49 protein-coding genes (2 of these 49 cut by a window edge) are annotated in these 57,671 nt (G+C 47.6%); 18 read left to right on the forward strand and 31 right to left on the reverse strand.

Translation table 11 applies throughout. The features are described 5' to 3' along the window. The 13 genes from NST47_RS35890 to NST47_RS35950 all read right to left on the reverse strand — a co-directional run. A protein-coding gene (locus NST47_RS35890; RefSeq protein ID WP_341159824.1) for an ABC transporter ATP-binding protein crosses the window boundary here: on the reverse strand, window positions 1-56 show its start. 2,098 nt of this gene lie to the left of the window's left edge; only the first 56 of its 2,154 coding nucleotides appear in the window; its start codon is at window positions 54-56; its stop codon lies beyond the left edge, outside the window. A 77-nt stretch (window positions 57-133) separates the two neighbouring features. Continuing rightward, window positions 134-1,876 carry an ABC transporter ATP-binding protein gene (locus NST47_RS35895; RefSeq protein ID WP_341159372.1) on the reverse strand — a complete coding sequence of 581 codons (1,743 nt, stop codon included), beginning with the start codon at window positions 1,874-1,876 and terminating at the stop codon, window positions 134-136. A 185-nt stretch (window positions 1,877-2,061) separates the two neighbouring features. Then, window positions 2,062-3,777 (reverse strand): MGH1-like glycoside hydrolase domain-containing protein, encoded by a 1,716-nt coding sequence (locus NST47_RS35900; RefSeq protein WP_341159373.1) that lies wholly within the window; start codon window positions 3,775-3,777, stop codon window positions 2,062-2,064. A gap of 94 nt (window positions 3,778-3,871) precedes the next feature. Further along, entirely contained in the window at window positions 3,872-5,197 is a 1,326-nt protein-coding gene (locus tag NST47_RS35905) for an ABC transporter substrate-binding protein (protein WP_341159374.1), read from the reverse strand. Window positions 5,198-5,306: 109 nt separating this feature from the next. Beyond that, window positions 5,307-6,146, reverse strand: a complete 840-nt coding sequence (locus tag NST47_RS35910; protein ID WP_240417959.1) for a carbohydrate ABC transporter permease — start codon at window positions 6,144-6,146, stop codon at window positions 5,307-5,309. Between the two features lie 4 nt (window positions 6,147-6,150). After that, window positions 6,151-7,068 carry a carbohydrate ABC transporter permease gene (locus NST47_RS35915; protein ID WP_341159375.1) on the reverse strand — a complete coding sequence of 306 codons (918 nt, stop codon included), beginning with the start codon at window positions 7,066-7,068 and terminating at the stop codon, window positions 6,151-6,153. Window positions 7,069-7,160: 92 nt separating this feature from the next. Continuing rightward, window positions 7,161-8,861 carry a response regulator transcription factor gene (locus tag NST47_RS35920; protein WP_341159376.1) on the reverse strand — a complete coding sequence of 567 codons (1,701 nt, stop codon included), beginning with the start codon at window positions 8,859-8,861 and terminating at the stop codon, window positions 7,161-7,163. Window positions 8,862-8,898: 37 nt separating this feature from the next. Then, a complete protein-coding gene (locus NST47_RS35925) occupies window positions 8,899-10,692 on the reverse strand; it encodes a cache domain-containing sensor histidine kinase (protein ID WP_341159377.1) in 1,794 nt (597 codons plus the stop codon). 123 nt (window positions 10,693-10,815) lie between these two features. Then, window positions 10,816-11,598, reverse strand: a complete 783-nt coding sequence (locus tag NST47_RS35930) for a DUF554 domain-containing protein (RefSeq protein WP_341159378.1) — start codon at window positions 11,596-11,598, stop codon at window positions 10,816-10,818. 79 nt (window positions 11,599-11,677) lie between these two features. After that, a complete protein-coding gene (locus NST47_RS35935) occupies window positions 11,678-12,667 on the reverse strand; it encodes an ABC transporter permease (protein WP_341159379.1) in 990 nt (329 codons plus the stop codon). Then, window positions 12,664-14,175, reverse strand: a complete 1,512-nt coding sequence (locus NST47_RS35940; protein WP_341159380.1) for a sugar ABC transporter ATP-binding protein — start codon at window positions 14,173-14,175, stop codon at window positions 12,664-12,666. The genes NST47_RS35935 and NST47_RS35940 overlap by 4 nt, the downstream gene beginning before the upstream one ends. Window positions 14,176-14,253: 78 nt before the next feature. Further along, entirely contained in the window at window positions 14,254-15,336 is a 1,083-nt protein-coding gene (locus tag NST47_RS35945; RefSeq protein ID WP_341159381.1) for a sugar ABC transporter substrate-binding protein, read from the reverse strand. A gap of 100 nt (window positions 15,337-15,436) precedes the next feature. Then, window positions 15,437-16,909 (reverse strand): SulP family inorganic anion transporter, encoded by a 1,473-nt coding sequence (locus NST47_RS35950; protein WP_341159382.1) that lies wholly within the window; start codon window positions 16,907-16,909, stop codon window positions 15,437-15,439. Between the two features lie 178 nt (window positions 16,910-17,087). Between NST47_RS35950 and NST47_RS35955 the strand changes: the two genes are divergently transcribed. Next, the gene (locus NST47_RS35955; RefSeq protein ID WP_240417967.1) at window positions 17,088-17,333 is read left to right on the forward strand and encodes a hypothetical protein; all 246 of its coding nucleotides are present in this window, start codon (window positions 17,088-17,090) and stop codon (window positions 17,331-17,333) included. 140 nt (window positions 17,334-17,473) lie between these two features. Here the strand turns inward: NST47_RS35955 and sdaAA are convergent, their stop codons facing one another. The 5 genes from sdaAA to NST47_RS35980 are packed head-to-tail and all read right to left on the reverse strand — an operon-like array spanning window position 17,474 to window position 21,829. Then, window positions 17,474-18,373, reverse strand: a complete 900-nt coding sequence (gene sdaAA, locus NST47_RS35960; RefSeq protein ID WP_341159383.1) for an L-serine ammonia-lyase, iron-sulfur-dependent, subunit alpha — start codon at window positions 18,371-18,373, stop codon at window positions 17,474-17,476. Beyond that, window positions 18,370-19,050: an L-serine ammonia-lyase, iron-sulfur-dependent subunit beta gene (sdaAB, locus tag NST47_RS35965; RefSeq protein WP_341159384.1), complete on the reverse strand. Its 681-nt coding sequence runs from the start codon at window positions 19,048-19,050 to the stop codon at window positions 18,370-18,372. The genes sdaAA and sdaAB overlap by 4 nt, the downstream gene beginning before the upstream one ends. A 19-nt stretch (window positions 19,051-19,069) precedes the next feature. Then, the gene (locus tag NST47_RS35970; RefSeq protein ID WP_341159385.1) at window positions 19,070-20,137 is read right to left on the reverse strand and encodes a dihydrodipicolinate synthase family protein; all 1,068 of its coding nucleotides are present in this window, start codon (window positions 20,135-20,137) and stop codon (window positions 19,070-19,072) included. 2 nt (window positions 20,138-20,139) lie between these two features. Continuing rightward, window positions 20,140-20,961, reverse strand: coding sequence for an NAD-dependent epimerase/dehydratase family protein (locus tag NST47_RS35975; protein ID WP_341159386.1), 822 nt, complete (start codon window positions 20,959-20,961; stop codon window positions 20,140-20,142). Window positions 20,962-20,971: 10 nt separating this feature from the next. Further along, a complete protein-coding gene (locus NST47_RS35980) occupies window positions 20,972-21,829 on the reverse strand; it encodes an ABC transporter permease (protein ID WP_341159825.1) in 858 nt (285 codons plus the stop codon). A gap of 454 nt (window positions 21,830-22,283) precedes the next feature. On the opposite strand from NST47_RS35980, the gene NST47_RS35985 reads away from it, so the two are divergent. From NST47_RS35985 to NST47_RS36010, 6 genes are all read left to right on the forward strand, one after another. Continuing rightward, window positions 22,284-24,653 (forward strand): AraC family transcriptional regulator, encoded by a 2,370-nt coding sequence (locus tag NST47_RS35985; protein WP_341159387.1) that lies wholly within the window; start codon window positions 22,284-22,286, stop codon window positions 24,651-24,653. Between the two features lie 276 nt (window positions 24,654-24,929). Then, a complete protein-coding gene (locus tag NST47_RS35990) occupies window positions 24,930-25,811 on the forward strand; it encodes an ABC transporter permease (RefSeq protein ID WP_445667494.1) in 882 nt (293 codons plus the stop codon). A 30-nt stretch (window positions 25,812-25,841) separates the two neighbouring features. Continuing rightward, the gene (locus NST47_RS35995) at window positions 25,842-26,720 is read left to right on the forward strand and encodes a carbohydrate ABC transporter permease (RefSeq protein WP_341159389.1); all 879 of its coding nucleotides are present in this window, start codon (window positions 25,842-25,844) and stop codon (window positions 26,718-26,720) included. 37 nt (window positions 26,721-26,757) lie between these two features. Next, window positions 26,758-28,287, forward strand: coding sequence for an extracellular solute-binding protein (locus NST47_RS36000; protein WP_341159390.1), 1,530 nt, complete (start codon window positions 26,758-26,760; stop codon window positions 28,285-28,287). 119 nt (window positions 28,288-28,406) lie between these two features. Then, window positions 28,407-30,185, forward strand: coding sequence for a hypothetical protein (locus NST47_RS36005; RefSeq protein WP_341159391.1), 1,779 nt, complete (start codon window positions 28,407-28,409; stop codon window positions 30,183-30,185). A gap of 149 nt (window positions 30,186-30,334) precedes the next feature. Continuing rightward, the gene (locus NST47_RS36010; protein ID WP_341159392.1) at window positions 30,335-32,209 is read left to right on the forward strand and encodes a heparinase II/III domain-containing protein; all 1,875 of its coding nucleotides are present in this window, start codon (window positions 30,335-30,337) and stop codon (window positions 32,207-32,209) included. A 116-nt stretch (window positions 32,210-32,325) separates the two neighbouring features. On the opposite strand, the gene NST47_RS36015 is transcribed toward NST47_RS36010, so the two are convergent. Then, on the reverse strand, window positions 32,326-32,622 hold the full coding sequence (locus NST47_RS36015) for a hypothetical protein (RefSeq protein WP_341159393.1): 297 nt from the start codon (window positions 32,620-32,622) through the stop codon (window positions 32,326-32,328). Between the two features lie 844 nt (window positions 32,623-33,466). Between NST47_RS36015 and NST47_RS36020 the strand changes: the two genes are divergently transcribed. From NST47_RS36020 to NST47_RS36050, 7 genes are all read left to right on the forward strand, one after another. Further along, window positions 33,467-34,003, forward strand: coding sequence for a carbohydrate ABC transporter permease (locus NST47_RS36020; RefSeq protein ID WP_341159394.1), 537 nt, complete (start codon window positions 33,467-33,469; stop codon window positions 34,001-34,003). A gap of 37 nt (window positions 34,004-34,040) precedes the next feature. Then, entirely contained in the window at window positions 34,041-35,558 is a 1,518-nt protein-coding gene (locus tag NST47_RS36025; protein ID WP_341159395.1) for an extracellular solute-binding protein, read from the forward strand. A gap of 55 nt (window positions 35,559-35,613) precedes the next feature. After that, window positions 35,614-37,881 (forward strand): helix-turn-helix domain-containing protein, encoded by a 2,268-nt coding sequence (locus NST47_RS36030; protein ID WP_341159396.1) that lies wholly within the window; start codon window positions 35,614-35,616, stop codon window positions 37,879-37,881. A gap of 34 nt (window positions 37,882-37,915) precedes the next feature. After that, a complete protein-coding gene (locus tag NST47_RS36035; protein ID WP_341159397.1) occupies window positions 37,916-38,842 on the forward strand; it encodes an ABC transporter permease in 927 nt (308 codons plus the stop codon). Between the two features lie 26 nt (window positions 38,843-38,868). Next, window positions 38,869-40,263: a sulfatase-like hydrolase/transferase gene (locus tag NST47_RS36040; RefSeq protein ID WP_341159398.1), complete on the forward strand. Its 1,395-nt coding sequence runs from the start codon at window positions 38,869-38,871 to the stop codon at window positions 40,261-40,263. 50 nt (window positions 40,264-40,313) lie between these two features. Further along, window positions 40,314-41,699 (forward strand): sulfatase-like hydrolase/transferase, encoded by a 1,386-nt coding sequence (locus NST47_RS36045; RefSeq protein ID WP_341159399.1) that lies wholly within the window; start codon window positions 40,314-40,316, stop codon window positions 41,697-41,699. A 422-nt stretch (window positions 41,700-42,121) separates the two neighbouring features. Then, window positions 42,122-42,253: a DUF4023 domain-containing protein gene (locus NST47_RS36050; RefSeq protein ID WP_341159400.1), complete on the forward strand. Its 132-nt coding sequence runs from the start codon at window positions 42,122-42,124 to the stop codon at window positions 42,251-42,253. Between the two features lie 121 nt (window positions 42,254-42,374). Here the strand turns inward: NST47_RS36050 and rnhA are convergent, their stop codons facing one another. The 3 genes from rnhA to NST47_RS36065 are packed head-to-tail and all read right to left on the reverse strand — an operon-like array spanning window position 42,375 to window position 45,819. After that, entirely contained in the window at window positions 42,375-43,076 is a 702-nt protein-coding gene (gene rnhA, locus NST47_RS36055) for a ribonuclease H (protein ID WP_341159401.1), read from the reverse strand. Window positions 43,077-43,135: 59 nt separating this feature from the next. Next, window positions 43,136-44,902 (reverse strand): DNA helicase RecQ, encoded by a 1,767-nt coding sequence (gene recQ / locus NST47_RS36060; protein WP_341159826.1) that lies wholly within the window; start codon window positions 44,900-44,902, stop codon window positions 43,136-43,138. A gap of 38 nt (window positions 44,903-44,940) precedes the next feature. Next, window positions 44,941-45,819 carry a glycosyltransferase family 2 protein gene (locus NST47_RS36065; protein ID WP_341159402.1) on the reverse strand — a complete coding sequence of 293 codons (879 nt, stop codon included), beginning with the start codon at window positions 45,817-45,819 and terminating at the stop codon, window positions 44,941-44,943. Window positions 45,820-46,009: 190 nt separating this feature from the next. On the opposite strand from NST47_RS36065, the gene NST47_RS36070 reads away from it, so the two are divergent. Next, entirely contained in the window at window positions 46,010-46,207 is a 198-nt protein-coding gene (locus tag NST47_RS36070) for a hypothetical protein (RefSeq protein ID WP_341159403.1), read from the forward strand. 63 nt (window positions 46,208-46,270) lie between these two features. Then, on the forward strand, window positions 46,271-47,065 hold the full coding sequence (locus NST47_RS36075) for a copper amine oxidase N-terminal domain-containing protein (protein ID WP_341159404.1): 795 nt from the start codon (window positions 46,271-46,273) through the stop codon (window positions 47,063-47,065). Window positions 47,066-47,138: 73 nt separating this feature from the next. Here the strand turns inward: NST47_RS36075 and NST47_RS36080 are convergent, their stop codons facing one another. The 3 genes from NST47_RS36080 to NST47_RS36090 form a co-directional block, all read right to left on the reverse strand. Further along, the gene (locus NST47_RS36080; protein WP_341159405.1) at window positions 47,139-47,456 is read right to left on the reverse strand and encodes a transposase; all 318 of its coding nucleotides are present in this window, start codon (window positions 47,454-47,456) and stop codon (window positions 47,139-47,141) included. A 161-nt stretch (window positions 47,457-47,617) separates the two neighbouring features. Further along, window positions 47,618-49,204 carry a copper amine oxidase N-terminal domain-containing protein gene (locus NST47_RS36085; protein ID WP_341159406.1) on the reverse strand — a complete coding sequence of 529 codons (1,587 nt, stop codon included), beginning with the start codon at window positions 49,202-49,204 and terminating at the stop codon, window positions 47,618-47,620. A 277-nt stretch (window positions 49,205-49,481) separates the two neighbouring features. Further along, entirely contained in the window at window positions 49,482-50,891 is a 1,410-nt protein-coding gene (locus tag NST47_RS36090; RefSeq protein WP_341159407.1) for a sensor histidine kinase, read from the reverse strand. 178 nt (window positions 50,892-51,069) lie between these two features. Between NST47_RS36090 and NST47_RS36095 the strand changes: the two genes are divergently transcribed. Beyond that, complete coding sequence (locus tag NST47_RS36095; protein ID WP_341159408.1) at window positions 51,070-52,032, forward strand: SPL family radical SAM protein; 963 nt, start codon at window positions 51,070-51,072, stop codon at window positions 52,030-52,032. Between the two features lie 40 nt (window positions 52,033-52,072). Here NST47_RS36095 and NST47_RS36100 read toward each other — a convergent pair whose 3' ends face one another. Together NST47_RS36100 and NST47_RS36105 are read right to left on the reverse strand one after the other, a co-directional pair. Next, a complete protein-coding gene (locus tag NST47_RS36100) occupies window positions 52,073-52,966 on the reverse strand; it encodes a Kiwa anti-phage protein KwaB-like domain-containing protein (protein WP_341159409.1) in 894 nt (297 codons plus the stop codon). After that, window positions 52,967-53,497, reverse strand: coding sequence for a hypothetical protein (locus tag NST47_RS36105; RefSeq protein ID WP_341159410.1), 531 nt, complete (start codon window positions 53,495-53,497; stop codon window positions 52,967-52,969). Window positions 53,498-53,709: 212 nt separating this feature from the next. Here NST47_RS36105 and NST47_RS36110 point away from each other — a divergent pair, with 212 nt between their 5' ends. Further along, the gene (locus NST47_RS36110) at window positions 53,710-54,939 is read left to right on the forward strand and encodes an aminopeptidase (protein ID WP_341159411.1); all 1,230 of its coding nucleotides are present in this window, start codon (window positions 53,710-53,712) and stop codon (window positions 54,937-54,939) included. A gap of 135 nt (window positions 54,940-55,074) precedes the next feature. On the opposite strand, the gene NST47_RS36115 is transcribed toward NST47_RS36110, so the two are convergent. From NST47_RS36115 to NST47_RS36130, 4 genes are all read right to left on the reverse strand, one after another. After that, complete coding sequence (locus tag NST47_RS36115; RefSeq protein WP_341159412.1) at window positions 55,075-55,725, reverse strand: amino acid ABC transporter permease; 651 nt, start codon at window positions 55,723-55,725, stop codon at window positions 55,075-55,077. 31 nt (window positions 55,726-55,756) lie between these two features. Next, window positions 55,757-56,419 carry an amino acid ABC transporter permease gene (locus NST47_RS36120; RefSeq protein ID WP_076230380.1) on the reverse strand — a complete coding sequence of 221 codons (663 nt, stop codon included), beginning with the start codon at window positions 56,417-56,419 and terminating at the stop codon, window positions 55,757-55,759. A gap of 83 nt (window positions 56,420-56,502) precedes the next feature. After that, window positions 56,503-57,384 (reverse strand): glutamate ABC transporter substrate-binding protein, encoded by an 882-nt coding sequence (locus tag NST47_RS36125; RefSeq protein WP_076230655.1) that lies wholly within the window; start codon window positions 57,382-57,384, stop codon window positions 56,503-56,505. A gap of 24 nt (window positions 57,385-57,408) precedes the next feature. Then, window positions 57,409-57,671: the 3' end of an amino acid ABC transporter ATP-binding protein gene (locus tag NST47_RS36130; RefSeq protein WP_262686918.1), read on the reverse strand. Its footprint extends 469 nt past the window's final position; only the last 263 of its 732 coding nucleotides appear in the window; the start codon falls outside the window, past its right edge; it ends in the stop codon at window positions 57,409-57,411.

Raw genomic sequence — 57,671 nt, forward strand, 5'->3', positions numbered from 1 at the left:
TTGTAAATTAATGCGTAGGAGGCCAGCCTTCGAACTACCGTTTGTTGGGATGCCATAGTTCCATTCCTTTCACGCTTCGCGCTGCTTTTTTTGTTGATCATCTATTTACTGATCTTCTTATTTGCGTGTCATCTCAACCTGCCAGGGTTGCCTCCATCTGTTGACGGTCAAACTGCTCCTTGTACCACCCGCCGTGCAGCATCAGCTGCTCATGGGTTCCTTCTTCGACGGATCGTCCATCATCAAGTACGATAATCCAATCGGCATGCATCACTGCAGAAAGCCGATGTGTCGCGATCAGTGTTGTTTTGCCTGAGCGTTCCTTGCGGAGGTTGTTCAGAATCATGCTTTCGGTTCGTGCATCGACGGCCGATAGCGAATCATCCAAAATTAATATCTCCGGATTGACCAGCAAGGCGCGTGCAATGCTCACCCTCTGCTTTTGCCCGCCTGAGAGCATCACTCCGTTCTCGCCAACAATCGTATCCAAGCCTTCCGGCAGCTGCTCCAGATCCTGGGTAAATGAAGCCATTTCAATCGCTTTGCGAATGTCCTCTTCCGACGCTTCCGGATTGCCAAGGGCTATATTATCGCGAATTGGTTTGGATAACAGCAGGTGCTCCTGCGGCACGTAGCCCATCCAGCCGCGAACCTGAGTCAGTGCAATCTGTTCTATCGGAATTCCCGAAATCAACAGCTTCTGCGGCTCTATCGGATACTGTCTTAGCATCTGCTTGAGCAACGTACTTTTCCCACTCCCGGTCCGACCGACGATCCCAAGCGTCTGTCCGCGCTCCAGCTGCAATGAAATTCCATTTAAGCTGTCGTGTTCGGCTCCCGGGTAACGAAAGCTTAATTGCTGCAGCTCAATCCGTCCCGGCTGAGCTACAGCTACTACGGGGTCATGATCCTGAACGTCTGCGGTTTGAGCAAAGCTTGCCGATAATCGGTCCACGGATGCTGTCCCACGCTGTAATATATTAATAAATTCACCGAAGGCAATCATCGGCCAAATCAGCATACCGAGATAAATATTGAAGGAAACCAGCTGCCCAAGCGATATTTGATTATGAAATACCATATAGGAGCCGTAACCGATCCCAATCGCATAGCTTAACCCGACAATCGTCGATATCGATGGATGGAACAGCGAGTTGATCGCGGCGACCTTCATATTTTTGGTCATAACGTCCTTCGTAACCTCGTCGAACTTGGCGATATCATGCTCCTCCTGCACATAGGACCGAATGACACGCATCCCCGATATCGATTCGAGCGCACGATCATTCATCTGTCCGAAGGAGGCCTGGGCGGCTACGAACCGCTTGCGCATACGTTTCCCAAGCATACTGATGACAATCGTCAGGAACGGCAGCGGAATCAATGCAGCCAGCATCAGCTTATAGCTGATCAGTGATACCATCGTGATGAGTACAACAGCTGTACCGACCAATGTATTGACCAGCGTCATCACCCCGTAGCCAGCCGTTTGGCCGATAGCAAGCACATCATTGGTCGCAAGCGCCATCAGCTCACCGGTTGTATTTCGTTGGAAGAAGGACGGCGACATCTTGGTCATATGCTGCAGCAATCTGCCTCTGAGCAGCTTCTCCAACAAAATAGAGTTACCGAACAAGGTTGTAATCCATATGTATACGATGACATAAATCATCACCGCCAAGCCCACCAGCAGCATGACATTTCGATAAAGCTCTGCTTCGGTCAATCCTCCTGTACGGATTTGGTCAATGACGTTACCGATCATTTTGGGTGGAATAATGCTTAACAGGTTTACCGTTGCCATGAGGATAATCGCCATACCATATTTAGCCCACTGTTGTCGAAAAAACCATGAGAGCTTTTTTACAAACGTCACGCCAAACTCCTCCTTACTTATCAACTCATCCTTCTACCATACCATAAATTGGAGATTCAAACATCGGATTTTATCATTAAAAGAAAATGTTCCCATACATGCAGTATCGCCAACATGCACAACAAAACCACCTCCAAGACCACTTTTAAAGTAGTTTTGGAGGTGGTCATTTTGCCTAATATTACTTATCGATAAGTTGGAGCTATAACGCCAGGGTCAAATACACTTGTAAGCCCCCCATGATCAAACTGCTGTATTTCATTCCCTTTGATGGTGATCGGATACACCTTGCCTTCATATCGAAGCTCACCCTCGACTGTGCGGACCGACATCCCGATAATCGACCTCAAGCAGCCCTGACGATCGGTTACAGCCCGAATCCCACTTGGAAATTGCAAATACAGCTCCCCGTTTCGATAAACAACCGCCTGCTCGCGTGTATTCATAAGCTCGAACTCGCTGCCTTCAATCGTGCGGCTGTACGCCGTTTCATTGGCAACCTCTTCACCGTGGTCCATCGTATAAGGAACCAACCCGGTGAACCACAGCTGTCCCTCTGGCGTTGGCAGTATACCGCTCAACCGCTCTACATAATCGAGTAGACACAATATCGCCGGCGAATATGTCTCGGTGTACCCTTCCTTCCCTGTCCAAGGGCTTAAGCATTGAGCAAAACGCTCCACACTCAAAAATGCCGATAAAATCGGAAAGATTACCCAGGTCAGCTCCACATAACGGCCATGATGCTCAAAAGCATGCGGGGCACGGATCAAGCTCAAGAAATTGGAGGCTCCGCCCCAGCTATTATAGCTGGAGAAGGGATCGAATCGCGGATCATCCATGGACATGGAGGTAAACGGATATTTGGCAAAAAATTTGCTGGTATTCAATAAATAGCGGCGCAGCGTCTTATCAAAAAAATCACGATCACCAACCTCGCAAGCCATCACTCTCAGCAGCACATCGGATTGTACTTTAACCCATTCGTCATTACGATCCAGATCATAAAAAAATTCATCCTGCTCATCATAGCAATAGTTGAATAAGCTGTTCAGGCTTTCCTCCGCTTTGGCCTTCCAATCCGTACCGGTTTCGCCCAGCTCTTCAGCCATCCGGTGTAAATAAAGACGCTGACAGTATACATTAGCCGTCAGATCTGGTGCGAGAAAAGGAAGAATCGGCGAATCGGGATTACAGTAGCGTGCATCATCCCCATGCGGCGTGTCAGGAACATGCCAAAATCGGGGCGATAAATCATGTCCGGTATCAAATGTGCAAAAAGCTTCCACACAGCCGCTTCCCCGCGTATTGCGATAGGCATCCAGCCATTCGTCAAAGCGCTGCATGGCGAAATACATTTTACGCAAAAATTGTTGATTGCGTCCATTCAGCAAATAGTGATTCCAGACGCTTCTGGCGAGCGGCGTCACCATCTGAATTTGTCGATAGGCAGCGCCATACTCCGTTATTTTATAAGGCAGCTGACCATCCTCGCGTTGAAAATCAGCAAAGCTTTCAAAGGAAGCCTCAGATACAGAAGGAATGAAGCGCGACAACAATTCCGCGTTAATGGAACCGGTGCTCTCCAGCCAACAGCCGAGATAGATGCCTCCTTCGTGAAGTATCGGCTTCCTTGCGGTGCTGCTAATATCGCTACCCTTATTCGTAACGGCTTGAGAGACTTGCTCGCTGCCTCCGACGCCTCCAGTTGGCACGATACAATCAAGCAGCTTGCGCATAGCGCTGTCATACACGCCCTCAAAACGTATGGAGGATGCAGCAAAACGGACTCCTGATCGCTTCCACTCAGCCAGCACATCCGCATCGGACGGTTTCTTCAATATGCCCACCTTGTCATCTATATTGATTTGCCTTAGCCGTTCTAACAGGGCTCCACTCATCATACCCGCCTCTTCTCATTCGTATTTACTTGTGCGACAAGAACAGGCAGCACCCGAATGTATTCGAGTAGCTGCCCATTCCTTGCTGATCGGATTATTTATTGTTATTGAAAATTTTCACAACACCGTTATAAAAGTCGTCAACCGCTTTTTTAACATCCTTTTTGCCAAAACCGATTTCCTGAACGGTCGTTTCCGCCAGCTTGGAATATTCCGTAAAGCCCGGAGGGTTGTAGCTGACTTTGACCGGTTCTTTCTTCGCCGCATCCGATACCTTGCTCGTGTAATCGTAGATGATCTGATCAATCGGCGTAGCTTCCTTCTTCAGCAGCTCGCGCATTGGAGCAGTTACCGGAACACCACGGTCATTACCGAGGATTTTGGCTGCATCCGGATCATTGATCCAGTAGCTCATCAGCTGTGCAACCTCTTTTGGATGTTTCGTTTTGTTATAGCCAGACATCCCTTGGCTTGATTCAAAAATAACAGCAGTGCCTTTAGGACCACGCGGCAATGGAACCAGTGTCAGGCTGTCCTTGATCAGATTCTGATGCGCACCGAGTGCATTGGAGGCAATCAGGCTCATGGCGACTTTACCGGTTACAATAAGCGACTTGCTCGTATCTCCTGGAGGGTTGGACACCTGCAGCTCAGGGGTCACAACGCCTCCTTCCTTGCTCAGCTTATCCCAGTAGGCGAACCATGGCTCTACATCCTTTTGCTCGAAGCCAAGCTTGCCGCCGTCCATATCGTATAGCTGCTTGCCGTTCTGTTTTAAATAAATGTCCATGCCGTCCACCGTGTAGTCATAGGTACCGTAATAATCCTTGCCCAGCTTCTGGGATAGCTCCTTGGCAATTCGGCTGAAATCATCCCAGGTCCAGCCTTCTTTAGGCAGCTCGATGCCAGCCTTCTTGAACAGCTCCGTATTCACAAGAACACCACGGGCATTCGCGCCAGCTGATACATGCAGCAGCTTGCCTTTGATCGTCCCGTATTCAATCATCGACTTGTCCATATCGGTCAGATTCAGCTCTTTGCCGACATAAGAACCGACATCCAGCAATACGCCCTTATTGGCATAATCGACGACATTGCCTCCGAGGAAAAATACATCCGGCGCCGTGCCTGAAGCGAGCTGTGTGTTTAATTTATCGAAATAGCCCGAGCTTGGCGCGAATTCACCAACAATTTTAATATTCGGGTTCTTCTTCTCGAAATTACGCAAAGCCTCATTCGTCCGATCCGCACGTTTCTGGTCGCCCCACCACATAATACGCAGCTCAACCGGCTCATTTGTGGCGTTACCCTTAGCAGTGCTGTCTGCTGCACCTGTTGGCGTACCACCTGTACTGCCTCCGCAAGCGGAAGTAACGGCCATCAATGCTGCTATCGCAGCAAATGAAACACTTTTTTTCATTTTTGTAATCCCCCTTAACTGATTATGGAAGCTTGTGTCCTGATCATAATGGATAACGCTTACTGGATGAATCGGTTTCCTTTGGCTCTTCATTATTAATTTTTTCGGATTACTTAATACCCGTGGTCGCTATGCCATCCAGAAAGTACCTTTGGAACGTAAGGAAAATCGTCATAATCGGAATCAGCGACAGCACCGACATCGCCAGCAGCGCACCCCAGTCCGACTCTCCGGCAGGGTCAAACAGTGAGCGAATACCCAACTGTACGGTGAACAGCTTAACGTTATTCAAATAAATCATTTGACTGAAAAAATCGTCCCACGTCCAGATAAACGTAAAGATTGCCGTCGTAATCAGTGCAGGTACCAGCAGTGGAAGAATGATTTTCCAATAAATCTGACCTTGTCCGCAGCCATCTATCGTCGCGCTCTCATCGAGCTCCTTTGGAATACCACGGATGAACTGCACCATCAACAGAATGAAGAATGAGTCGTGAGCCAGCCATTTGGGAACGATCAAGGGCAAATACGTGTTAATCCACTCGAAGTTTTTGTACAAAATATATTGCGGCACCAGCGTAACATGATAGGGAAGCATAATCGTTACGAGCATCATACTGAACCACAGCTTTTTGTATTTGAAATCGAGCCGGGCAAAAGCAAACGCCGCCAACGAGCAAGTAATCACATTACCCAATACGGACATAACGGAAATTTGCGCGGAGTTGGTAAAGAAGCGAAGAAACGATATCCCCTGCAGCCCCTTCCAGCCATTGATGTAATTCGTTAAAGTGAATTCCTTGGGCCACAAGGTCGTATCGGAAAAAATCAGATTGTTTGGCTTAAATGAACTGCTGAGCAGCCATAATACGGGATACATCATCACTAGTCCTATCGCAATAATGATGAGATGCTTGAGTCCGTTAGCATATGTGGATTTGGTTATCATATCGTCACCCCTTCTCTTCCTTGCCGTCTCCATAAAAAACCCAATACTTTGAGGTTGCAAAAACAATTGCCGTTAAGCCTCCGATCATGACAAGCATGATCCAGGCCAGTGCGGACGCATAGCCCATATCGAAAAAGGAGAAGCCTTTTAAATATAAATACAGGGTATAGAACATTGTCGAGTCCATCGGCCCTCCGCGTCCATCACCGATCACAAAGCCAGGCGTAAACACCTGGAACGAATTGATTATCGTCATGACGAGGTTAAAAAACAAGACCGGCGACAGCAGCGGCAGTGTGATTTGAAAAAACTGACGGATTTTGCCGGCACCATCCACCTGGGACGCTTCGTACAAGTCGGCAGGAATCTGCTTCAAGCCAGCCAAAAAAATGACCATCGCCGAACCAAACTGCCAGACGGACAACGTAACGATCGTATACAGCACAAAGTTCGGATTTGCTATCCAGGACGGTCCTTCAATACCGAACCAGTTGAGAAAATGATTAAAAAGCCCGTTACCGTCGAATATTTTGCGCCAAACAATCGCAATGGCCACACTTCCGCCAAGCAATGAGGGAATGTAATAGACAGTCCGGTAAATCCCAAGTGCCCGAATCCCTTTATTCAAAGCCATAGCCACCAATAGTGCGAAGATAAGCCGCAGCGGTACGGAAAACAGCACATACTGAAACGTTAATTTCAAGGAATGGTAGAACATGCTGTCATCTGTAAAAATCTGCACATAATTGTCGAATCCGAGCCACCGTGGCGAAGATAACAGGTTGTACTTGGTCATTGACAAATATAACGAACCGAGCATCGGGCCCAGCGTCAGACAGAAAAAACCGATCAGCCACGGCAGCAAAAACAAATATGCTGTACGATTCTGTCGGTGTCGGGTTGGTTTGCGCGAAGATTGCATGGTGGCCTCCTAATCCTGATCTTATGGAAATGATCCGTGTGTTGTTACGAACAATAACCTAATCATACAGACTAGAGGACTTGTAATGAATTCTATTTCTTCGGCAGTTCATTATTAAATTTTTCAGGTGGACTGTGGCGACAATCGGATGGGGTGACCCCATACATACGTTTAAATTTGGAGGAGAAGTAGCTGGCGTTGGAAAAACCGGTTAATTCGGCGATATCCCACAAGCTGAGCGGTGTATCCACCAGCAGTCGTATCGCGTGGGCCATGCGCACCTCAGTCACATATTGGATAAACGTTCTGCCTACCTTCGATTTAAACAGCTCCGAGAAATAGGAGGAGTTGTATCTATAACGCTCGGCAAGCATCGTCAAATTCAATTCATACATATAATTGCTGTCAATAAACTGCAAGGCTGCCTGAATCATCGATTGCTCCGGGTCCTCTGTGTCAGCCTTTGTTTTAAGATCGATTTTGTGACCCAAATGGACCAGAAAGCCCTGCGCTTTATCTATTGTATCCAAGGCCAGCACCATATCCGGCCTTACCCACAGCTGTTCCCCGGCATCCAACTGCACACCGGCTGCATAAGCCATGGAGTCCAGCAGCAAATAGAGCTGGAGCACCAGCTTGACGAACTGCACCTGTGATTCGATAAAGGCTTCTGTGAGCTCCTTACGAACCGTCTGGGTAAACAGCTCCAATTCGCCGCGTGACAGCTGTCTTTGAATGATTTTGGCTACATCCTCGGTTAATGCCGGTCTGTTGTCTGCGAATTCCTTAGCTGTACCACCTACATCGCTCTCGAGCAAATTCCAGGCTATCAGGGACGACATGTACCCTTCCTTCCACTTGTTAAAGCCACTTATCGGCTGCCCGATGCTAATAGCAGGCTCGAACGATAAATAACTGCTTATGCTCGTACGCAGCTCTTCGACGAACGATGCAGCCGCCTCATCGTCATGGTCCAGGATAAAATGCATCAGCCCTGGATAATTCGGATCACGAAATACTTGCGGCTGACCCGAGTGAAGCTGGGCAAACTCCCGGCAAATCATTTCGAATGGAAGACGCAGCTTGTCGGGCGTACGTGTATCCGCTGGGTTAGCTGGGTCTGCTGCAATAGCACCTGCCGAAACCGCTGTGCTGATGTGCTTATTGTCTAAGGATGTCGATATAGCTGTGCTGGCTGGCGACTTACCTGACTTACGCTCCTTAAATCCGACGGTCAGGAAACTGACCATCCGCTCATTCCAATCACGCAGCATGAACAGCTCTGCGCGCTCCTGCTCAGCTTGCCCTGGTTTAAGCTCCTCCTTAACCAAATGAACAATAAAATGCTCCTTCATCTCGACATAATATTGGGAAAGCCGCCAACGCACCTCTGCCTGCTCGTTTTTGAGATTTCTCTCCTCATTCAGCTCCTGTGTCACCTTGCGCAGAGCAGCCATCAGCTCATCCTGAGCAACAGGCTTGAGCAAATAATCACGTGCCTGATTGCGTACCGCAGCTCTGGCATAATGGAAATCCTCGTATCCGGTAATCACGATGATCCTAAGTTCTGGGTACTGCTCGTGACAGCTTTCCAGAAAAGAAACCCCGTTCATCACCGGCATATTCATATCGGTTATAACCAGGTCGATGGCGTCAGATGCCAACTGCTCTAACGCTTCAATACCATTCGAAGCTTCGGCAACGACCATTAATCGCAGGCTGTCCCAGTCGGCCTTCAGCTTTAACCCGAGTCGAATTTCCGGTTCGTCATCCACAATCATGACTCGATACATATGGGGCACCCCCTGCTTTGGTATGGATAAAATGCATTCATTTCGTCAGCATCTGCTGTACAGGCAGGATCAGCTCGATCCGGGTTCCGTGATCCTGCGGCGATTCGATAGTAAAGCTAAAGCGTCCTCCGTAATACAGCTGACAGCGCGCCAGCACATTACGCAATCCGATCTGTCTCGAACCCGTGTTCAAGATGTGATCGAACTGGGAGGATAGTGATTCTGCATACAAACGCTGTATCAATTCCTCGGCTATGCCAGGGCCATTATCCTCAACGATTAAGCGCACCTGCTCCGGCTCGCTGTATATCCGAATGACCACCTTCGCAATCGTTTGATGAAGGAAGCTATATTTGACCGCATTTTCCACCAATGGCTGCAAAATAAATTTCACCATTTGCCTGCTGTCCATGTCCCCCTCTTCCTGGGTCGAAATATCCAGTCTTTCCCCGAAGCGGATTTGCAGGATCGAGACGTAATGCTTCAGATAAGTTAATTCCTCCTGCAGCGGAACGAGATCCTCGCTGCTTCGAAGCGAAAAGCGCATCATTTTGCCTAACGACTCGATCACTTTAACCGTATCTCCGGTGCGCTGCTGCATCGAAAGGCTGCTCATCAGCTCCAGCGTGTTGAACAAAAAATGCGGGTTGATTTGCAGCAGCAGCGCTTTATATTCAGCCTGCTGGCGAAGCAGCTTCAGTTCAAACTCGGTTTTGATATGATGCCTCAGCTGCTCTACCATATTGCGAAATGTCGAGGTCACATAACCAACCTCATTGCGAACGATCTGATCGGCAGGAATACGGCTTTCCGCATGGGCGAAGTCGCCTTTTTGCACGGAACGCATGGCAGAGGCAAGTCGCGACAAAGGCTTCGTTATTCCATGTGATAGCCATGTCGCCACAAGGATTGCGCACAGCAGCAGTAAAGTAGTAAACAGAATGATGCTATTGCGAAGCGTGTACAGCTTGGCATACAAATCCTGCTCAGATACGATGCCGACCAGCAGCCACTGATTCAGCTTTTTGTAAACCACAATATCGTTCATACCCCGGTCATTCGGTACATACAGGACACCTTGACGCGCACGCACAGTCTTGACAGCCTCGACATTTCTGATCGTTTCGGGATCGGATGCATATTCATGTTGCGAAAGAATCGGAAGACCGTTTTGATCCAGCAAAAAGATCGTGCCGCTGTCACCGAGATGTATCCGCTTGAGCGGCTCCAGAAAAAAATCGACACTCACATTAACCTTCATCACGCTTTTGTAAAGAGAAGGCTCGAAGGTACCGATCGGCAGCAGCAAGCTCACCACCTGATAAGGCTTCGACTGTCTGGATTCGACCTGATCATTGTGGGCAGATACCCAATGGTTCCCATTCTGCATAAAATCCTTGTACCACGGCTCCTCGAGAAATTCCTTATCCGCAACCACCTGATTGCCAATGCTAATCCACAAGCCTTCTGGACGATAAATCGATACCGAGGAAACGCCTGAATAATTGTTGGTCGTCTGGGTCAAAAACCGGCTTAGCTCTATATTGGACAGCATCTTTTCCCCTGAAGACAAAGAAGGATCAGACAACGCAATATCCCAGCTTTTGGTCACATCGCTATTATAGACAAGGGACGATAAATCATAAATTTGATTGAGCGCCATGTTGACGTAGGAGCCGTATTCGTCCATTTTCTCCAGCGCCGACGATTCAATATAGGATCTGACAATCGAACGGGATTCATTAAACAGCAAAAAGGAAACGGTTCCAAAAGAAAGCACAAGCAGCACAACAAACGAAGCAATCAAGCGATTTTTTAAGGAATAAAACATGACCCCATCCCCCTTCTCAGCTGTGAAATGTCAGATATCCGGTCAGATATCCGTGTCGCCAACTGTCGAACTCTATCTCAAAAAGCACCGACAACAATTGTCAGTGCTGATCTCTCTATTAATCTACCAGGTCGATATCCAGTGAACGAAAGGGACCGCAAGTGCCGCTACGAGCACAGAGGGCAGCAGATTGGCGACGTTAATTTTGCGCAGTTCCAGCAGATTAATGCCGATGCCCATAATCAAAACACCACCAACCGCCGTAATTTGCATAATGATCTCATCGAGTGCAGCCCTGTCCACCAAGGAGGCGATGCCTGAAGCGGCAAGCGCTATAGCTCCCTGATAAAGAAACACCGAAAATGCCGAGAACAGCACCCCAACACCCATTGTAGAGGCAAATATGACCGTTAAAAAGCCATCCATCATTGCCTTTACATATAAAATATCATGTTGTCCACGCAGTCCGCTGTCGAGTGATCCCAGGATCGCCATCGCACCGACACAGTAAATCAATGTTGTGTTCACAAACCCAGCGGCAATCCTTCCTTGAACTTGGGCTTCTGACTGTAAATCAGCCAACTCGCTATGTTTCCCGCCTCTAGAGCGCCTGCGGATGAAACGGCTTAACGCATTAACCATCCGCTCCAACTGTCGGCCCAGTGCCTCCAGATTCCGTTCCACACGCAGCAGCTCGCCCAGCAGTCCGCCAAGCACCAGGCTTGCCACTATGAGCAAAAAATTCGTCGACTTCAGCGTCATCGACAAACCCAGTGCTACCAGAGCCAGTCCGATCCCCTGCATCACCGTGCTGCGGATGCCCTGACTCAAGCGATTCAGCATCAGTCCCAGCAAGCCGCCGACAATGATGGCTGCCGCATTAATGATCGTACCCCATAACGCCATATCGTGTATGCCCTCTCGTCCATCGTGCCTGATCCTGCAGCAGGACTGCAGGATCGAGTTGTTACTCCATTATAACCGATTATGCTGAGCGTCGGCGTGTTAAATGGATAAAGGTGATAGCAAGCGCCAGTACCAGAACAAGCCCTTTAATAATATCAAACGCATAATACGGCAAATTCAGCATCGTTAATCCATTCAGCAGCACTCCGATAAGAACAGCTCCAAAGAACGTACCAATAACGTTGGGCTTCCCGGCACCCAGCACCGAATAACCGACAAATACGGCAGCTACCGATTCCATCAATACGGGAGCACCCGCATCAATTTGACCCGATCCGACACGGGCTGCAAACAGCAGACCGCCCATAGCAGCAAAAACTCCTGATAGCACATAAGCCATCGTACGCACCCGATTGACCTGAATACCCGACAGACGCGCGGCTTCCTGATTGCCTCCGGTTACATACAATTGACGTCCCCAGCGAGTATAGGTCAAAAATATGTGCACAAGCACAACCGCAATGATCATCAGCAGCACAGGGACAGGCAGACCGAACAGCTTGCCTTGGCCGATCCAGAGAAAGGACTCCGTGAATTTGCCCGGTGCCTTCGTTCCGTCCGGTAATTGCATGTTGTTATAAATGGAAAATCCTTTGGTGTACGTCTTGTGAACCCCACCGATAATGTACATAACCGCAAGTGTCGCCAATAAATCGGGGATGCGAACCTTAACGATCAGCAGCGCATTTAACAAACCGATCAATACGCCGATCAGTAACGGAACCGTTAGTACCACGATGAGCGGCAGCTGATAAAATACCATCATGGAAGCCACTACAACAGTCGTAAGGGAAACCGTCGAGCCTACCGAAAGATCGAAGCCATCTACAATTTGCGAGAAGGTCACGCCTATCGCTACAAAAGTAACGATCGATATCGAACGTAAAATATCGGCCAAATTGTCGTAGGACAAAAAGTTTTCATTGCTGAGAGAAAACAACACGATGACCAGGGCAATGATCACTAATGCCCCATACTTATATGAGTAATCCAGAAATTTATCTTTCACTGAAACGTAGCCTCCCCAGCGCTTGCGTAGTACAAAATTTGTTCCTGCGTGGCTTCATCCCGACGCAGCTCTTTCACGATTTGGCCGTAGCTCATAACGAGTATCCGATCCGCTATCCCCAAAATCTCGGCGATTTCGCAGGAGCAATATATAATCCCTTTGCCTTCCCCGGCAAGACGGCCAATCAAGCGAAATATATCACTTTTGGCTCCGATATCAACGCCCTTGGTCGGCTCATCGAAAATATAGATTTGCGCGTCAGTAGGCAGCCATTTGCCAACAGCAACCTTCTGCTGGTTGCCACCGCTCAAATATTTTACCAGCTGCTCCATATTCGGCGGATGAACGCCCAATTGCTGGATCATGGCCTTGGCATTGGCTGCTTCCTGCGACTGCTGAACAAAACCGAATCGGCTGAACAGCTTAAGCAGCGGCAGAGACAGGTTGTGCTTGACCGACTGCTCAACAAGGATGCCCTGCTTGCGACGCTCCTCTGGAATCAGCGCAATGCCCTCACGCACCGCATCGCTTGGATTGCTGAGCTTCAATCGCTTCCCTTGCAGCTCAATCTCTCCTCGCTCCAGCGGGTCGGCTCCGAACAGCAGACGGGACAGCTCGGTTTTACCAGCTCCCACCAAGCCTACGATGCCGACAATTTCCCCGCTGTGCACGGATAAGTTCACTCCGCGAACCTTGGTGCCCAGTGTCAGATCTCTCGCCACCAATAGTGGCCCGCCAATAGGCACCTCTACCTTAGGGAATTCCTCCTCAAAGGTTCTGCCAAGCATCTGCTCGATAACGACTTTTACACTAGTATCCGCCGCGGACTGGGTAGCAATGATCCGACCATCACGCATCACTGTTACTTTGTCACTGATCCGGAACACTTCATTCAAGCGGTGAGAAATAAATATACAGCCTACGCCGTCAGCCTTGAGCCGTTCCATAATTCGAAATAACTGGTCTGCTTCCTCATTGCTAAGCGGCGCTGTAGGCTCATCAAAGATAATAAACTTGGCCTTTTGCGCTAATGCACGGGCAATGAGCACCATTTGCTTTTGCGCGATGCTCAGCTCCCCGGCCTGCCTTCTCACATCAACCGTAAGTCCAATATCGCTTAATATCCGGGCGGCTTCCCGCTCGATTTGACTCCAGCTTAACCAGCCGCTGCCATGTGTCATCCGGTCCAGCATAATATTTTCCGCAACTGTAAGCTTAGGTACAAGAGCTGTATCCACTTCCTGATAAACGCATTGAATTCCACTCTGAATGGCATCACTTGGACCGCTGATCGCAAGGGGTTTGCCGTCAATCGAGATCTCGCCCTCATCAGGCAAATAGGCACCGGACATCACTTTGATTAATGTGCTTTTGCCTGCCCCATTAGCTCCAAGCAGTGCATGAATTTCGCCTCCGCTAACCGCAAAATCAACCTGCTGCAACGCCTTTACTCCGGGAAATGACTTGGAGATGTGACTCATTTGCAATAAGGTGATGGAACTCGTCATCCTGGCATCACGCTCCTCATTTCAATGGAAAATCCCATCGATCCAGATCGATGGGATACTAAATATCTAAAAACTCAATTATTTCTTCTCAGCTTGCTTCAACCAATCGGTGTAGCCTTGCTCGCTCTTGCCCCAGCCTTTAACGTGCTCGCTCAATTGCGTTGTGGAAATTTGCGTAGCCGGCAGTTGGTCTCTTGATACGAAAACCGGGTCTAACACGATTTTATCCGGTGTTTGGTCGCCATGCAGCTTTTGGTATAAGAAACGTACTTGAATGCGTCCGATATCCTTAGGATCTACAGCAGCAGAAGCAACCCATGGGTTCTTCGTGTCCTGAATCATCTGTAAATCCTCGTCGCTCATATCGATACCGTAAATTTTGATTTCACTGCGTCCTGCTTGTTGAATCGCACGGGCAGCGCCCTTAGCGAACTCATCCCATGCAGCCCATACAGCTGTAATGTCGCCTTTGTTCGGGTATTTCTTAAGAATAGCTTCCATTTGCGCTTGGGTATCCAACGCCGTGTTGGCCGAAGCCGCTCCGAATGCCGCTACTTCCTTGATTCCTGTGTTTTTATCCATGTATGCTTTGTAAGCGACTTGTCTGCGTTCCATTGGCGCGAAGCCTGCTACCCAGATCTTCACGATATTGCCTTTGCCTTCCATGTCCTTGCCCATTTTGTCGAGCGTAAGCTCAGCCATCTTTTGATCGCCTTGCTCTAATACCGTTACGCCTGGAAGCTTGATGTCCGCATCAAAGGCAATAACCGGAATCTTTTTCTCCAATGCTTTTTTCACGCCAGCTTCTAAAGCTTCTGCTGTACCGTGGTCGATCAGAATACCGTCCATCTTTTGGTTGATAGCCGCATCCAGATTGGAGGACATTTTGGCCAAATCGCCTTCAGCTGTAAATACCGTTACTTTACCGCCCAGCTTTTCGACCTGCTCTTTAACGCCTTCTATATATTGAGCCGAGAACGTACCCAGGTTGATTTGCATAATCAATGCAATTTTTTTGTTCTCCAACGACACGGCACCTGTACCCGCTGCACCACTCGCAGCTTCCGGTGCTTTAACTTCCGGTTTGGCTCCGCAAGCTGCCAAGCTCACTGCCAGAATCAGCACGAGCAATAAGGCTATGCTTTGTTTAATTTTATTCATGATTACGATTCCCCCTACATCTTTTGCAAATCCTACTCTTTTACTAGGTCTTAACTCTACCACCACTATTTATCGGCTGTCAATGGTATAAATAGGATGTTCATAATATCTCTATATTTCGATACGCTTCCATCAATTGGCGGCTCTGCGGGTCGAGTCCGGTAATCGTAATTTTTTTCCCCAAAGCCCTGTATTTTTCCGTAACCTTGGTGATTGCCGTGACAGCGGAATGATCCCAAATATGCGATCCTTTAAGGTCAATCATGATATAATCCGGGTCTGTATGCGGCTCAAACAGCTCAATAAAATGGGTCATCGTACCAAAAAACAGCGGCCCCGTTATCACATACTGCTTAAGAGCATCCTCATATTTGGATAGATTCGACTCCTCAGGAAGAATGACCTGACAATTCAGCTTCGCCATTCTCCAACCAAAGTTGAGTGCACTGAGTACGACTCCCGAAACAACGCCAATCGCCAAATTCGATGTAGCTACGACAATAGCCACCGTCAGCACCATCACCACGGCATCACTGCGCGGGATTTTGCCCAGAGTCCGAACCGCTCCCCAATCAAAGGTCCCGATCGACACCATGAACATCACACCAACCAGCGCTGCCATCGGAATTTGCTTCACGATATCGCCAAGCACAAGAATCAAGAATAAAAGAAACACCCCAGAGACGAGCGTGGACAGCCGCGTCCTGCCGCCAGACTTGATGTTAATGACCGTCTGTCCGATCATCGCACAGCCAGCCATACCACCAAACAATCCATTGATCATATTGGCAATCCCTTGTCCGCGAACCTCGCGGTTTTTGTCACTGCCTGTTTCCGTCATTTCATCGACAATGGTTGCGGTCAGCAAGGATTCCGTCATGCCAACAATCGCCAATGCCAGCGAATAAGGCAGCAGGATCAGCAGTGTATGCCAGGACCACGAAATTTGTGGAATATGCAGTAAAGGCAGCGCCTGTCGAATCTCGCCCATATCGCCTACCGTGCGAATATCGAGCTTCAGTGCTATCGCAACAACCGTCATCACGATAATCGCCACCAACGCGGAGGGCACTACTTTAGTTAGAAGCGGAAGCAAATAAATGATCGCTAGCGTCCCTGCTACCATCGCATACATCGGCCAGGATTCACCGACAAAATTGGGCAGCTGCGCCATAAAAATAATAATAGCCAATGCATTCACAAACCCGATAATAACCGAATGCGGAACAAAGGTAATAAACCTTCCTACCTTGAATACGCCAAGAATGAGCTGGAGCAATCCAGTCAGTACCGTTGCCGCGAATAAATAGTCCAAGCCGTACTTCACGATAATCGGCCCCATTAAAGAAGCCATAGCTCCAGTTGCCGCCGAAATCATGCCGGGTCTGCCGCCGACAATCGAAATGGTGACTGCAATCGTGAAGGACGCGTACAGCCCTACCATCGGATCTACACCCGCCATAATCGAAAAAGCAATTGCCTCCGGAATCAAAGCGAGTGCTACCGTAATACCGGATAATACATCATTGCGGACATTGCCAAAGAAACCTTGTCTTAGCCACTGCACAAACAAAACGAATCCTCTCCCTATTTAATTGTTGTAGCTCTCCACTCTCAGGATTGCCGGGTCCGATGCTCACTGTTTTCGATTATATACGTTTTGCGGCAATATGCATAGAGTGATTAGGCTGCAGGAAACGCGCGCATACTAACGAACGAAATCACTATTATTTAGGAGAGGAAGGATACACATGGCTGAGGATAAAAGCATGGAGCCGGTTTCCGGACATGAAGTGGAGACAGACGGCATTTATGAAAACGAATGGGGACGCGAAGAAACGTTGAAACGCGGAGATGAATTTCCTTATGATCCGGTAATGGGACAAACAGAATGGAAGCTCGTCAGCCTGCCGCTTGAAAGCCAGGAGCGGGAAATGTATAAGGATACAACAGCGAATACGAAGCCTCGTCTGCATATTGAACGCGGTGACAGATAAGACCGCCCTTGGATGGGTAAGTCCAGCATGTCATAAGACAGTTCCGTGAAAGGGACTGTCTTTTTTGTGGATTGGAAACTCTCAACCACCAGATCCCCTTAGGAGCTGAATTGTTGCACAAGGGGTAGCTCTCAGCATCGTCATGGCTGTGGCTTCTCCTTGCTTTGTGTGCCATACAGCTCCTTCATCAGTCTCTTGCCTGTTGGCGTCTGGGCCAGTCCGCCCTTGGCCGTTTCTCTGTGCTTCTCAGGCATGGCCGCACCAACCTCCAGCATCACCTGGATGACCTCATCCGATGGGATCACGCTGCGTACACCGGCTAAAGCCATATCTGCTGCGGCCAGTGCCGTTGTCGCACCGAAGCCATTGCGTACGATGCAGGGAATTTCAACGAGTCCGCCGACAGGATCGCAGATCAGACCGAGCGAGTTTTTGAGCGCCAGTCCCACGGCGTGGATCGCTTGAGCGGAGGTTCCACCTCTCAGCTCGACCAACGCGCCTGCTGCCATGCCGATGGCTGAGCCGATCTCCGCCTGACAGCCGCCTTCGGCGCCGGACACGAATGAATTATTGGCGATCACATAACCGATCGCCCCTGCACTGAACAGCCCGGCGACCATGTGCTCGTCGCTCCAGCCGAATCGTTCCTGGGTGCTGACAAACACACCAGGAATAATCCCGCAGGAGCCTGCGGTCGGCGTGGCCACAATGCGTCCCATCGACGCATTGACCTCCGACACCGCTAGCGCGTATGCCATCGCTGTCGCAGCGGCCGGGCCAAGCAGCGGCTCGTCCTTGGCCATATAAGCCGTAACACGCTGTGCATCGAAGCCGGTTAATCCGCTTCGGGAAGGCGTCGGCTCGAAGAGGCCTTTATGAACGGCCTGCTTCATGATGCTGTAGTAATCAGCCATCTTCGCGAATTCCTCCTCGGGTGGACGGCCCGATTCCTTGGCTTGATCATGCAGCATAACAGCGGAAATCGGCTGCCCTTCTGCCTGACAGATTGACGATAGCTGATCCAAGGTTTGAAACCTCATGAATTCCCTTCCCCCCAGTCAATGATTCGTACATCCTGCACATCTGCTAATTGGCCTAATCGCTCCCGTAAACCGGCTGGAAATGAACCATCGGTTTCCACGACCGTCAAGGCGTCCCCTTTGCGTTCCTTACGATCAACATCCATGTACCCGATATTGATATCCAATTCACGGAGCACACCGGAAATATCCGAGATCATCCCTGTACGGTCCGTATGAAAAACAAGCAGCGTCGGATAAACCCCACTGAATCTGACGTCGAAGCCATTGACCTGCTCCAGCTCGATATTGCCACCTCCAATCGATGCGCCGCGGATGGCCATTTGCTGGTTACCGCAGCCCAAGCGGATCAATGCCGTATTCGGATGCTGAGCTAAGCCGCTGCTGGGTATTATCATAACCTGTATCCCTAGACGCTCCGCGTTCTTGAGCGAATCCCGGACACGGGGATCGTCAGGCCCGTAATCCAACAGGCCAGCAATCAACGCCAAATCCGTCCCATGACCCTTATACGTGTCGGCAAAAGAGCCGTAGAGCTGAATATCTACCCATTCCGGCTGAACAGCCAACAAACGGCGGGCCACTCTGCCAAGCCGGACCGCCCCTGCGGTATGTGAGCTTGAGGGTCCAACCATGGCCGGGCCAATGATAGAGAATACATCCTTAAAGCGCATCATGCTGTCCCTCTCTTCCATTCTAGTTCAACCACTCCGCCAAATGGATTTTGACAAACTCATCATCGTTTAAATGAGGGTAATCGCGGTACATCCGCTCAATTTCCTCCGCCTGCCCAGGCGACAGCGTTTCATGTGGATTCAGACACCACGTTCCTTCCAACAGTCCCTGCCGTCTTAACACCTCATGGATGCCTGGAATGCAGCCTGCAAAAGCATGCGCGGGATCAAAGAAGGCCGCATTGGATTCCGTTACTTCAATATTACGCGTCAGCCAGGCCGAATCGATAGATTGCAATTGACGGACTGCCTTGATTTCCTCCAACAGCTCTACCGCTTTCTGCGTCCACACCGCCCAATGACCCAACAATCCGCCAACTATTGTTTTTTCCACGGATATACCATTAACGTTGAAGCGATAAGTCGTCAACAAATCATTGATGATGTTGTCGTCATTTCCCGTGTACAGCGCGATTTCATCGCGGCGGCTTGAATAACATACGGCGCGCACGACATCAATCGTCTGATACCGGTTGAAAGGAGCCATTTTGATCGCGACAATTCCCGGAATTTCGGCAAAGCGCCGCCAAAAATCAAAGCTGAATATGCGCCCCCCTACAGAGGGCTGCAGGTAAAAACCAATGACAGGCATTACCTCCGCTACGGCTTCGGTTCTGCACAATATTTCCTCCTCTGACCAGCCCTGCAGACCGCCCATACTGAGCAATCCAGCGTCATAGCCGAGTTTGGCTGCAAGCTCAGCCTCGGCCAAGGCCTGATCGGTGAAGCCGCAAATTCCGGCAATCTTCAGAAATGGGCGGGTCAACCGAGCATTATCCACTTCCTCCGCAGCCAGACGCAGCACCGGCTCCAGCAGATTGTAGCGTTCTTCCCTGATTTCAAATTGCGTGGAATGAACAGCAACAGCAATACCTCCGGCTCCTGATGCCATATAATATCGGGTCAGCGTGCGCTGCCGCCGCTCATCCAATTGGCGCGAGCTGTTCAAAGCAAGCGGGTGCGCCGGGATCACCAACCCGCTGTGGAGCGCACGAAGCTGTTCGGCTGACAAGTTTTTATGAGCTGCCATCATTAGTATTTACCGTCTCTTTCCTGAAAATGTGTGGGCTTATTCCAGGTAGACCCGCCTTCTTTCACCCATTGTGCTATCCAATCGATCATCTGCAGCAGTGACACTCGGGGATATCCGAACAGCTGATGGGATTTGGAAGCATTATTCAGCAGCGCCATATCCGATTCCTCACCAATAACAACCGGCTCCTTATCCAAACGTTTGCCGAACTGTTCAGCTATCCAGCGCATCGACATCGTTTCGGGTCCGGTGACGTTGATAAAATTGGGTGGACTGGTACACACCTTCAGACTGCGCAGTGCGATTTCATTGGCATCTCCCTGCCATATACAGTTAGCATGACCCATGGTCACATCAATCGGTTTGCCGGATTGTACAGATCTGGCTACCTCCAGCAGAACCCCATACCGCAAATCAATCGCATAATTCAAGCGATAAATAACCATTGGAATTGCGTATTGATGAGAAAAATGCTCAAATACCCGTTCCCGTCCAAGCGTTGACTGCCCATACTCACCGAGCGGCGCTGGAGAGGTCTCCTCTGTTGCACCCCCTTGGAATACCGGGGTAAACGGATAAATATTGCCGGATGAAAACACGACGATACGGGAGTTGCGGAACTTCTCTGCGACGCGTCCGGGCAGATAGGCGTTCATCGCCCATGTAAAATGCTCGCGTCCGGTCGTGCCGAATTTATTGCCAGCCATGTAAATGATATTCTTCACATCAGGTAGCTGCTGCAGCTGTTCGTCATCCAGCAGATCGCAAGCTAGCAGGACCACCACGTTAACAGCGGAAAACAAACTCCATTTTTTCTTCAACTCATCTCACCTACCATAGGCTGTTTTCTGAAAGCTTGCGGCTCACATAATTAGCCGAAATGATGAATACCAAACTTACCAAGCCCGTGAATAAATCGATTGCGGCGGCGTAGCTGAAATTGGAATTGGTCAAACCGACTCTGTACACATAGGTACTGATAATATCGGCGGTTTCATAGGTAGCCGGATTGGACAGCAGGAATACTTTCTCAAACCCGATTTCCAGCACCTTGCCCACATTCAATATAAACACAATCGTAATTGCCGGCATAATGCCAGGCAGCGTTACATGAATCAATTTATGAAACCGATTCGCTCCATCGATATCCGACGCTTCATACAATTGCGGGTCAATGGCCGTTAATGCCGCTAAATAAATAATCGTTTCCCACCCAAAATGCTGCCACACATCCGAGGATACGTAAATCGTACGAAACCAGCCCGGATTCACGAGGAAGTTAATCATGTCGAAGCCGGAAGCCTTGATCAACTGATTTACCAGACCTGAGGTCGGAGACAGGAACAAAACCACCATACTGGCGACAACGACATTGGATATAAAATGGGGCAGGTAGCTGGCCGTCTGCACAAATCTTTTGAAGGCTGCATGCTTCATTTCGTTCAACAGAAGCGCAAGCGTAATGGGTACGGCAAATCCGAATAGCAGCTTATATACGCCAAGTAAAATCGTGTTTCTCATGAGAATGAAAAAATCGGGATTTTCAAAAAACATCAAATAATATTTGAAGCCCACCCAGTTGCTTTCCCATATACCCCGGTACAAATTGTAGTTTTTGAATGAAATTACAATTCCAAATATCGGCAGGTACTTAAATAAGAGGTAATACAATAGACAGGGTACAAACATCCAGATCAAATATTTGCTGCTGCGCCACTTTCGTTTGAGAGCCGTTAACCGGCTTGTGCGCTTCTCGACAAACTGCGAGCCCGCATCGCCAGTCACAAAACGGGATTGCATAAGCGTAACCTCCTTCTAAAAGCGATTGTCCATGTACACGATCTTCATGATGCTTGTGTGACCTAAGCTCGCGACGTCTGGTATTGATCTCATCATATCGAGAGTCCCGATGCCGGGCTACCTCCACGTTTTTATGTCTTGTTCCTTTTTTGGACCCGCTGAAAAATGGTGATTACCTTGAAAAAGGAATACAACCGGAGTGAACCGTACGACTGCGCTTTAGCTTATAGACAGCAGCAAACAAGGGAAGGCATCTTGGTGGAGAGTAAACTATTCATTTAGAAATGTCCCTATCTCTGTTATGATAGAATCGAATTTGAGCTTAGAGGAGTGAAAATCCACCTTGAAAACGGCTTCATTCATTCGATCCTTCATTTCCGGTAAAGCCAATAAAGGACACCTTTATCGAAAAAGCTTATTGTTTGTCGTGTTTGTAGCCTGCATTCCTACCGCTGTCATCGGGATCAGCTCTTATTTCGTGGGCAGCAAAAATATCGAGCATGAGGTCAATCGCACCCATCAATTGCAATTAAAAAAGGAAATCCAGCGGATCGACGAAAGCTTCTCCCAACTGGAATTAAGTTTAACGCAATGGTCGCAAAGCCCAGCTTTTGGCTCAAAGCTACGCAACCTTGATACGGTTCAGCAGTATGCCGATATTCAGGATTTATACAAATCCATCTTGACTTTGAAGGCTTCCAACCCGCTGATTGATAAAGTCACTCTGTATGTGGAGGGACCCTCCCTGATCATCACAGATGAAATGACGGAGCGACTCACCGAAGCCAAAGAAAAAAATGATTTTGCTTCGCTACTACAGACAAAAGCCTCCGTTTTCTGGACGCTGCCGTCTATGGATCTGCAACTCAAACAAAACGGCAGCTCGCTTGTGTTGGTGCATACACTCTCAGGCCAGGGGATTAAGCCGTTCGGAGCGCTTTTACTTTATGTCAATCCGCGTAAACTCGAATCCCTTATCAAAAATGCCAGCTCCGAAGAAAAAGGCACATCATTTATCGTCAGCGGGGATTATCGCTCGATTACTCCCTCCCCATCCGACAATCGAGCCTCCCAGGAGCTGCAAACCACTCTGAGCGGTCAATTGGCCTCCAGAAACAACAATGAAAGCACCTTTATTTATGATTTCCAGGGTGAGGCTTATTCCATATCAACGGGCGTTTCCAACCGACTCGGCTATCCATGGATCTATGTCTCTGCCACCCCCATGTCAAATTTGACGGCTCCGGTTGTACTGATCTCACGGTTAATGATCGGTATCTCGCTCATTGTGCTGCTTCTGGCACTGCTGCTGTCCTGGTTCGCTTCCAATAAGCTGTACAAACCGATCCAAAGAATTGTCCGGCTGATTCAATCAGACAACGTCACCACAGCAGCAGATAGGGATTCCGGCGATGAAATCGAGCTTATAGAGAAAAAGTGGCAGTACGTAACACGGGAAAGCCAGGTGCTTCACGAACGGCTTGACCGGGCTTTGCCTGCACTAAAAGAAGGGTTCATGCTGCAGCTCGTCCAGGGCCATCTTCAAGGCTTATCGGAAAACGAAGTGTTGGATCAGATGAACCAATACGGCTGGGATGTGGAAGGAAAGGTTTTCCGAATGATGCTGATTCAGCTTCATGGGCTCTCCAATCTGGACGGGAGGTTTGTCGATGGCGATGAGCAGCTGGTCACTTTTGCAGCAGGCAACATTATTGAGGAAATTGTAGGTCAACGGGTGGATGCAGCCGGATTTAGTGTGATTAATTTCCGTGACCTGACAGTGGGGCTGCTTGTTTTCTTTCCCGATACCGTATCAGGCGAGTCGATGAAAAGAGACTTGTATCATCTTTCTAATGAGATGTTACAGTCCTTAAAGCAGCTGTTGAAGGTAAGCGTCACGATCAGCCTCAGCAAAGCGGCACGCTCGCTGGTTCATATCTCCCATACCTTGAATGAATCCCGTCAAGCCCTTCGCTACCGAAGCATCGAAGCTGAACATGCGATCATCGATACTGAGGAGCTGCTGCCCGAGGGGCAGGGTATCGTGTATCCGTTTGATCTGGAAAATGAAATTTTGCAAACCCTGCGTCTGGGTATGCTGACAGAGACGGATGGGAACATTCAAATGTTTTTGATTGAGCTGCAAAAGCAAGCAGTGAAGGAAGGCAGTGTGAAGCAGGGGATGCAGCAGCTGCTCGGAAGCATGCTCCATGTCATGCTCCAAACCGGCTTTAACCCCGAGAACATTTTTCCAGGGGTCAATTTATACGAGCAATTTGCCAAGCTGCGCGAGCCTAAGGAAATGCATCAGTGGTTTAAAGACAAAGTGGTCACTCCCTATGTTACAGAGCTTGTACAGGTGCAGGATTTTTACATCAAGCAATTGATTACGAAAGTAGCTGATACGATTCACCGGGAGTATATGAACGATCTCTCCCTCGAGTATTTCGCAGACTTGTACGGGACCAGTACCGTCAAGCTGAGCAGTGGCTTCAAGCAGATCATGAGTGTCAATTTTATCGATTATTTAACGAAGATCAGAATCGGTCATATTAAGGAGCTGTTGGTCACAACCGATATGAAGATTAACGACATTGCGCTTGCCTGCGGCTATCAGCCTACATACTTCAACCGAATCTTCAAAAAACATGAGGGCGTCACCGCCAGCGAATATCGGGATACACATAAAAACGCAGCAAATGCTTCTTCTTGAACAAAGGCTTAAGGTAGCGTATAAACCGCTGCTTTACAGCCTTTTTTTGCTGCTTTAAAAAAAGTATTATTCGCTGTAAAAAGTGTTATAGCCATCAAGAAGGCTGTTTAAAAAATTGTTATTGTTTGTTTATCTGGCTCCTTTTATATTCAGTTCTGGGAACGGCGCTAAACTTTTGTCAGAAATGGAGTGAGTTCAATCATGTATGCACAGCAGACGGCTTCCACGTCGCCTACAGGAAAACAACAGGCTGCGCATCGGGTATGGAAAAGAATAATGAAGAGCAGATCCTTGTATCTGCTCGGTCTGCCCGGGATCCTGTTCTTTATCGTATTCAAATATCTTCCGATGTGGGGCATCATCATTGCTTTTCAGGATTATTCACCGTTTCAGGGTCTACTTCAAAGCCCTTGGGTTGGATTTAAGCATTTTGAGCGGCTATTCGCTCATCCTGATTTTTTTATGCTGCTGCGTAATACGATGGCGATTAATGTGTTAAATCTTGTTTTTTTCTTCCCGCTGCCTATCCTTCTTTCTATGCTATTAAATGAGGTGAGCCATCAATTTTTTAAACGTATCGTGCAATCGATTATTTATTTGCCCCACTTTTTATCCTGGGTGATTATCGCCGGCATTTGTTTTCTGATGCTTTCCAAGGGTGAGGGCATTGTAAACAAGCTGCTGGAGGCCATAGGCATTGGGAAGATCGATTTCCTTACCAATCCTGATCTGTTCTGGGGACTGCTCACGGTTCAATCCATTTGGAAGGAGGCCGGTTGGGGGACTGTTATTTTCCTCGCTGCTATTGCAGGCATTGATCCCCAGCTGTACGAAGCAGCCAAAATGGACGGTGCCAGCCGTCTGAGACAAGCGTGGCATGTAACTCTGCCTGCGATCCGCAGTGTCATTATCATCCTGTTGATTCTACGTATCGGTCATATCATGGATGTAGGCTTCGAGCAGGTGTTCCTGATGATGAACGGTGCCGTATCTGAAGTAGCCGAAGTCTTTGATACTTATGTGTATAGACTGGGTATACGCCAAGGGCAGTTCAGCTTTACGACTGCAGTCGGCCTGTTCAAATCGGTTGTTGGATTGATATTGGTTATTCTGTCCAACCGATTAGCTAAGCGTTTCGGCGAAGAAGGCGTTTATTAATCCATTTTGTAAAAAGGAGGCTCCTGCAAGATGATCCTTAGCTCCAGTGACCGTTGGATAAACCTTGTCATTACTGTTCTGCTGGTAGTTATAGCTGTGACAGCGTTATTTCCACTCTATTACGTATTCGTTATTTCTTTCACGGACCCGTCCGAATATTTGCGGGGAGGTATTATCCTGTTCCCTGAAAAGTGGACACTCAGCTCCTATCAATATATATTGTCCACCCCCACATTTGTCCGCGCCATCGGGGTGAGCAGCTTCCTCGCAGTTGTCGGTACGGCATGCAGTCTGCTGGTTACTTCTGCTTTGGCCTATACCGTATCACGCAAACAGTTGTATGGAAGAAGGCTGCTTATGCTCGGTATTTTGCTGACGACTCTGTTTCAGCCCGGTATAATACCGCCGTTTATCTTAGTCAAAGAGCTTGGCCTGATGAATAATATATGGGCTTTAATATTACCGGCATTAACGAGCGGCTGGTATGTGCTGCTGATGAAAGGTTTCTTCGACGGCATACCTGTCAGTCTGGAGGAGGCGGCCACTATCGACGGCGCCGGAGATCTGGGTGTCTGGTTTAAGATTATTTTGCCCTTGTCACTGCCAGCTATGGCCGCATTTGGCTTATTTTACGCTGTGGCTTATTGGAACACCTTTTTCACTGCGGTTCTTTACATGAACGATCATACCAAATGGCCTCTGCAGGTGCTGCTGCAAAATATGCTGATCGATTCTTCTACGGCCATGGGTGGGGATGCCGCTGCTGAAATGATGGCAGAACAACGGATTCCACCGGAAACCTTGAAGATGGCAGCTGTAGTGGTAGCTACAGTCCCGATCCTGATGGTCTATCCATTCTTGCAAAAGCATTTCTCCAAAGGGGCTATGGTTGGCTCCGTGAAGGAATGAGTTCTATATATGTATCCATAAAGGGAGGTATATTTTTATGAAATCAATCAAGAAAACAACGGTTGTCTGCACCGCCAGTTTACTCACCTTATCGTTATTAAGCGCTTGTGCAGGAAAGACGGATTCCGGTACGGGAGCCGCTGCTGACCCTGCGTCAGCCAAGCCGACGGAAATCAACATTATGACCACATTCTTCTCACCTGAACCACCAGATGCGAACAATTCAATCCTCAAAGAAATTGAGAAAAAAACAAATACAAGTCTTAAGGTCAGTTGGCTTTCCCCCAACAATTATGAAGAAAAGATGAATGTAACCTTATCCTCTGGCGATCTGCCTGACCTGATGCTCGTACTTGATCCGTTCGTTCCGGTCATCCGTAAATCTGCGCAGCAGGGCGCTTTCTGGGATGTCACTGATGTGTACAAGAAATACCCGAAGCTGGCCGACTTTCCCAAGGATTCCTGGGAATTCACCAAGATGGAGGATGGGAAAAACTATGGGGTTCCAAGGGTTCGCCCTACCGAAGGCGGAGGTTTCCCCTACGTTCGCAAAGACTGGCTTGACAAGCTTGGTTTAACGGTTCCGCAAACGACAGATGAGCTGTACAAGGTGTGGAAAGCTTTCGCCCAGCAGGATCCAGACGGTAATGGTAAAGCCGATACACAGGCATATGCTGCTTATGTAGCTCAGGATAGCATGGGTTCCTTGGGATGGATTGAATCGGCCTTTAACCAAACGAACGGTTCCTGGAAGCTCATTGACGGCAAGCTGGTCAATATCAATACGCTTCCGGAAACAAAGGAAGCTTTGGTATTTCTGAACAAGGCTTATAAGGAAAAGCTGATTCCCGAGGATTTTGCGATTCTCAAGGCCACTCAGGCCAAGGATATGATGAAAGCTGGTAAAGCGGGAATGGGATCGGATACGCCAGAGGCTGCGTGGGAGCCTACCCAAGAGCTGCGCAAGACAAATCCGCAGGCCGACTTGCAGCCTATGGTCAGCGTCAACGGTTTCACCAGCAAGGATACCGGCTTTTACGGAATGTATGTCATCAATAAAAAGGTATCCGAAGCCAAATTGAAAAAAATTATGGAACTGCTCGATTATGGAGCCTCCGATGAAGCTTGGGATCTCGTAAGCTATGGAATAAAGGATACGCACTACACGGAAAAAGACGGTAATAAGGTTTTCACCGAATTAGGACAGAAGGAATTGGTAACGCAAGGCGCCTTCAAACAGATTTTATACAAAAATGATAAGTACCAACGCGCTTTCCGCAATGGTATGCCTAACGATTATTTGGAACGAAATAAAAAGGTTATCGATGAGCGCTCCAAAATCAGCGTGCCTAGTTTAGCCGTCGGCTTGTATTCGGAAACCTCGCTTACCGTAGGACCGGAATTGAACAAGAAGATTCAGGATATCAAGACCAAGGTCATTTATGGTAAAGAGCCGATTACGGCCTGGGACGATTTTGTGAAAAAGCTGCAAACCGATGCGGATTTCCAGAAGATGAGCAAAGAACTGAATGATTCTTATCAGAAACGCGTTGGGGGGGCGAAATAACCCGTTGAAATCGAAATAAAACCGTTGGAGGCTTACGAAGAAGGCTTTCCACAGGAAAGCCCATAGCTGGATGCTTACGAGGCAGGCTTTCCGTTGGAAAGCCCATAGGAGGAAACAACATGCTGCAAGATATGTTAGGGTGGGTCAGAAACCAACCGATCCCGTCCACTTTTACTAACACTGGATTATCAAAGAGCATTTATCTCGATATTATGGAACAAACGTTGAACGCCTACAGCAAGGAGGAACTGGAACGCAGACTTCCTTCCAGCGCAGATGAGCGCATCGATGATTTGCAGGCATATGCCCGGATCACCAGCATCATGGGCATCCTGATCGCGCAAGGACGTTTAGCGGATTATGCCCCATTATGGGACCGAATGATGGAGGCCTGCTGCGTAGATCTGCATCAGAGCGAAGGCAATCAGATGGCTGACTTTTCGGTGAAGGAGATCATGCTTGCTTTTCTCGCTATAGAAGAACAATTAGATGTAAACGTGAGGGAACGCTTACTTGCTTTATTGTCCCTGATAGAGCCTGAGCGAAATTATGTGCACCGACTTGGCGAGGATGGACACGACCAGCTCCACAACATCAATATTTACAATATGGTGGGCGAATATTTACGAGAGATCGTCGGACTGACCGATACCGAGACCTATTTTGACGTCCACTGGCCAAAGCAGCTGGAGCTGTTTGACAGTAACGGTATGTATATGGACCCGAACTGTCCGATCTTATACGATCTGACGACACGCTGTCAAATCCAGCTTTTATTGGGCTACGGCTACAAAGGTGCTTTCAGCGGACGGCTGGACGATATGCTGAAAAAAGCCGGGCTCAGCACGTTATTCATGCAATCCGCATCCGGAGAATTCCCGTATGGAGGGCGCAGCAACCAGTTTTTGTTCAATGAGGCGCTGATTGCGGCCAATGCGGAGTACGAGGCATGCCGCTATAAGGAACTGGGTGATCTAAAAACTGCCGGAGCGTTTAAGCGCAGCGCTCGCCTGGCCGTACAATCGATAATGCGCTGGCTTGAGCAGGACCCTCCACGTCATCTTAAAAACCTGTATCCGATCGACTCAAAAATCGGTACTGAGTTTTACGGCTACTATGATAAATATATGGCTACATTGGGCTCCTTCATTTACATTGCATTTTTGTTCGCTGATGATGAGATCGATGAGCTGCCTTGTCCTGCTGAAACGGGCGGTTTCATTTGGGAAACATCACCTGCCTTTCACAAGGTGTTTGCCAATGTAGCAGGTTATTCCTTACAGATCGATACGAAAGCAGATCACCATTACGACAGTACCGGGCTTGGACGGATTCATCGAGCAGGAGTGCCCAGCGAACTTGGACTTTCCACTCCGTGTACCGCAACACCGAGCTACCAGCTTCCCAACGGTGTGCAGGCAATGAATTTGGCTATCGGCCCTGGCTGGAAGGATGAGAACGGACAACTCGTATTTCTAAGCGACTTATCTGTTGGACTGGAGCATCGGCTTCACGTGCAAGAGATATCCCCGACTCGGCTAGTATTCGAGCTTGAATACTTTGGAGCCGCCTTAACAGGCTGCAGGTCGGTAACAGAATGCTACACAATAAGCGAATCTGCAGTTAGCATTTCGGCTGAGATCGATTCACTGGAATCAGCTGAAATGGTTTATCGAATTCCGCTGCTGCAAACTACGGGTGGAGATCACACACAGGTCGTAGAAAACTCTGATTTGATTGAGGTAAGATTGGGCAGCTATGCTTTTACAATCCAAAGCGCTGCTTCCATGAAGCAGCTGGGCGAGACGACTGCCAACCGGAACGGTCAGTATGGGATCCTGCAAATCGAGGGAAGGCAGCAGGTATCCGTACATATGCGGTTGAAATCGGAGAGCTAATTAAAGCCAAAACTTTGTCGTGTATTCATCCATCTAACTTGAAAGAAATTAAAGTATCAGCTTGCCTAAAGCACAAAAAAACACTCATATTGTCTAGAAAAATCTTTAAATCCGTGCCCAGAACCTATGTTCCAAAAGAGGGGTAAACCATGTTATCTGAACGTTACCGTGAAGAATATATTAAACAAGCTCTGTTCCCAACCGCTGATCTGGATACCGTGCTCCAATTAGGAAACAGGGAGCGTTGGGGCACGCTTCCCAAAGAAATCAAGGATTATTATATAAATAAAGGAACCCATAAGCTTGCTTACGCATGGCCATCCTTGCCTGCTATCCTTTTTATGGATTACCGAAGAACTGGTAACCGCTTGGAATATGAACGTCTCTCCATAGCCCGAAGACATGCACTCGTTGATTTGGTTATTGCCGAGTGCATTGAACACCAAGGACGATTTCTAGACGATATCTTGAACGGCATCTGGTGTATTTGTGAAGAATCCTTCTGGGGTTTTCCCGCACATAACGAGCAAATATTGCCAGATATCGGTAGACCCACGATCGATTTATTTGCCGGCGAGACCTCTTCGGTCCTTGCATGGACCGCGTATTTACTGAAGGATTCATTGATAGAGGTTTCACCATTGATCATTCAACGAATACGCGATGAGATCGAAAGTCGGATAATGGGACCATTTCTCCGTAGGGATGATTACAGCTGGATGGGTTTTCAGGTAAGCAACGTCAACAACTGGAATCCATGGTGCAACTGGAACTGTTTAACTGCCTTTATCCTGATAGAGGATGACATTGAACGGCGGTCTGAGGCCGTTGTCAAGGCTCTGCGTTCATTAGACGTTTATATGAATTGCGTGCCAGAAGACGGTGGGTGTGACGAAGGTCCTGGATATTGGGGATATTCGGGGGGTGCACTCTTTGAATGCCTAGATTTGTTGTACTGTGCGTCTGCAGGCCGAATCGACTTTTTCGATACCCCCTTAATTCACCGTATCGGCCAATATATTTATCGCGCCCACATCGCAGGCAATTACTATGTAAACTTCGCGGACGGAGCAGCCAAGCTAGATGGCAGTGCCCATTGGTCGGTCAACCCCTCCTTGGTCTATCGGTACGGGATTCGGATCGGGGATCGCAAACTTCAAAACCTGGGTGTCGAAGCACTGCGCGGCAGGGGGCCTGAAGCATTCGAGAACAAACGGAGCTCCTCTCCCTATCGGATCGTGCCCGGTATTTTCTTATATAAAGAAATGACTGAGTTAGCCGAGATTAACCCTAATCATTACGAGAGGGATATATGGTTTCCAGATACCGAATTCATGGCTGCGAGAGAACATGCGGGGACATCCGAAGGTTTTTATGTAGCCGCCAAAGGTGGACATAATAATGAAAGACACAATCACAACGATATCGGCAATTTTATCGTTTATCATCATGGCCACCCCATCGTGATCGACGTCGGAGTCGAGATGTACACAGCCAAGACTTTTAGTCCTGAAAGGTATGACATCTGGACGATGCAATCGGATTACCACAATGTTCCACTTATCGCCGGCTATTCGCAAAAGGCCGGTACGATATATCGGGCCGGGATGGTCCAATATGAAGCCAATAAGGAAAAAGCAATGTTCCAATTGGATCTCTCCAAAGCTTACCCGAAGGAAGCGGGGGTCGTTAGGTGGACTCGCAGAATCGAGCTTGGGCGGGGAAAAGAGCAGCGGGTTACAGTTTCCGACGATTTTTGTTTGGAGACGATTGGTGAGGGAACGCGCCTCCATCTCATGCTGGCGGTTGAACCACGGGTCTTGGAGGAAGGCAGAATCGCATTGGGGCAAGAGGTCGTGGTGTGCTATAATCCGGACTGTTTGGCCGCTACTATCGAAACCGTACACATCACTGATGAAGCTAGGTTAAAGCCAGTTTGGGGCGATGCCATTTATCGATTGGTGATGTGCGCAGTGAAGCCGTTGTCTGAGGGGACATGGTGCCTGCACTTTGAATCCAATTGATAACAGAGCCATTAGGATTCAGACCTTATCCACGCTATTGGGATCTGAAGTCATAACCATTGTAAGTTTGAAATTGGTTATAACAGTGGACAAATTAATTGATAAACGTGATTTAATTAGAATCTTGAATGCAAAAAACTCTTGCCCGCGATATGGTCGGCAAGAGTTTTTGTGTTCGGCTGTTGCGGGTTACCAGGAGTAAACACCCTTCTCATCCAAGAATTCGCCGTTATGACGTTTGCCATCTGTCGCATAACCAATATAAGCGCAGCGGCGGCTTCTTTCGATTTACCGCCTGCGGCATTGCCGTTAAGATCTGTTGAGGTGAATCCAGGCGTTACCGCGAATACTTGAGCGCTGCTGTTTTTGACTTCATAAGCCATTGAAAGTGTCATGACATTCAAAGAAGCCATGTCGGTCGCTATTACACCGCTCCAATCGCCTTCAACAACGAGAAGCGAACCCAAGTCGGATTTTATTTTAGTCGAATGATCGAATAGCCAGTTTGTTCAATTTTCTCGCTTTTTCGTTCTTGGTAAGTTACCCCTTGATGGATAGTTTGTATTCAGCGCTTCATTCAAACCTATGTCTCTGTTGAGGTTAGAATTTGGCCACTCCGCTCGTATTCGCCGCACATTTAGAGTACCATACGATATAAACATTATAATGCAAAAATAATCAAAAACGAGTATGTTATAAGACATGTGAGTAAACGACTGGTTTGAATGCAATCCATAAGGTCACAAGAATCCGTAAATTAACCGGGTTACCGGCTGAATAAATTTTGTCATCATGAACATTTTCCGTAATTGATCGAATCTATACACTTATCGCCGTATTTATCGATTTCCTTTTAAATTAAAATGATTAATAATGTGAATGCGGCCGTAAGTGTATCTTATAAGCTTGAAAGCGAGGAAATGTATGTATGCAATAAAAAAAAGTGCAGGAAGCCATATTTTTGATGTAACTAATACTATTATCCTTATCCTTTTCTCCCTCTTGACGTTGTACCCTTTATGGCACGAGGTATCCCTTTCCTTAAGCTCAATGGAGGAATCCATGCGTGGGGGGCTTTTCTTTTGGCCCAAAGATTTTACATTATCTGCTTATTACGACATGCTACAATCAAAATACCTTTGGCTTGGATACCGGAATACGATTATCGTAACGGTTGTGGGAACGTTGTTAAGCTTGCTTTTTACGGCTTCGACTGCTTATCCTTTAGTCAAGAGAGGGTTGCCGGGAAATAACTTCATGTCTTTCGTAATCTTATTTACGATGCTGTTCGGCGGGGGGATCATTCCTACGTATATACTGATTAAAGAACTGGGAATGATCAATTCTCTATCGGCTTTAATCATTCCGGGCGCTATATCAGCGTACAACGTTTTGATTATGCGAAGTTTTTTTGCTTCATTGCCGGCAGAACTTGAGGAATCGGCCATGATGGACGGCGCCAACCCGATACGAATCTTTTTCACGATCATATTGCCTTTATCAACGCCAGTACTTGCAACAATCGCACTTTGGGAAGCGGTTTCGAGGTGGAATAACTTCTTCTCAGCGCTTATTTACTTAAACGACAAGTCGAAGTATACGCTGTCATTAATTCTTTGGGACGTTATAAAAGGCCAGGAGGCTGCCAAAATAAGCGGTCAGCTGACCAATACGTCGACCGAATCAGCGATCGCTGCAACAATTGTGCTGGCCACACTGCCTATTTTATGTGTATATCCCTTTTTGCAAAAGTATTTTGTAAAAGGCGTAATGATTGGTTCTATTAAAAGCTAAGGGGATGATTCTAATTAATAAGGTGTTCCTTAAAGGTGTGAAGATATCAACAGCAGGCCTGCTTTCCGTTAGTCTTGTGGCATGCACCCAGCAACCGTCCAATGAGGGTACAGCTGCCAAAACCGAAAAACAAAATGAAAGCGTTACAATAAAGGTTTTTAAAAACTATCCAGCCCCTGAGTATCCTAAAGGAGGAGGGAAAGGCAAGCAAGAAATTCTTAAGGCGTTAGATGCTGCTGGCCTTAAAGGAATTGATTATGATGTAACGACGGCTACAGGGCCCGAATACTTCACCAAACTCAATCTGTTTGCCGCTTCCGGGGAGCTTCCAGACTATTTCAACCTGGATATTCCAACCATGACCCGATTTGCCGACGAAGGGTTAATTCAGCCGCTTGACGACATGCTGAAGTTATTGCCTAATGCCGTGAGTCTCTTTGACCCGAAAGATCTTGAATCTCTGAAATACAAAGGACATTTGTATGCGCTGCCAGCTGGATATCGCCCTGAACCGATTAACGGACCTAATACTGGCACCTTAATCTTCCGTCAGGATTGGCTGGATAATCTCGGGCTACAACAACCTAAAACATTAAGCGAGCTGCACGATGTTTTAGAAGCTTTCACTAAAAATGACCCTGATAAAAATCAAAAGAACGATACTTATGGATTAGGCGGGGTCAGGGCGAACAATATGGACCCGAATTTCGGTGTTATATTTGGCGCTTTCGGAGTTATTCCTTCTTTCTGGCATGAACGAAACGGCCAACTGAAGCAAGGAATGGTTCTTCCTGAGGCTAAGGAAGCCTTGGCTTTGCTCCAGCAATGGTATAAAGAAGGGATTATAGACCCGGAATCTCTGATTACTGAAAAAAAGCAGCTTGATGAGAAGATCATCAATTCAAAAATCGGTGTTTTTGAAGGTCAAGCTATGGACGTTGATCCGAAGCAGCCGCTGGGGAACTCACTGAGAAAAGTGACACCGACCGCCAAGTTCAACTTCCTTGCGCCACCGATAGGCCCGAAAGGATTGTCTGGTTGGAATGAGAAGAGTCCCTCCAATAACAATATCAGTAGCGTCTCCTCTAATTTCAAAAATACGGAAGCGTTAATGAAGCTGCTTGATTGGTCCGTTTCGGATAAACCGAACGGCGGATTTAGTCTTGTTACTTACGGTAAAGAAGGGGAACATTTCACTTACGACAAGGAAAAAAACCGTATTTTACAGAAGGTTAGTTCTTACTCCGAATTGTATGAGCAGGGTTACTCCAATCCGGTGCGCTTCCTTTTTGTAACTGACCGCCGTTGGACGTCTGACGAGACGATTGTCGCTTTGGAGAGCTCGAACAAAAACCTGATCAAGAACAGCTTTTGGAAAACGGTGCCGGCTCAGTTCGATTATCCGGAATTGGGTAAATTATGGGCGGAATACTACAGTAAAATTGTGAGCGGAACTTACTCCATCGACAAATGGGATGAGTTTGTTCAGAAATACTATCAACAAGGCGGGAAGTTGATTGAGGAGCAAGTTAACGCGGAATGGAAGAAAAAGTAAGATGCATTTTTCATAATTTGAACGGGATTTTGTAAATGAAAAGAGGGTCCTCTGAATGAACCTGGTTCGGCATAAATTGTTTAAGAAGCTTTTGCTGTCATATATATTCACGATCATGCTGCCTACTCTGATCATTAGCATCATTTATTACAACAACTATTCCAATGAGCTGCGTGATGAAACAGAGAGGTCAGTTCTCATCAGCATGCAGAACCTGGAACAAAAGGTCGAAATGCTGATGAGTAAAGTGGATAGCTTATCCATGCAATTGTCGTTTATGTCGAACCTGAATTCTATTCTTTTCGATCCCTTTAAGGCGAGCATTTATGATTTATTGGAACTGAAAGAAAGCTTCAAAACTCAAATATCGGCAAGCGGCTTGATATATTCCGGGTATATCTATTTTAAGTTAAACAACAAAGTACTTACGACAAACGAAGGCATGTACCAGCTGGCTGAATTTTATGACAAAGAAATCATTGAAGAAGCAAACAGGCACAATACAGACTTGGTCGAAATCAGAACGATCAGGGACCGCCCCGATGCCGCTTCGCTTGATGTCATTTCTTTTACCCGTCATCTGCCATCGGTAAGGAAAGACGGATTGGGCAATTTGGTGATCAATGCAAGAAAGGAAGAGTTTTTTGAAGCGCTGCGAAAGCTGATTAATGATGAGTATAATGAAATATTCATTATAGACACTAACAGCCAAAGTCTGCTCTTTAATAATCAACATAGCTCGTTAACCGCTCCTTTTACTTCCGTGCTAATGACAGGAAACTGGAATCAAGAAAAGGGCACCCGGATTGTGTCACTTGACGGCGAGAAATATTTTGTCAGTTATCTGAAAGTTGCCAATCAACCTTGGATTATCGTGAAGTTGCTGCCCAACAGTTATTTTGAGCAAAAAGTCCAAGAAAAGCTATATTCAATTATTAAAGTAGTCATAGTCATCACTGCTATAGGCTTGGCATTTTCCTATCTTTTTTCGGTCATGATGTACAGTCCCTGGAAACGTATTTTGACCAGATACAGTACCATTCAACGGAATACATCGCAGCAGAGGGGAATCGATGCATATGATTTCGTCAATAATGTCATCGCAAGTTTGCAGGACGAGAACCAAACCATTAAAGGCATGATGTATCAAAATGAACCTTTAATCCGGCATCGACTGATCTATGACTTGTTGAACAATAACCTGACAAACAATTCCATTAACCCTTCCCGTCTCTCGCAAATGGGGATTGCCTTTCCGAATTCACATTTTGTGGTTTTGCTGGCTTCCTCCGGTTTGCAGGATGAGAAGGACGCTCAGAACTACAGTACGATGAAATTGTTTGCCTTCAGTTTGACCGAAAGCGTTCTCAAAGAGCATTTCCATGTGTGGGGCACCTTGCTTGATGACGACCGGTTCGGATTTGTAGTTAATCTGGATCGTGAACACTTGGATGAAACGTTAAAATCCACATTACTGGGTTGCTGCAAGAACATCAACGATCGGGTTCAATGGGAGTACCATATAACGCTGCAATTTTCTTTCGGCAATACTTATCCGTCACTTGACGGGATTCAGAGCTCCTATCTTCAAGCGAAGAAATTGGCCCGGTTTAAAGCTATTAATCATTCCGATGTCGTGTTTATGCAGGATATTCGTGAAAAAGACGAGAGGCTTGAGTACCCGATTCATATTGAAAAAGCGCTGCTGTACTGTATGAAATCGTATGACCGGGCGAAAACAGGCGATATCTTGACTGAATTGTTTCATTTATACATTTCAAATTCAAAGTACTCCAGGGAAAAGGTACAAGGAATGGTCATCATTCTGGTCAGTACGCTGATCCACGACTTAATTCAGGAAGGATTCGAAACAGACGGCTTGAGCGGTGAAAGCGTGCTTAAGTTAAACGAATGCAATAACATAGCTGAACTTGAGCAGATGATGCAAAGTTATCTTCAGACGATTATTAATGAACTTGAATCCCAGAGTGACAGGAAGAACACGAATTTATACGTCTTGAAGGCAGTTCAATTCGTAGAGGCGAATTATCGCGATAACTTTGCGCTTACGGATATTGCCGAATATGTCGGGTTAAGCAACAGTTATTTGAGCCGCATATTTAAGCAGCAGATGGGAAAATCGCTGGTTGATTATGTAGCTAAATACCGGATCGAGCGAAGCATCGAACTACTCAAGGATAGCAATCGATATTCATTGAAAGAGCTCGGCGGCATGGTCGGTTTTGCCGAGGTTCACAGCTTTATTCGGTGCTTTAAGAAATTTGTCGGGGTCACCCCTGGGGAGTACCGGAAGCAATTATAACATTTGCACTTGTTTTTACGTGAGGGGAAATGATATGTACAGTCAAACTGCCAAGCTAACTACTACTAAATCAAAGAAAAATAGAAGTAAATGGCAATATTATAAATATTACTATTTATTGATTGCTCCCGGTCTCCTTTACTTTGCGCTGTTTCATTATGTGCCCATGGCCGGACTCGTCATCGCGTTCAAAGATTTTAAGTTATCACAGGGTATATTAGGCAGCGAGTGGGCTGGATTAAAATGGTTCAATTTGCTGTTCGCCGCCCCTGATTTTTGGGTGGCGCTGCGCAACACGATCCTGATCAGCTTTTATAAGCTTATCTTTGGTTTCCCCGCACCCGTCATTTTGGCTTTATTACTGAATGAAGTTATAAACCCCCTATTTAAAAGGGTTGTACAAACGGTCATCTATTTCCCGCATTTTATTTCATGGGTTGTCCTTGGCGGGCTTATGTTTACCATCCTGTCGCCGGACTCTGGGATATTCGCTATATTTGGAAGTAAAAGCTCACCCCTGATGGAGCCTGATCAATTTCGCAGCTTGCTCATTTGGTCCGAGATCTGGAAAGAGGTAGGATGGGGAACCGTCATCTATTTGGCTGCCATAACAGGTATTAATCCGGAACTGTACGAGGCGTCAAAAATCGATGGAGCCTCCCGGTTCAAACAGGTTCTTTATATTACTTTGCCGTCGATCAGCGGTACGATCATTCTCCTGATGATCTTGAAGACCGGTCACTTACTCAACGCAGGATTCGATCAGGTTTTCATTCTATATCATCCGCTCGTGTATAATGTTGCGGACATTCTTGACACCTATGTTTATCGCGTGGGGTTGACGTTAGGAAGATTTTCGATTGCGGCAGCTGCGGGATTGTTCAAATCAGTCGTAGGTTTATTAATGCTGCTGTTCACGAATTGGCTGGCGCGCCGAATCACCGGACAAGGATTATGGTAGTAAACCATCTATATGGAGGAATTTATATGATACAAGAAAAAGAGAAGCAAAAACCCAATATCATCGTATTCTTTACAGATCAGCAGAGGTGGGACACTACGGGCGTACATGACAATCCGCTTGGATTAACTCCCAATTACGACAGGATGGCACAAAATGGCACCCATGTTTACAACTCCTTCACTTGTCAGCCTGTTTGCGGACCTGCGAGATCTTGCCTCCAAACCGGGATGTATGCGACCCAATCGGGATGTTACAGAAATGGGATATCGCTGCCGGAAGGCTCCAAGACGCTTGCGCATTATTTCCGTGAGCATGGTTTCCGCACGGGTTATATCGGCAAATGGCATCTTGCCGGACAAGATCCGGTGCCGGAGAGTGAACGGGGAGGTTATGAATACTGGCTGGCGTCGAATGTTCTCGAATACTCCTCCGACGCTTACGATACGGTCATGTACAACAACGAGATGAAAGCGGTGAAGCTGCCGGGTTACAGGGTGGATGCGGTTACGGATGCGGCAATCCGATATATCGATGACAATCAAAATGATCCATTTTTCCTGTTTGTTTCTTACCTTGAGCCGCACCATCAAAATCATCTTGATAACTATCCCGCCCCTCTTGGATACAACCGCCAGAATATAGGCAATTGGATGCCTCCGGATCTTGCAGCTTTAGGAGGCAGTGCAGCCCAGCATCTACCGGGATATTACGGGATGGTCAGAAAGCTGGATGAGGCGCTCGGCAGGCTGATGGATTCGCTGAGAAGCTTGAACTTGTTGGAGAATACGATTATTTTGTTTACCTCTGACCACGGCAATCATTTTAAAACACGCAACGCGGAGTATAAGCGCTCCTGCCATGACAGTTCCATTCGCGTACCGACAGCACTGGTGGGTCCAGGATTCAACGGGGGAGGACGTATCCACGAATTAGTAAGTTTAATTGACCTGCCTCCCACCTTGCTTGATGCTGCGGGAATCCCCGTTCCAGCTCAAATGCAAGGGCACTCGATACTGCCGTTATGCCGAAAAAGTGGCCCAGACACCGACTGGGATAAAGAAATATTCGTTCAAATCAGCGAGGATAAAGTTGCTCGTGCCATCCGCACCGAGCGCTGGAAATACAGTGTTACTGCCAAAGAGCGGAACGGCTGGCACGATTCCGGCTCAGACGTCTATGAAGAAGAATTTTTATATGACCTGCATGCCGACCCTTATGAATTAGATAATTTGATCGGCGTGGAATGGTACCAGCAGATTACAGAGCAGCTGAGAGAACGTCTACTCCAAAGGATGGAGAGGGCCGGTGAAACCAGACCTGTGATCAATGCCTCCCCTGTTCGTACCAGTGCGATTGATAGAAGAGTTGAAATCCATGAGCTCCGTGATCATACCATCAACTGGAAATATCAACAATAGTAAATAGATTGGTGAACAGAACATTATATGATTCGGAGGTGCCTGAAGGCATGTCGCAAGTAGAAGCTAATCGACCTAATGTAATTGTATTTTTTACCGACCAACAACGATGGGACACTACCGGAATTCACGGAAATCCGCTTGGCTTGACGCCAAATTTTGATAGGATGGCTCAAAAGGGTACTCATGTTCACAATTTCTTTACCTGCCAACCGGTATGTGGACCAGCTCGTTCGTGCCTACAAACCGGAATGTATGCTACGCAATCCGGATGCTTCAAAAATGGCATACCGTTGCCAGAAAACTCAAAGACACTTGCGCATTATTTCCGCGAAAATGGCTTCTATACAGGGTATATAGGCAAGTGGCACTTGGCAGAACAGGATCCTGTACCTGAGTCAGGGCGAGGTGGATATGAAAATTGGTTGGCTTCTAATATTCTGGAGTACTCGTCAGATGCTTATGATACTGTCATGTACAACAATGAAAATGAAGCGGTTAAGCTTCCTGGTTACCGGGTAGACGCAATGACCGATGCAGCAATAAGATTTATTGATCATAATCAGCAGGATCCGTTCTTCTTGTTTATTTCCTATCTGGAGCCGCACTCCCAAAACCATCTCGATAGCTATGTGGCACCCGACGGCTATGAGGAACACTACATCGGCAAGTGGATGCCTCCGGATCTTGCTTCTCTCGGCGGCAGCGCTGCTGAACATTTACCCGGCTATTATGGAATGGTCAAAAAGCTCGATGAAGCATTAGGCAGGCTGATAGATTCCCTGAAGAGCTTAAATTTGCTGGATAATACGATTATTTTGTTTACCTCCGATCACGGGAATCATTTTAAAACCCGGAATAAAGCATATAAACGTTCTTGCCATGACAGCTCCATTCGGGTGCCTGCGGCGCTTCAAGGCCCGGGATTTAACAGCGGAGGCCGGATCACGGAGCTAGTGAGCCTGATTGATATACCTCCAACGCTGCTTGATGCGGCAGGAATAGAGGTTCCTGAGCATATGCAGGGACGGTCAATTCTGCCTTTGTCCCGCAAAACAAGCGATACATGGCCTAAGGAAGTGTTTGTACAAATCAGCGAGGATAAGGTTGCACGTGCCATCCGCACTGACCGTTGGAAATATAGTGTGGTCGCACCAGGCAAGAACGGCTGGGAAGTACCCGGTTCCGATAGTTATGAAGAAGAATTTTTGTATGATTTGCAAGCTGATCCATACGAATTGAAAAATTTGATTGGTATGGAGTGGTGTCAAGAGATAACTAAGGAACTCAGGGATCGTCTGATTACAAGAATGGTGCAAGCGGGCGAGGATGCCCCTGTCATCGTGCCTGCTCCAGTCCGCAAAGGGCCTGTAGACCGAAGAATTGATATTAAAGAGCTTCGTAATAATGCGGTTAAGTGGACCTATGGAAACTAAAAAATAGGTAGTCAAGCTCCTCCGTCAGCATGATCAATATCCCCGCCGAAAGTAGGCGGGGATATTAGTTTTCGACATCCATTTATTACTCGAACGTTATACCCTATTTGGGAATGGCTTCATTGGCAGCCAAATTGGATACATCAAGCACCTGCTGGGTCGTTAGCCGAGTGCCATCTGATTTTGACCATGTATTAATAATTCCCCCCCCTTTCTATTATGACAACAGATAAGAACAAGCTTACTACGAGTTGGGTGCACCCCTATTTTATAATTCTGGAGGAAGGTATTTTCTTCTTAAAGAGAGATTTAGGTTATAAGCTCTAAGCACAAACCTTGCGGCGTAATTGCTTGACCATGCATGATTTGAAGATCAATGGGTTACAGTAACAATTGATTTCACTAACAAGGGAGGCATATTTATGGAAAACACGCATGATTTTGTAGAGAAAGTACACGACACACAGAAAAAAGCCGAAGCCAATAAAAAACATCAAGGTAAAGGAACGCCAAGCGACAAGCTGTCCAATAAGCAGCACAGTACGAATAAATAAATCAGCGCAGTCAAAAGGGCTGATTCATTAGCAGCTTACGCTACTATGAGAACAGCCCTTTGCTCATGATTAACTTAATTGGGATGTCGAAACTCGTCGACAATTGCACTGCATATGCAGCTTACTTACGGCCATAGTCTGCCTTAATCTCTCCCCAAGCCTTCGTATCCCATTTGAGAATAGGATTGCTGTAGGTGTTTGAATGCAGCCAATTGAGAGCACGGTCGACAAGCGTCCAAATTTCCTCGGTTGACGCGTCGCGCGGCAATGTTGTAGCAACAGCCTTTTTACGAATCCAGCTCATCGCTGTCATCGAATCGCTGTACACCGTCATCGAGCTGCCCTGCTGCTTGAGATAGGCCAATGCATGGACAATCGCCAAAAACTCACCCAGATTATTCGTTCCCTTGGCAATCGGCGGGTGCTCGAAGATGACCTCACCGGTTCTTGTACTTACTCCTTTGTACTCAACAATACCCGGATTACCCTTACTGCCCACATCTACCGAAATGCTGTCGAGCACTACCTGTTGAGGCAGCTTCCCTCCGGCTGCCTTATCTCCGCTGGATGAGCCTGTACCGCCGGAAGCCCCTGACTTGCCCTTCCAGCTTGTCGAACCCGTACTGGTACCGACTGCTGCTTTGGCCGCCGCAAAGGACGACTTCCAGCCTCGGGCCAACGCAGCCTGGGCCTCAGCCGAGCTCTCATAAGCTTTAAACTTGGCTTGCGGATAACCATTCGTTTGCTGCTGGCATTCTGCCCAGGTCTCGTAAATACCTGGTACTTTTCCTTCCCATACTACATAATATTTTTGCTTGGCCACAGAATTGCTCACCTTCTAACAAGGATAATATAAAGACCGCCGGAATATTGTCTGGCTGGTTAACTTTGATAATTTTTGAAAAAATCGATGAAATAGGCCCCATATTTGAAAAATTTAGCTTCCCCGACACCTTTGATTTTCAGCATAGCCGCCGGATTCGTCGGTTTGATTCCGCACATTTCCCGAAGCGTGCTGTCCGGAAATACGATATAAGGCGGAATGCCCTCCCGCTTCGCAATCGTCATACGCAGCTGCCGCAGCTCGTCAAAGAGGTCAGCCTCGACCTCACGGGCCACAGGCGCCTGCCGAATGCGCATCTTCTGCTCGACCCGCTCCTCGCCCGCCAAGACAGCCTGTGCTCTGGCGTGCAGCCGCAATACAGGGAACTTGCCATCGGTAATGAGCAAATAGCCTTCAGCCACAAGCAGCTGGATCAGATCGACAATTTCTTTTTCCGTGCGTTCCTTCAGCAGTCCGTAGGTCGTCAGGTTATCGAAGCCCATCTCCAGCACCTTTTTATTACGCGAGCCCTTCAGCACCGATGCCACCGTTGTCGCACCGAAGCGTTCCTTCATTCGCCGCACACAGGAAAATATTTTTTGTGCTTCGATCGTAATATCCGTCATCTGCCGCTCGGTACTGCAGGAGCTGCACCGACCACAATCCACGCCATCATCACCGAAGTAGCGCACAATGTAACGCTGCAGGCATTGCGAGGTATGACAGTAATCCGCCATCTGCTGCAGCCGACGATACTCCTGCGCCTGCCGCTCCGGGTCTCCAATCGACTGCTCGATCAAAAATTTCTGAATGTGGATGTCCTGCGGGCTGAAGAGCAGCATGCACTCACTCGGCTCACCGTCACGTCCGGCACGTCCAGCTTCCTGGTAATAAGCCTCCATATTTTTCGGCATATTATAATGGATGACATAACGCACGTTCGATTTATCAATACCCATTCCGAATGCGTTGCTGGCTACCATTACACGTATTTCATCATACAGGAACTGCTCCTGAGCCTCGGCGCGTTCTTTATCCGTCATCCCTGCATGGTATTTGCCAACCGGAATGTGCTGCTTGCGCAGCAGCTCGTACAAATTGTCGACCTCCTTGCGTGTAGCCGCATAAATAATGCCGACTTCATCCTCATGCTCACGTATATAGCTGAGTATCACATCCCGCTTGTTCTCACCCTTAATAACCGACAAGGCCAAATTTTCCCGCGCAAATCCGGTCACGAACACTTCCGGCGCTCGCAGCTGCAGATGCTTAACGATGTCTTCACGCACCTGATCCGTAGCCGTAGCTGTAAAAGCAGCTACGATCGGTCGCTTCGGCAGCAGTGTAACCAGCCGGCTGATCGCCATATAGCTCGGTCGGAAATCATGCCCCCATTGCGAGACACAGTGCGCCTCATCAATGGCGACCATCGGCACCTCCAGGTTGGCCAGCAGCTCGATGAAACGCTCCGACTCCAGCCGCTCCGGAGCCACATACAGCAGCTTGTACTCACCCAGCCGCGCCTTGCGAATGCGCAGCTCCACCTGGGCATACGAAAGCGAGCTGTTGATGTAAGCTGCAGACACCCCGATGCTATCCAGCCCGTCCACCTGATCCTTCATCAAGGAGATCAACGGCGACACGACAATCGTTGTCCCCTCCAGGAGCATAGCCGGAACCTGATAGCAGATTGACTTCCCGCCACCTGTGGGCATAATGCCAAGCGTATCCTGTCTGTTTAAAATACTTGAAATCACTTGTTTTTGTCCGTCACGGAAGGAACCGTAGCCGTAATATGTCTTCAGCAGCGTTTCCGCCTGCTCCATCGTGCCTATCACATCATGCTCCCCCTTGCTAAAATCTGTTATACGAAATGCGCTCCGTCTATTGGGCTTGTCCTGAATTGCAGCGCACGTCTGGATACGATGGGCGCTCCATCCCATAGCACTTCGGTCTGGGCCTTGCGGCTCAATACCTCCGGCTCCTCCAGCAGCACGAGAAAATTTTTGGTTGGCAGCTCACCCAACCCGTGCTTTGCTGACAGCTTATCCAGGTAAGGCCGCATGTCCTCATGCTGACCCGACATATTGCCGCCTATTTCCGAGAACGCGTACAAGGCGCTGGCTACCGGCACTCTTTTGACATGATACTGCTCGACCGCCCGTAAAAAGAAATCCCAATCCCAATAATGATACATCTCTACGTCGAACAAGCCCAACCGCTCATGAAGCTTCGCGCGATACAGACAGCCTGACGAAACAAACGTTGAAAATCGGCGCATTGCCGCTACATCGTGCTCATAGGCAAACACGAACCGCTCTGTCGCCCGCCTTGTGTGCCCTTCCACCCTATAATCGAAAATTTCCACATCCGAGTAGACCATATCAGAGCCTTCAATTTCCTTCAACATCCGCTCAATATGAGTCGGCAGCAGCAGATCGTCATCGTCACACAGCATAATATAATCACCTCGCACTAACGTAAGACCGCGGTTACGGGCATGGACATGCTTGGAATTGCGCTCCATATTGACGATATTCAGTTCCAGCTCCGGGTAAAGCGTTCGCAGAAAATCAACCGGCTCCCCGGCATCGTTTACGATAATAATTTGCAAATGACGATACGTCTGTCTCCACAAGGACTCTATCAGCTCACTCACGAAATCCGCTCGATTATACGTCGGAATAATAACAGAAACGAGAGGCGATCCTCCTGTAGGTTGCTGCCAGTCCATCTCTTCCATCCTGCCTGTCTCCTCCCCAAATGTTACAATTCCATACAAAGCCGCTACTCCCAAGATACCAAAAAATCAGCGAAAAGGGAAACCATTCACACTCTCATCCGTATTATGACTATTTAAACCAAAAGGATTTGTGTCACTTGTGTCGAATTGTGTTTAGATGTATAAATAGGTGTACGGGAGGATCTATAGGATGACATGGAAACCGATTTATGATAGTGAACAGTTGTCTCTGGTTGTGGACGATGTCAAGCAAGTAGCTATGCTCGAGGTGAACAGCGGCGGATATGTCCCGCATTATATAACATTTCACTGGAACGAGCAGGAGCTGGCCGAGATCATCCAGGCTCTTCAGAACGCCCAGCAGGAACTCAAGAGCAATCATTCATAAATCCGAAACGTACAGCGGCAGCTAGAAAATGAACTTAAAGATTCAGTCAGGAGGTTTACCGTGATGCTTAGATTGAAAAATGTACAATGGATATCAATAGGCCTATGTCTGTGCATGTTGCTAATCACTCCCTTGTCGGCTAGTGCTCAGGACAACCCTCAGATACCCATCTATATATCGCAGGAAAAACAGCAGTGGGAGCAGCAGCCTTTTATTATACAAGGCAATACCATGGTGCCGATGCGCGTCTTGTTTGAAAAGCTCGGCTTTACTGTATCGTGGGATAATGACAAACAAATGGCAACAGCAACCAAGGGTGGACTCACCATTATGCTGACTATCAATAAAGCAACGGCAGTCGTCAATAAAACGACTTATTTTCTAGAAGTGTCTCCGGTTATTCGTGATGGCAGCACCTTTATCCCATTGCGATTTGTAAGTGAAGCCGCAGGAGCTGATGTGGCCTGGGATGAGACCGAACGCTCCGTGCAAATCAGCTTTGATAACGTCCCGCAAAAGAAGATACGCAAGCTGATCGATAATGTCACACAAAGCAGCAGCTTCGTTCAAAGCGTCGTCACCCTTACCGGTGGTGATGGAATCAAAAAGAACGACATGGTCATTAAGGATATCGTCATGAACGCAGATAACACCTCCGCCAAAATCAAGTTCGAGGCCGGGTTCACCGTATCCAAAGCGATCAAATCGACAAGCGGCATTACCATCTCGCCTGCCGAATCTGTCGTCTATGAGTTCACCTGTGATGTATTCAAAGATGCCTATGATCAATGGATCCTGCAGACCCAACCCGATGCCATGCCTTACGAGTTAAAAGAAAAGAAGCCCTTTATGCAATAAACGGCCTGTCTCAGCATAAACAAGGCACCTCAGATGCTTAACCTCTGGGGTGCCTTGTTGCATGTTCGGCTTATTAGCTGCGGCGCAGCTTCGTGTCCTGATACGATTCCCAGGCTACCGCGATCAGTCTATACAGGAGATAACTGCCCAGATAAGCGCCGCAGGCCAAAAAGCGTACATCGGCAAACAGTTTATGGATCGTCGTCATCATGACCTCCTGATCCCGATTAATTTCATAAATTTTCACAGCGGCCATAATCCCGAACACCCAGCCGCTAACAATAGCCAGCCAATCGAAGCCAAGCCCGACTCCGTTACCACGATTCCATTTGGCTGCCGAGAACATAAATATCGGGATCACAATGACCGCTGCTCCTATTGCAAATGTCATAATCAATCCACCTCCACCTGTTCAGTATCGGACTATACGGTACAATTATACGAACACAGCCGCACTTATAAGAATGCGGTTCACACACGTTGTGGTGAAAAAAAGCGAGCCAAGAGGCCCGCTTTTATTGCTGATCAATATGACTATGCGTTCAATAAAACTTATGGAGCCAGCAAACGTATAACTTTACCCTCTTCAGCAAGATCCACTGTCCAGCCTATCACCTCTGCGAAGATCTGAACAGGAACTACAAGTCTGTCACCTTGCAGTGTTAATGTTGCACTGGATATTTTTCTCACGCTATTGTGAACGACAACATCAGAGCCCAGAGAAAACGTTGCACTGTTGCCATTCCAGGTCACCGTTGCGGAACGATCAGCCTCATTCCAGCTTAATGTGGCACCCACTGCATCGACAGCATACCGAAGTGGAATATACGTATAGTTTTCTTTTCTTAGAGGAGTCACATCCATCGTCAGCTTGTGTCCATTTACATCCAGCTCGGTGCTGTTGATGGTAAAGGTTACTACGCTATTGGTAACGATCGGCGGCTGCACCTGCGGAAACATAGCCGGTAATTGAGCAGCAATACCAATTGCCAGAGCATCAGCTGTTTTGGACATATGGGTATAAGCCATGTCTACATTCGGATAAGTAAAGGAATACTCATTTTTGGCATACGTATCAAAGACCGTCAACAAGAAATTAATATGTTCTTTCAAGCTTTTGCTGATATCAGCTTCGAGAAAAAAGTCCGGGTTCGCTTTTGCAAAAAATTGCGCTTGAGATTCACGATATACATCCAGGTTATCCATGGCTTGCTTCGCACTCAGATAATCCTTGGCTGCTGTCGCTTTGACATAATCAAAGAGGTAGCCAATGTGCGAAGCCCAGAGCGGTTTGAACGCATCTGCTGAATCTTGACCATATACGACAGCGATAGCTGCAGCCAAATCGTCCGTATTTTGTCCAAGTGCAGCTGCGGCCTGATCAAAATCAGGCTTTCCATCAATTCCTTTCTGCATTGCCACAATCGCCAGTAGTGCATGCTCGCCTAACACCTGGCCCAGTGTGCCTCGAAGATCGACCGTTGTCGATTGAATAGAGGAATTCGAAAACTTGTCAGGGTACTGGGTAGCCATGCCAATCGCAAGCATATCCGCTGTGTCATACATATGACTGTAAGCCATACGTGCCTTGGTGTAAGCATCCGCATAATCCTTGTTCACGTAAGCATTGAATGAATCAATCAAGTGACCGATATGCATGTTCAAGCCTTCCTCAATAGCAGGCGCTTTGAAATTGTCCGGGTTGGCTACTGCGAAGAACGCCGCTTGCTTGACACGATAGTCAGCCAGCTTCGCCACAGCTGCTGCACGACCAGCTTCATCTTTAATGGCTGTAGCGTTTACATATTCAATCAGATAGCCGATATGGGAGCTCCAGATCGATTTAAATGTCACTCCGGCATCTGAACCGTATACTGATGCAATAGCCGCAGCCAGCTGATCCGTATTTTTGCTCAGAAGATTGGCTGTATCGCTGTAATCGACTGCTTTGTCATAATTTTTTTGCATGGCAAGTACAGCTAGCAAGGCATGCTCCCCAAGCAGTTGTCCAAAGCCTACACGCAGATCAGAAGCAGCTGTAATGGAATTACTGGCAGGTGCTGCTCCAGCCACCAAGGTTGGGAGCATCAAGGCCATACAGAGTATGAGCAATGCTAATTTGGTTTTCACAAGCTTCATCAATTTCACATCTCCTTTAATTCTCTTTATAGTTGTAACTCCTTCGGGGGTACCGTATTTTACATGGTTCCACCCTATAATGAGGCCCAAAACCTCATGATGAACAGAGCTATGCCTTGTTCATCAGACGGCAGCGGAAAGCTTGCATCACTCCAAAAGAGCGATGCTCCACCAGCCCCCTCCACTTTTTTATGCCTTTGCTTATGTATGTATACCAACTGCCTTATAGCCAGTTAGCAATGATTACCCATTCAAATCAGGTTTGAAGCAGCCACCCTTAATGATCTCCACGAATCGGTAAATATAAAGTAAAGGCGCTTCCTTCACTTTCCCTGCTGTCCACAGTTAAATTACCACCAAGCAGCTCTGTCATCGCACGGCTGATCGACAATCCTAACCCTGTGCCTCCATACTTACGGCTGATCGAACCATCTGCCTGCTGGAACGCTTCGAAGATCGCCGCCTGCATGCTTTCCTTAATCCCAATCCCCGTATCGCAAACGGTAAAAGCGATCCATTCCCCTGCTGTATCATCATTCGTGCATACTGCCTTGCGAATATCCAGCAGCACACGTCCTTCCGATGTGAATTTAAAAGCATTGGATAGCAGGTTACGCAGAATTTGCTGTAAACGCATTGCATCCGTTCGAATGACTGCCGGGACATCAGGTGCCATATAGATAATAAAGTCAAGCCCCTTTTGCTCAGCAATATGGCGGAAATGGAATTGCAGCACGTGCGCAATCTCGCTGACGATCACATCCTCGGACACAATCTCCATCCGTCCCGCTTCGACCCTGGATAAGTCCAGAATATCATCAATCAGCTGCAGCAGCTCCTGTCCGGAACCATAAATGATCTCGGCGTAATCGGCGGTTTCATGCTCTTCCTTACGCTTTTCCTCCTCACGAATCATTTGCGATAATGAAATAATACTATTCAGCGGTGTTCTCAGCTCATGTGACATGTTAACCAGGAACTCCGATTTGTATTGTGACGCCAGCAGCAGCTGTTTAGCTTTTTGCTCAACGTCCTTACGTGTTTCCAACAGTTCGTCCGTCTGCCTTTGAAGCGCCGAATGCGCGACCTGAATGTCTACGACTCTGCGCCTTTCAACCTGAAAATCATAAAGCATAAACGCAAAAAAGAAGCTTAATAGCAAACTGATCGGAAACGTAACTGGAAATGTAACCGAGAAATATTGAAAAGCCGGTATGACACCCAATATTCCAATGTTGATGCAATACACCAAATTAACCGTAACAATCACAAGCATCATCTTTGTTATGTAGCTCCATCGTACCCGCCTCAATACGATATTCAGCAGCATGCACAGTAGACCCAGGATCAGAATGTTCCAGAAGCCAGCACAGGCCGCATCGCTGATCCCGAAGGATAGTCTGGCAACTCCAATTCCGGCACCAATGATCAGCAGCGTCACAGGCTGAGAATACGCCAGCGTGCATATGATAAGAGGCATAAATCGTAAATCGAATATGATGTCTTGTCCGATATTAAGTCCAAACATCATTGTTGCCCACCCGGCTCCGATTGCGGCGAGCACAGACAGCCCATATTTTAAAGATCCCGAAGCTTCCACAAGCACATATTTATGAACAAGCATCGCCATATAAGCAAGCGTCGTGAGTATACAAATATTAATAAAAAATACCTTGGTAAATTCCATTCTTTCCTGTAACCTCCATCATTTATGAATATACCATTACCCAGTATACCATATAGAGGCTCGGATGCCTCTACCCGCTGCATTGTCTGGCATAGCCACTCAGGCTTGCTTTCCCGGATGCTGTCTGTTAGGATAAAATAAGAACATACATTCCCATTTATTGAGGTGATTGACTAAAATGTCTACGACCAAACCTCCCAAAGTACGCTACGAGCCCATGCAGGCCAAAACCATACTCAACCGGGTTAAAGCTCTGTCGATGCCTTTTGACTGGTCCATTAATCCGTATCGCGGCTGCCAGCATGGATGCAGCTTTTGCTATGCGCGCTCAACCCATTCTTTTCTCGGTATTGCGGCAGACGACTCGTTTCAAAACCATATCTTTATGAAGTCGGATGCACCCTCTGTGCTCAGAGCACAAATAAAAAAACGCTTGCGCGGCGGCAAACGTGTCGTCAATTGGGAGCCGATTGCTATCGGTACAGCTACAGATCCTTATCAGCAGATCGAAAGCAAGGCGATGCTGACTCGCGGCTGTCTGGAGGTATTGGCCGAGTTTCAAATTCCGGTCTCGATCACTACACGCTCTCCACTAATTCTAAGGGATCTGGATCTCCTGCGGAAGCTCCCCATCATCTCCATTAATATCAGCATCAGTACGTTGAATAACACGGTCTGGCGGCAATTCGAACCGTCCACGCCTTCGCCCGCCAAACGTCTGGACACGGTCGAGAGGCTTACTGCGGAGGGGATACCGACAGGCGTATTCATCGCACCGATCCTGCCCTATATAACCGATAGCGAAGCCGATTTGCAAAAGCTGATTGCTGCTGCTGCACAAGCAGGAGCCCAGTTCATCATGCCATCCTATTTACGCTTAAGCACAGCGGCAGTCAAGGTATGGTTCTTCCAAACACTCCGGCAGCATTATCCGCAGCTGACCGAACGCTACGCGCAGCTGTATCATAGCGCCGCTTACGCCCCCTCCTCCTACCGGGAGCCGATAATGAGTAAGATCGATGCCTGCCTGCTGGAGCACAAGATGACCAATCACAAGTACATGGCGATCACAACCCAAGCTCCGAGCGTTCCTGATGAAGCTGCCGCAAGTACAGAACCTGTTCAATTGACGTTATTTTGAATATAAAAAGAGGCCGTGGTTACATCTGACGGACGGACGATTAAATTTCGGCTTTACGTTTTGAATTTGTTTGTAAAATTTGTTCAGAGAATACACCTTTATAGATTTCATCATCCAAAAATTTTAATATATTTTTCAGCTCTTTTTTATCATTGGGGAAATGGATTTTGTTTTTAACAGCGGTGATGGTCAACCCGAATGCCTGCGCCTTATGTTTAATTTCCGTCACCTTATATTTATCAAGAATGCGCGATTCATCAATGATGGCAATTTTTCTCCGTACCCAGGAATCCGCGTTTATTTTAAAAATGCTGGCATCCTCGATGTTGATTTTCGAGTGCTTCATAAAGCTTTCCACATCCGTATCTGTCGCTTCACGGAAATATTCAGAAAGATCGAACACCTGGCGGGCGAAAAAGAAGGACGAAAAGCGCAGCTCATCATTGACCACGACACAATCTACAGCATCCGTAATACAAATACCAAATCGGTCATCCATCGTAAATGTTTCTTTACTGTGAAACAGGCTGATTCCTTTTCTCGTTGTGATGTATTGCTCCTTGCGAAATTTTTGAAAAGCGACCACAAGCTGCTCTTTTCCGTTTACGACTGTGTGTCTGCCGGTAAATATAGCTTTGATCACCGGCTGCTGCTTGGGATCGGGAATAAATGCGGCCACACCGATCGGGTCCTTCAAGGCCTGAACAATTTGTGAACTGAGCTTAAATCCGGGAATCACGAGCATTTCATCATATTCAGGCTTGTAACCGCCATCGAAAGCAATCGGCTGCTTATGGTTAACGAATACGGCGGCGGCATCACTCAACAATAGGCCGACCTCCACTTGCGCCTGCTGCGTGGTCTCAATGCGATAAACCTGAATGGCCTCTTCCTCCTGCTGGAGCATAACAAATAGAGACTGACCTTCGAACATTCATCTTCCCCCCGATCGATCAAGCAATAAGTATTCCGTAATCCGAATGACATTTGTCAGCTCGTCCTTATTGCGAATAGTCCTTCTGGACATTACCGTGTAGCTGCCAATACCATTCTCCGTCTCAATCTCATAAAAATGATAGCCTATAAAAAACAACAACGGATTGGCTGTTGGTGAATGGGCCAGCAGCAGAACAACTAACACAACAACAGAAATACCAAGCGACATAAAAGGATTGATTTTATCCCAGACGATACTGGTAAACGGTAATACATAGGAAAGTGCATATTGGATCATGATTTTATCGTTAGGTGTGACCTTCTTCACTCTGACTGTTATGACAGCCAATCTGCTTTTCATCCTATGGAAAGAAACCAATGCCAGTACAATGAGCCCTACCGCAACAAATACAAAGATGACAGGCAGCATATACGTTGATTTGCCCAATACCCAGGCAGCGGAAAAAGCGATAAGAATGGGCGCACCGCTAGAGCAAACCCATAATGCTTTATGTACATTGCCAATCATGCGACTCCCCCTCGATGGATATGCAGCAGGAATACTGAGACACGCTGATCCTACCTTTATATTACCATTTATTACTAGCGGGAAACACCCCTGCTTGCTAGCAGAATGACCCCCTCAAACCCGTGACCCATCCGCCGGATTCGTATTTGAAGCGGAAGATGCCGTATAATCATTTATATGTAGAGGCAGGTTCAAAGGGAGGTTGATCGAGCATGAGAGATTTTGCCGCACAGCTGGAAAAGTATGCTGAATTGGCTTTAAAGGTAGGCTTGAATATTCACGAGGGGCAGACACTCGTTGTATTCGCACCGATTGCCGCGGTTGATTTTGTAAGGACGATTGCCCAAAAGGCTTATCAGGCAGGAGTATGGCAGGTATTGGTGGAATGGGACGATGAGTCGCTGCGGCGCATTCGCTTTTTACATGCAAGGGATGAGTCATTTAAGCAATTTCCAACCTGGAAGGCGGAGGGCTTTGCCGAAATGGCCCGGCAGGACGCTGCTTTCTTAACGGTGTATGCCCCGAATCCGGAGCTGCTCAAGGATATTGATCCGGGTAAGATTGCCTTGGCCAGTAAGACGCAGATGAACGAAATGAAGGAATACCGTACGTTCCTGCAAGCGGGTAAAGTCAGTTGGTCGATCGTTTCGGTCCCAACCCCATCCTGGGCTACCAAAGTATTTCCCGAGCTGTCGCCAGATGAAGCCATCGATAAATTGTGGGGATATATATTTCAAGCTACACGTCTCGACCGTGAGGACCCGATTAGCGCTTGGGAGGAGCATATTCGACAGCTTCAGGAACGTATGGCTTTTTTAAATGATAAAAATTACAAAAAGCTTTATTATAAAGCTCCTGGCACCGATCTGACTATCGAGCTTCCCGAAGCGCATCAATGGGTTGCTGGCGGCATTCACAACGAGCAGGGCGCCTTCTTCGTTCCGAATTTGCCAACCGAGGAAGTATTCACACTCCCGTTAAAAGAAGGGGTTCATGGCAAAGTAAGCAGCACGATGCCGCTGAATGTGAATGGCAATCTGATTGACCGTTTTTCACTGACCTTCGATAAAGGCAGAATTGTCAGCTTCACCGCAGAAGAGGGCTACGAAACGCTGAAGCAATTAATCGAAACCGACGAAGGCTCGCATTTCCTTGGGGAGATAGCTCTGGTGCCGCACGGATCGCCGATCTCCGCGATGAACGTCATTTTCTATAATACAGCATTTGATGAAAATGCCTCCTCCCACCTGGCTATCGGCAGTGCCTACCCGCTCTGTATCAAGGAAGGTACGGTGATGAGCAAGGAAGAACTCGCCCTTCATGGAGCGAACAGCAGCCTGACCCATGTTGATTTTATGATTGGCTCGGCGGAGCTTGATATTGATGGTGAAACTGCCGATGGAATTCGGGAGCCTCTATTCCGCCGCGGGGCATGGGCATAGCGAATAGAGCCGCTTTATTGGCACATGGCAGCACAACTAGCAGCAACCACGGATGATCGGCTCTAAAGCCCTTCCGTGGTTATTTGATGTTCCATAGGGTATCCAGTACTAGCATTGTCATTGTCAATGCGGCTATTACACCTGACGCGCTTCCAGCCGGCGAGCCAGCAGGGACAGTGCAAAGTTCACTATAAAATACATGACAGCAGCCAATAGTAGAATCGGCACTACAAAATTGACATCCTGTCCATTAATAATTTGGGCATTATGCATCAGCTCTCCAAGCGAAATCACGACGGCCAGCGAAGTGTCCTTTAACAATGAGATAAATTGACTGACCATCGGAGGCACCATCCGCCGCAAAGCCTGAGGCAATACAATATGCTGCAGCGTCTGTAGGTAGGTAAGACCTGATGAACGAGCCGCTTCAATTTGACCCTTATCAATCGAATTCAAACCACTGCGCACGATCTCCGAGATCATGGCAGCCTCGAACACCGTCAACGCAACTATCGCCGCATTCATCACACTTAGCTTAATTCCGATCTCCGGTAAAGCAAAAAAGGTGAAAAATATGATGAGCAGCAGCGGCAAATTACGAATGATTTCTACCACCACTGCGGTCAACTGAGAAATCACAGGGAGCTTTGTGTAACGAATTGTGCCTAAGAAACAGCCTATAATAAAACTGAATACAATTGCGATAAGCGCCACCTGTAAAGTGATTCCAAGCCCTGTTAGCATAAATCGAATATGCTCCCAGGTGTAAGCACCGACAAAGTTCATTCACGTTCACCTCCAACGCATATTCATCAGCTTAATGGGACCTGGCCATTCTACGCTCCAGGTAAGCGAGACCCAGGCTCAAAGGGATCGTAATGATCAAATAAAACAAAGCAACAAATATGTAAACACTGAAGACGACAAACGTTTTGGTGGAAATCAGGTCGGCATAATACATCAAATCCAGTCCAGCGACGACGCTAAGTACCGATGAATTTTTGACCAGATTCAAAAACTGGTTGCCGATTGGAGGAATAACAATCTTCAAGGCTTGCGGCAGTACGATAAACCGCATCGTTTGTGCATAAGTCAGGCCCGAAGCACGTGCCGCTTCCGTTTGCCCTTTGGGAACCGCCTGAATCCCTGCACGGACGGCCTCAGCAATAAAGACTGCGGTATATATCGTAAGGCCCAACGTTCCGGCAACAAAGCCGCTCATCGGTACACCCAATGAGGACGGGCCCAGAAAAAATAAGAAGACAATCAGAATGAGTGGAATATTGCGGATAAATTCAACAAAGGCCGTACTGATCCAGTTGAGCGGCTTCACGGGGGATATCCGCATAACGGCCAGCAAGGTACCGAGAATAAAGCTGCCAGCCAAGGCAATCAGACTTACCTGAAGCGTATTCAAAAAACCTTCCAGATACATGTCCCAGTATTTGATCAATATGCTGAAGCTAAGGAATTTGTCCATCGTCCAACCTCCTTCCTTGATACGAAATGGAATAGGATGAACAGCCATCCATGCAGGCCGCTCATCCTATCGCCAAACAACCTTTATTTACTTGGCTTTTCACCTATCCACTGCTCATACAGCTTATCGTAGTCTCCGCTTGACTTCATTGCTTTCAAAAAGTCATTTACATAAGTAACGTAGCCCGTATCGCCTTTGCGAATGGCCATCCCATAAGGCTCATCTGTAAATGTTCCACCGACTACCTGATAATTGGGATCCTGTTTCACCATGCCGTACAATATCGCATTATCGGTAGTCAGCGTGTCTCCCTGTCCGGCCTTCAAGGCCGTGAATGCATCCTGATAATTTTCAAATTCCAATACAGTTGCCTCCGGGGACTTGGCTCTAATATTATCTGTAGATGTGGAGCCTTTAACGGCCAACACCTTCACACCTTTTTTCACATCTGCCACGCTTTGAATCGGACTGCCCTTTTTGACCAACAGTGATTGTCCCGCTTTAAAGTACACATCAGAAAATTCAACCTCCTGCTTACGCTCCTCGGTAATCGTCATCGTTGCGATGATCATATCGATGTCCCCGTTTTTCAACAGAGGAATACGCGTCTTGGAGGTCACTTCCTTGAGCTCCAGCTTCGTCTCGTCACCAAGAATTTTTTTGGCTAATGCCTTGGCGATATCTATATCAAAGCCCTCTACTTTACCGCTTCCGGGGTCCTTCAAACCAAACAGCTTCGTATCATATTTGACACCCACAACCAGCTTCCCACGCTTTTGAATATCGTCGAGTGTTTTGCTGCCTGTGGATTTTGGAGCTTCACCAGCCGGAGCAGCAGGTGCAGTCGGAGTCGTTGTACCCGCACCTTGATTCGTTGGAGTATCTGTCTTCGTTCCACAGCCTGTCATTACCATCCCTGCCAAACCAAGCATTAACGTAAACGTCATCCAGCTCTTTTTCATCATCATCCATAATCCCCCTCATTCCAGTTAGTTGTGTTGGAGTAATCGACTTAGAAATAGCTGCGCTCGTTCTTCTTGTGGATTGGAGAAAAATGCGTCCGGCGGCGCTTCCTCCAGAATCTGTCCTTGGTCCATGAATACGACCCGGTCTGCCACTTCACGAGCAAATCCCATCTCATGGGTAACCACAACCATCGTCATCCCTTCATGAACCAAACTTTTCATAACATCCAATACTTCTCCGATCATCTCCGGGTCCAATGCTGAGGTGGGCTCGTCAAACAGCATAA

The sequence above is a fragment of the Paenibacillus sp. FSL H8-0034 genome, from assembly GCF_038000305.1.
Lineage (GTDB): Bacteria > Bacillota > Bacilli > Paenibacillales > NBRC-103111 > Paenibacillus_S.

Excerpts from the sequence above, each read along its gene's own strand:
- NST47_RS35900 (WP_341159373.1), bottom strand. The coding sequence starts at position 3,777 with ATGAGTGGAGCCCTGTTAGAACGGCTAAGGCAAATCAATATAGATGAC.
- NST47_RS35905 (WP_341159374.1), bottom strand. The coding sequence starts at position 5,197 with ATGAAAAAAAGTGTTTCATTTGCTGCGATAGCAGCATTGATGGCCGTT.
- NST47_RS35910 (WP_240417959.1), bottom strand. The coding sequence starts at position 6,146 with ATGATAACCAAATCCACATATGCTAACGGACTCAAGCATCTCATCATT.
- NST47_RS35915 (WP_341159375.1), bottom strand. The coding sequence starts at position 7,068 with ATGCAATCTTCGCGCAAACCAACCCGACACCGACAGAATCGTACAGCA.
- NST47_RS35920 (WP_341159376.1), bottom strand. The coding sequence starts at position 8,861 with ATGTATCGAGTCATGATTGTGGATGACGAACCGGAAATTCGACTCGGG.
- NST47_RS35925 (WP_341159377.1), bottom strand. The coding sequence starts at position 10,692 with ATGTTTTATTCCTTAAAAAATCGCTTGATTGCTTCGTTTGTTGTGCTG.
- NST47_RS35930 (WP_341159378.1), bottom strand. The coding sequence starts at position 11,598 with ATGGCGTTATGGGGTACGATCATTAATGCGGCAGCCATCATTGTCGGC.
- NST47_RS35940 (WP_341159380.1), bottom strand. The coding sequence starts at position 14,175 with ATGACGAGTTCCATCACCTTATTGCAAATGAGTCACATCTCCAAGTCA.
- NST47_RS35945 (WP_341159381.1), bottom strand. The coding sequence starts at position 15,336 with ATGAATAAAATTAAACAAAGCATAGCCTTATTGCTCGTGCTGATTCTG.
- NST47_RS35955 (WP_240417967.1), top strand. The coding sequence starts at position 17,088 with ATGGCTGAGGATAAAAGCATGGAGCCGGTTTCCGGACATGAAGTGGAG.
- sdaAA (WP_341159383.1), bottom strand. The coding sequence starts at position 18,373 with ATGAGGTTTCAAACCTTGGATCAGCTATCGTCAATCTGTCAGGCAGAA.
- sdaAB (WP_341159384.1), bottom strand. The coding sequence starts at position 19,050 with ATGATGCGCTTTAAGGATGTATTCTCTATCATTGGCCCGGCCATGGTT.
- NST47_RS35970 (WP_341159385.1), bottom strand. The coding sequence starts at position 20,137 with ATGGCAGCTCATAAAAACTTGTCAGCCGAACAGCTTCGTGCGCTCCAC.
- NST47_RS35980 (WP_341159825.1), bottom strand. The coding sequence starts at position 21,829 with ATGTTTGTACCCTGTCTATTGTATTACCTCTTATTTAAGTACCTGCCG.
- NST47_RS35990 (WP_445667494.1), top strand. The coding sequence starts at position 24,930 with ATGAAGAGCAGATCCTTGTATCTGCTCGGTCTGCCCGGGATCCTGTTC.
- NST47_RS35995 (WP_341159389.1), top strand. The coding sequence starts at position 25,842 with ATGATCCTTAGCTCCAGTGACCGTTGGATAAACCTTGTCATTACTGTT.
- NST47_RS36000 (WP_341159390.1), top strand. The coding sequence starts at position 26,758 with ATGAAATCAATCAAGAAAACAACGGTTGTCTGCACCGCCAGTTTACTC.
- NST47_RS36005 (WP_341159391.1), top strand. The coding sequence starts at position 28,407 with ATGCTGCAAGATATGTTAGGGTGGGTCAGAAACCAACCGATCCCGTCC.
- NST47_RS36010 (WP_341159392.1), top strand. The coding sequence starts at position 30,335 with ATGTTATCTGAACGTTACCGTGAAGAATATATTAAACAAGCTCTGTTC.
- NST47_RS36015 (WP_341159393.1), bottom strand. The coding sequence starts at position 32,622 with ATGGCTTCTTTGAATGTCATGACACTTTCAATGGCTTATGAAGTCAAA.
- NST47_RS36020 (WP_341159394.1), top strand. The coding sequence starts at position 33,467 with ATGTCTTTCGTAATCTTATTTACGATGCTGTTCGGCGGGGGGATCATT.
- NST47_RS36030 (WP_341159396.1), top strand. The coding sequence starts at position 35,614 with ATGAACCTGGTTCGGCATAAATTGTTTAAGAAGCTTTTGCTGTCATAT.
- NST47_RS36035 (WP_341159397.1), top strand. The coding sequence starts at position 37,916 with ATGTACAGTCAAACTGCCAAGCTAACTACTACTAAATCAAAGAAAAAT.
- NST47_RS36040 (WP_341159398.1), top strand. The coding sequence starts at position 38,869 with ATGATACAAGAAAAAGAGAAGCAAAAACCCAATATCATCGTATTCTTT.
- NST47_RS36045 (WP_341159399.1), top strand. The coding sequence starts at position 40,314 with ATGTCGCAAGTAGAAGCTAATCGACCTAATGTAATTGTATTTTTTACC.
- NST47_RS36050 (WP_341159400.1), top strand. The coding sequence starts at position 42,122 with ATGGAAAACACGCATGATTTTGTAGAGAAAGTACACGACACACAGAAA.
- recQ (WP_341159826.1), bottom strand. The coding sequence starts at position 44,902 with ATGGAGCAGGCGGAAACGCTGCTGAAGACATATTACGGCTACGGTTCC.
- NST47_RS36065 (WP_341159402.1), bottom strand. The coding sequence starts at position 45,819 with ATGGAAGAGATGGACTGGCAGCAACCTACAGGAGGATCGCCTCTCGTT.
- NST47_RS36070 (WP_341159403.1), top strand. The coding sequence starts at position 46,010 with ATGACATGGAAACCGATTTATGATAGTGAACAGTTGTCTCTGGTTGTG.
- NST47_RS36075 (WP_341159404.1), top strand. The coding sequence starts at position 46,271 with ATGCTTAGATTGAAAAATGTACAATGGATATCAATAGGCCTATGTCTG.
- NST47_RS36080 (WP_341159405.1), bottom strand. The coding sequence starts at position 47,456 with ATGACATTTGCAATAGGAGCAGCGGTCATTGTGATCCCGATATTTATG.
- NST47_RS36085 (WP_341159406.1), bottom strand. The coding sequence starts at position 49,204 with ATGAAGCTTGTGAAAACCAAATTAGCATTGCTCATACTCTGTATGGCC.
- NST47_RS36090 (WP_341159407.1), bottom strand. The coding sequence starts at position 50,891 with ATGGAATTTACCAAGGTATTTTTTATTAATATTTGTATACTCACGACG.
- NST47_RS36095 (WP_341159408.1), top strand. The coding sequence starts at position 51,070 with ATGTCTACGACCAAACCTCCCAAAGTACGCTACGAGCCCATGCAGGCC.
- NST47_RS36100 (WP_341159409.1), bottom strand. The coding sequence starts at position 52,966 with ATGTTCGAAGGTCAGTCTCTATTTGTTATGCTCCAGCAGGAGGAAGAG.
- NST47_RS36105 (WP_341159410.1), bottom strand. The coding sequence starts at position 53,497 with ATGATTGGCAATGTACATAAAGCATTATGGGTTTGCTCTAGCGGTGCG.
- NST47_RS36110 (WP_341159411.1), top strand. The coding sequence starts at position 53,710 with ATGAGAGATTTTGCCGCACAGCTGGAAAAGTATGCTGAATTGGCTTTA.
- NST47_RS36115 (WP_341159412.1), bottom strand. The coding sequence starts at position 55,725 with ATGAACTTTGTCGGTGCTTACACCTGGGAGCATATTCGATTTATGCTA.
- NST47_RS36120 (WP_076230380.1), bottom strand. The coding sequence starts at position 56,419 with ATGGACAAATTCCTTAGCTTCAGCATATTGATCAAATACTGGGACATG.
- NST47_RS36125 (WP_076230655.1), bottom strand. The coding sequence starts at position 57,384 with ATGATGAAAAAGAGCTGGATGACGTTTACGTTAATGCTTGGTTTGGCA.